Origin of the sequence: Planotetraspora kaengkrachanensis (assembly GCF_016862895.1) — a bacterium.
Taxonomy (GTDB): Bacteria; Actinomycetota; Actinomycetes; order Streptosporangiales; family Streptosporangiaceae; genus Planotetraspora; species Planotetraspora kaengkrachanensis.
The window spans coordinates 56,583-112,815 of record NZ_BONV01000014.1 but is presented as its reverse complement, the minus strand read 5'-3'; the positions used below and the strand labels follow the sequence as shown (position 1 = coordinate 112,815).

Annotated in this window: 53 protein-coding genes (2 of these 53 only partly in view); 25 read left to right on the top strand and 28 right to left on the bottom strand. The window is 70.1% G+C overall.

Features of this window, described 5'->3' with window-relative positions:
- Positions 1 to 1,269, bottom strand: partial view of an LVIVD repeat-containing protein gene (locus tag Pka01_RS17550; protein ID WP_203883961.1) — the 5' portion only. The gene continues 54 nt to the left of window position 1, outside the view; the window shows 1,269 of its 1,323 coding nt (coding positions 1-1,269); it begins with the start codon at positions 1,267 to 1,269; the stop codon falls past the left edge of the window.
- Positions 1,270 to 1,701: 432 nt separating this feature from the next.
- On the opposite strand from Pka01_RS17550, the gene Pka01_RS17545 reads away from it, so the two are divergent.
- The gene (locus Pka01_RS17545; protein WP_239115074.1) at positions 1,702 to 2,169 is read left to right on the top strand and encodes a DUF305 domain-containing protein; all 468 of its coding nucleotides are present in this window, start codon (positions 1,702 to 1,704) and stop codon (positions 2,167 to 2,169) included.
- Between the two features lie 404 nt (positions 2,170 to 2,573).
- Here Pka01_RS17545 and Pka01_RS17540 read toward each other — a convergent pair whose 3' ends face one another.
- The 3 genes from Pka01_RS17540 to Pka01_RS17530 form a co-directional block, all read right to left on the bottom strand.
- A complete protein-coding gene (locus tag Pka01_RS17540; protein ID WP_203883960.1) occupies positions 2,574 to 4,229 on the bottom strand; it encodes a DEAD/DEAH box helicase in 1,656 nt (551 codons plus the stop codon).
- Positions 4,230 to 4,424: 195 nt separating this feature from the next.
- Entirely contained in the window at positions 4,425 to 5,900 is a 1,476-nt protein-coding gene (locus tag Pka01_RS17535) for a class II fumarate hydratase (protein WP_203883850.1), read from the bottom strand.
- A gap of 2 nt (positions 5,901 to 5,902) precedes the next feature.
- Complete coding sequence (locus Pka01_RS17530; RefSeq protein WP_203883849.1) at positions 5,903 to 7,618, bottom strand: NAD-dependent malic enzyme; 1,716 nt, start codon at positions 7,616 to 7,618, stop codon at positions 5,903 to 5,905.
- A gap of 269 nt (positions 7,619 to 7,887) precedes the next feature.
- Between Pka01_RS17530 and Pka01_RS17525 the strand changes: the two genes are divergently transcribed.
- The 5 genes from Pka01_RS17525 to Pka01_RS17505 are packed head-to-tail and all read left to right on the top strand — an operon-like array spanning position 7,888 to position 12,641.
- Positions 7,888 to 9,387: a purine-cytosine permease family protein gene (locus Pka01_RS17525; protein WP_203883848.1), complete on the top strand. Its 1,500-nt coding sequence runs from the start codon at positions 7,888 to 7,890 to the stop codon at positions 9,385 to 9,387.
- Entirely contained in the window at positions 9,384 to 9,947 is a 564-nt protein-coding gene (locus Pka01_RS17520; RefSeq protein WP_203883847.1) for a cysteine hydrolase family protein, read from the top strand. The genes Pka01_RS17525 and Pka01_RS17520 overlap by 4 nt, the downstream gene beginning before the upstream one ends.
- Positions 9,944 to 10,663: a GntR family transcriptional regulator gene (locus Pka01_RS17515; protein WP_203883846.1), complete on the top strand. Its 720-nt coding sequence runs from the start codon at positions 9,944 to 9,946 to the stop codon at positions 10,661 to 10,663. Before Pka01_RS17520 ends, Pka01_RS17515 begins: the two co-directional genes overlap by 4 nt.
- Before the next feature lie 2 nt (positions 10,664 to 10,665).
- Entirely contained in the window at positions 10,666 to 11,691 is a 1,026-nt protein-coding gene (locus tag Pka01_RS17510) for an ADP-ribosylglycohydrolase family protein (protein ID WP_203883845.1), read from the top strand.
- Positions 11,688 to 12,641, top strand: coding sequence for a PfkB family carbohydrate kinase (locus Pka01_RS17505; protein ID WP_203883844.1), 954 nt, complete (start codon positions 11,688 to 11,690; stop codon positions 12,639 to 12,641). Before Pka01_RS17510 ends, Pka01_RS17505 begins: the two co-directional genes overlap by 4 nt.
- Here Pka01_RS17505 and Pka01_RS17500 read toward each other — a convergent pair.
- A complete protein-coding gene (locus Pka01_RS17500) occupies positions 12,605 to 13,540 on the bottom strand; it encodes an NAD-dependent epimerase/dehydratase family protein (protein ID WP_203883843.1) in 936 nt (311 codons plus the stop codon). The genes Pka01_RS17505 and Pka01_RS17500 overlap by 37 nt on opposite strands.
- 98 nt (positions 13,541 to 13,638) lie before the next feature.
- Here Pka01_RS17500 and Pka01_RS17495 point away from each other — a divergent pair, with 98 nt between their 5' ends.
- Both Pka01_RS17495 and Pka01_RS17490 read left to right on the top strand, forming a co-directional pair.
- Positions 13,639 to 14,076, top strand: coding sequence for a MarR family winged helix-turn-helix transcriptional regulator (locus Pka01_RS17495; RefSeq protein WP_203883842.1), 438 nt, complete (start codon positions 13,639 to 13,641; stop codon positions 14,074 to 14,076).
- A 69-nt stretch (positions 14,077 to 14,145) separates the two neighbouring features.
- Positions 14,146 to 14,667 (top strand): hypothetical protein, encoded by a 522-nt coding sequence (locus Pka01_RS17490; protein ID WP_203883841.1) that lies wholly within the window; start codon positions 14,146 to 14,148, stop codon positions 14,665 to 14,667.
- Between the two features lie 28 nt (positions 14,668 to 14,695).
- Here the strand turns inward: Pka01_RS17490 and Pka01_RS17485 are convergent, their stop codons facing one another.
- Together Pka01_RS17485 and Pka01_RS17480 are read right to left on the bottom strand one after the other, a co-directional pair.
- Entirely contained in the window at positions 14,696 to 15,562 is an 867-nt protein-coding gene (locus Pka01_RS17485) for a hypothetical protein (RefSeq protein ID WP_203883840.1), read from the bottom strand.
- A 73-nt stretch (positions 15,563 to 15,635) separates the two neighbouring features.
- Positions 15,636 to 16,283, bottom strand: a complete 648-nt coding sequence (locus tag Pka01_RS17480; RefSeq protein ID WP_203883839.1) for a TetR/AcrR family transcriptional regulator — start codon at positions 16,281 to 16,283, stop codon at positions 15,636 to 15,638.
- Between the two features lie 94 nt (positions 16,284 to 16,377).
- Here Pka01_RS17480 and Pka01_RS17475 point away from each other — a divergent pair, with 94 nt between their 5' ends.
- Positions 16,378 to 17,352, top strand: coding sequence for a quinone oxidoreductase family protein (locus Pka01_RS17475; RefSeq protein WP_203883838.1), 975 nt, complete (start codon positions 16,378 to 16,380; stop codon positions 17,350 to 17,352).
- A 79-nt stretch (positions 17,353 to 17,431) separates the two neighbouring features.
- On the opposite strand, the gene Pka01_RS17470 is transcribed toward Pka01_RS17475, so the two are convergent.
- Positions 17,432 to 20,098: a glycoside hydrolase family 3 protein gene (locus tag Pka01_RS17470; protein ID WP_203883837.1), complete on the bottom strand. Its 2,667-nt coding sequence runs from the start codon at positions 20,096 to 20,098 to the stop codon at positions 17,432 to 17,434.
- A 235-nt stretch (positions 20,099 to 20,333) separates the two neighbouring features.
- On the opposite strand from Pka01_RS17470, the gene Pka01_RS17465 reads away from it, so the two are divergent.
- On the top strand, positions 20,334 to 22,253 hold the full coding sequence (locus Pka01_RS17465; protein ID WP_203883836.1) for a helix-turn-helix transcriptional regulator: 1,920 nt from the start codon (positions 20,334 to 20,336) through the stop codon (positions 22,251 to 22,253).
- Between the two features lie 15 nt (positions 22,254 to 22,268).
- Here Pka01_RS17465 and Pka01_RS17460 read toward each other — a convergent pair whose 3' ends face one another.
- Together Pka01_RS17460 and Pka01_RS17455 are read right to left on the bottom strand one after the other, a co-directional pair.
- Positions 22,269 to 23,321 (bottom strand): CU044_5270 family protein, encoded by a 1,053-nt coding sequence (locus Pka01_RS17460; RefSeq protein ID WP_203883835.1) that lies wholly within the window; start codon positions 23,319 to 23,321, stop codon positions 22,269 to 22,271.
- Positions 23,314 to 23,928, bottom strand: a complete 615-nt coding sequence (locus tag Pka01_RS17455; protein WP_203883834.1) for an RNA polymerase sigma factor — start codon at positions 23,926 to 23,928, stop codon at positions 23,314 to 23,316. The genes Pka01_RS17460 and Pka01_RS17455 overlap by 8 nt, the downstream gene beginning before the upstream one ends.
- Positions 23,929 to 24,188: 260 nt before the next feature.
- Between Pka01_RS17455 and Pka01_RS17450 the strand changes: the two genes are divergently transcribed.
- Both Pka01_RS17450 and Pka01_RS17445 read left to right on the top strand, forming a co-directional pair.
- Positions 24,189 to 24,749 carry an RNA polymerase sigma factor gene (locus Pka01_RS17450; RefSeq protein WP_203883833.1) on the top strand — a complete coding sequence of 187 codons (561 nt, stop codon included), beginning with the start codon at positions 24,189 to 24,191 and terminating at the stop codon, positions 24,747 to 24,749.
- A gap of 28 nt (positions 24,750 to 24,777) precedes the next feature.
- Positions 24,778 to 25,245: a hypothetical protein gene (locus Pka01_RS17445; protein ID WP_203883832.1), complete on the top strand. Its 468-nt coding sequence runs from the start codon at positions 24,778 to 24,780 to the stop codon at positions 25,243 to 25,245.
- Positions 25,246 to 25,258: 13 nt separating this feature from the next.
- On the opposite strand, the gene Pka01_RS17440 is transcribed toward Pka01_RS17445, so the two are convergent.
- The 8 genes from Pka01_RS17440 to Pka01_RS17410 all read right to left on the bottom strand — a co-directional run bounded on the left by Pka01_RS17440 (position 25,259) and on the right by Pka01_RS17410 (position 33,020).
- The gene (locus Pka01_RS17440) at positions 25,259 to 26,029 is read right to left on the bottom strand and encodes a peptidoglycan-binding protein (protein WP_203883831.1); all 771 of its coding nucleotides are present in this window, start codon (positions 26,027 to 26,029) and stop codon (positions 25,259 to 25,261) included.
- The gene (locus tag Pka01_RS41265) at positions 26,013 to 26,144 is read right to left on the bottom strand and encodes a hypothetical protein (RefSeq protein WP_275414472.1); all 132 of its coding nucleotides are present in this window, start codon (positions 26,142 to 26,144) and stop codon (positions 26,013 to 26,015) included. The genes Pka01_RS17440 and Pka01_RS41265 overlap by 17 nt, the downstream gene beginning before the upstream one ends.
- A 178-nt stretch (positions 26,145 to 26,322) precedes the next feature.
- Positions 26,323 to 27,111, bottom strand: a complete 789-nt coding sequence (locus Pka01_RS17435) for a ferredoxin reductase domain-containing protein (RefSeq protein ID WP_203883830.1) — start codon at positions 27,109 to 27,111, stop codon at positions 26,323 to 26,325.
- Between the two features lie 7 nt (positions 27,112 to 27,118).
- On the bottom strand, positions 27,119 to 29,221 hold the full coding sequence (locus Pka01_RS17430; RefSeq protein WP_203883829.1) for a hypothetical protein: 2,103 nt from the start codon (positions 29,219 to 29,221) through the stop codon (positions 27,119 to 27,121).
- Entirely contained in the window at positions 29,218 to 29,574 is a 357-nt protein-coding gene (locus Pka01_RS17425) for a hypothetical protein (RefSeq protein WP_203883828.1), read from the bottom strand. The genes Pka01_RS17430 and Pka01_RS17425 overlap by 4 nt, the downstream gene beginning before the upstream one ends.
- Before the next feature lie 671 nt (positions 29,575 to 30,245).
- Positions 30,246 to 30,812, bottom strand: coding sequence for a Pycsar system effector family protein (locus tag Pka01_RS17420; RefSeq protein WP_203883827.1), 567 nt, complete (start codon positions 30,810 to 30,812; stop codon positions 30,246 to 30,248).
- Positions 30,813 to 30,918: 106 nt separating this feature from the next.
- Entirely contained in the window at positions 30,919 to 31,314 is a 396-nt protein-coding gene (locus tag Pka01_RS17415) for a nuclear transport factor 2 family protein (RefSeq protein ID WP_203883826.1), read from the bottom strand.
- A 29-nt stretch (positions 31,315 to 31,343) separates the two neighbouring features.
- Positions 31,344 to 33,020 (bottom strand): class I adenylate-forming enzyme family protein, encoded by a 1,677-nt coding sequence (locus tag Pka01_RS17410; protein ID WP_239115073.1) that lies wholly within the window; start codon positions 33,018 to 33,020, stop codon positions 31,344 to 31,346.
- A gap of 304 nt (positions 33,021 to 33,324) precedes the next feature.
- On the opposite strand from Pka01_RS17410, the gene Pka01_RS17405 reads away from it, so the two are divergent.
- From Pka01_RS17405 to Pka01_RS17380, 6 genes are all read left to right on the top strand, one after another.
- Entirely contained in the window at positions 33,325 to 33,855 is a 531-nt protein-coding gene (locus Pka01_RS17405) for a nuclear transport factor 2 family protein (protein WP_203883825.1), read from the top strand.
- Complete coding sequence (locus Pka01_RS17400; protein ID WP_203883824.1) at positions 33,855 to 34,595, top strand: SDR family oxidoreductase; 741 nt, start codon at positions 33,855 to 33,857, stop codon at positions 34,593 to 34,595. Before Pka01_RS17405 ends, Pka01_RS17400 begins: the two co-directional genes overlap by 1 nt.
- Positions 34,592 to 35,341 (top strand): VOC family protein, encoded by a 750-nt coding sequence (locus Pka01_RS17395; RefSeq protein WP_203883823.1) that lies wholly within the window; start codon positions 34,592 to 34,594, stop codon positions 35,339 to 35,341. The genes Pka01_RS17400 and Pka01_RS17395 overlap by 4 nt, the downstream gene beginning before the upstream one ends.
- A complete protein-coding gene (locus tag Pka01_RS17390; protein ID WP_203883822.1) occupies positions 35,338 to 36,474 on the top strand; it encodes an NAD(P)H-dependent amine dehydrogenase family protein in 1,137 nt (378 codons plus the stop codon). Before Pka01_RS17395 ends, Pka01_RS17390 begins: the two co-directional genes overlap by 4 nt.
- Entirely contained in the window at positions 36,471 to 38,072 is a 1,602-nt protein-coding gene (locus Pka01_RS17385) for an AMP-binding protein (RefSeq protein ID WP_203883821.1), read from the top strand. Before Pka01_RS17390 ends, Pka01_RS17385 begins: the two co-directional genes overlap by 4 nt.
- Positions 38,073 to 38,261: 189 nt before the next feature.
- Positions 38,262 to 40,193: a Xaa-Pro dipeptidyl-peptidase gene (locus tag Pka01_RS17380; RefSeq protein WP_203883820.1), complete on the top strand. Its 1,932-nt coding sequence runs from the start codon at positions 38,262 to 38,264 to the stop codon at positions 40,191 to 40,193.
- Positions 40,194 to 40,295: 102 nt separating this feature from the next.
- Here Pka01_RS17380 and Pka01_RS17375 read toward each other — a convergent pair whose 3' ends face one another.
- The 3 genes from Pka01_RS17375 to Pka01_RS17365 are packed head-to-tail and all read right to left on the bottom strand — an operon-like array spanning position 40,296 to position 44,086.
- A complete protein-coding gene (locus Pka01_RS17375) occupies positions 40,296 to 41,312 on the bottom strand; it encodes a winged helix-turn-helix transcriptional regulator (protein ID WP_203883819.1) in 1,017 nt (338 codons plus the stop codon).
- A gap of 20 nt (positions 41,313 to 41,332) precedes the next feature.
- Positions 41,333 to 42,847 (bottom strand): carotenoid oxygenase family protein, encoded by a 1,515-nt coding sequence (locus Pka01_RS17370; RefSeq protein ID WP_203883818.1) that lies wholly within the window; start codon positions 42,845 to 42,847, stop codon positions 41,333 to 41,335.
- Between the two features lie 15 nt (positions 42,848 to 42,862).
- Entirely contained in the window at positions 42,863 to 44,086 is a 1,224-nt protein-coding gene (locus tag Pka01_RS17365) for an acetyl-CoA acetyltransferase (protein ID WP_203883817.1), read from the bottom strand.
- Between the two features lie 97 nt (positions 44,087 to 44,183).
- On the opposite strand from Pka01_RS17365, the gene Pka01_RS17360 reads away from it, so the two are divergent.
- Genes Pka01_RS17360 through Pka01_RS17350 form a run of 3 tightly spaced genes read left to right on the top strand, consistent with a single transcriptional unit; the run spans position 44,184 to position 47,115 of the window.
- Positions 44,184 to 45,428, top strand: a complete 1,245-nt coding sequence (locus Pka01_RS17360; protein WP_203883816.1) for an acetyl-CoA C-acyltransferase — start codon at positions 44,184 to 44,186, stop codon at positions 45,426 to 45,428.
- Positions 45,425 to 46,309, top strand: a complete 885-nt coding sequence (locus Pka01_RS17355; protein WP_203883815.1) for an SDR family NAD(P)-dependent oxidoreductase — start codon at positions 45,425 to 45,427, stop codon at positions 46,307 to 46,309. Before Pka01_RS17360 ends, Pka01_RS17355 begins: the two co-directional genes overlap by 4 nt.
- The gene (locus Pka01_RS17350) at positions 46,306 to 47,115 is read left to right on the top strand and encodes a DUF1295 domain-containing protein (RefSeq protein WP_203883814.1); all 810 of its coding nucleotides are present in this window, start codon (positions 46,306 to 46,308) and stop codon (positions 47,113 to 47,115) included. Before Pka01_RS17355 ends, Pka01_RS17350 begins: the two co-directional genes overlap by 4 nt.
- Here Pka01_RS17350 and Pka01_RS17345 read toward each other — a convergent pair.
- Together Pka01_RS17345 and Pka01_RS17340 are read right to left on the bottom strand one after the other, a co-directional pair.
- Complete coding sequence (locus tag Pka01_RS17345; RefSeq protein WP_203883813.1) at positions 47,105 to 47,944, bottom strand: hypothetical protein; 840 nt, start codon at positions 47,942 to 47,944, stop codon at positions 47,105 to 47,107. The genes Pka01_RS17350 and Pka01_RS17345 overlap by 11 nt on opposite strands.
- A 111-nt stretch (positions 47,945 to 48,055) precedes the next feature.
- Positions 48,056 to 48,700 (bottom strand): hypothetical protein, encoded by a 645-nt coding sequence (locus tag Pka01_RS17340; RefSeq protein ID WP_203883812.1) that lies wholly within the window; start codon positions 48,698 to 48,700, stop codon positions 48,056 to 48,058.
- Between the two features lie 167 nt (positions 48,701 to 48,867).
- On the opposite strand from Pka01_RS17340, the gene Pka01_RS17335 reads away from it, so the two are divergent.
- Complete coding sequence (locus Pka01_RS17335; RefSeq protein ID WP_203883958.1) at positions 48,868 to 49,974, top strand: LLM class flavin-dependent oxidoreductase; 1,107 nt, start codon at positions 48,868 to 48,870, stop codon at positions 49,972 to 49,974.
- 18 nt (positions 49,975 to 49,992) lie between these two features.
- Positions 49,993 to 50,622, top strand: a complete 630-nt coding sequence (locus Pka01_RS17330; RefSeq protein WP_203883811.1) for an FMN reductase — start codon at positions 49,993 to 49,995, stop codon at positions 50,620 to 50,622.
- Positions 50,623 to 50,668: 46 nt separating this feature from the next.
- Here Pka01_RS17330 and Pka01_RS17325 read toward each other — a convergent pair whose 3' ends face one another.
- Genes Pka01_RS17325 through Pka01_RS17310 form a run of 4 tightly spaced genes read right to left on the bottom strand, consistent with a single transcriptional unit; the run spans position 50,669 to position 53,573 of the window.
- Positions 50,669 to 51,388 carry a TetR/AcrR family transcriptional regulator gene (locus tag Pka01_RS17325; protein ID WP_203883810.1) on the bottom strand — a complete coding sequence of 240 codons (720 nt, stop codon included), beginning with the start codon at positions 51,386 to 51,388 and terminating at the stop codon, positions 50,669 to 50,671.
- Between the two features lie 15 nt (positions 51,389 to 51,403).
- Positions 51,404 to 52,651, bottom strand: a complete 1,248-nt coding sequence (locus Pka01_RS17320; protein ID WP_203883809.1) for a hypothetical protein — start codon at positions 52,649 to 52,651, stop codon at positions 51,404 to 51,406.
- On the bottom strand, positions 52,642 to 52,839 hold the full coding sequence (locus Pka01_RS17315) for a hypothetical protein (protein ID WP_203883808.1): 198 nt from the start codon (positions 52,837 to 52,839) through the stop codon (positions 52,642 to 52,644). Before Pka01_RS17315 ends, Pka01_RS17320 begins: the two co-directional genes overlap by 10 nt.
- A complete protein-coding gene (locus Pka01_RS17310; protein ID WP_203883807.1) occupies positions 52,836 to 53,573 on the bottom strand; it encodes a DivIVA domain-containing protein in 738 nt (245 codons plus the stop codon). The genes Pka01_RS17315 and Pka01_RS17310 overlap by 4 nt, the downstream gene beginning before the upstream one ends.
- A 465-nt stretch (positions 53,574 to 54,038) precedes the next feature.
- Between Pka01_RS17310 and Pka01_RS17305 the strand changes: the two genes are divergently transcribed.
- Both Pka01_RS17305 and Pka01_RS17300 read left to right on the top strand, forming a co-directional pair.
- The gene (locus tag Pka01_RS17305; protein WP_203883806.1) at positions 54,039 to 55,145 is read left to right on the top strand and encodes a cation diffusion facilitator family transporter; all 1,107 of its coding nucleotides are present in this window, start codon (positions 54,039 to 54,041) and stop codon (positions 55,143 to 55,145) included.
- Positions 55,146 to 55,300: 155 nt separating this feature from the next.
- A complete protein-coding gene (locus Pka01_RS17300) occupies positions 55,301 to 55,720 on the top strand; it encodes a CBS domain-containing protein (RefSeq protein ID WP_203883805.1) in 420 nt (139 codons plus the stop codon).
- 30 nt (positions 55,721 to 55,750) lie between these two features.
- Here the strand turns inward: Pka01_RS17300 and Pka01_RS17295 are convergent, their stop codons facing one another.
- A protein-coding gene (locus tag Pka01_RS17295) for a CHAT domain-containing protein (RefSeq protein WP_203883804.1) crosses the window boundary here: on the bottom strand, positions 55,751 to 56,233 show its 3' end. Its footprint extends 2,130 nt past the window's final position; only the last 483 of its 2,613 coding nucleotides appear in the window; its start codon lies off the right edge, out of view; the stop codon is at positions 55,751 to 55,753.

The following is a 56,233-nucleotide window of genomic DNA, read 5'->3' as shown; positions in this document are numbered from 1 at the left end:
CGTGTTGAGCCGGTCGACGCGAACCTTGCTCGCCGAGTCGGTCCGACGGTCGTTGATCTTGATGACGTCGAAGCCGCGGTTGAAGTCGCTCGCGTACACGTAGCCGTTGTAGTAGTACGCGGACCAGAACCCGCCGGATCCCTCGGCGGCCGGGCCGCGCTCGAAGTAACCGATCTCCTTCGGGTGCGCGGAGTCGGTGAAGTCCCAGAACGACGCGCCGCCCTGGTACCAGGCCTGGACCATGATGTCGCGGCCCTTGACCGGGATGAGCGAGCCGTTGTGGGCGACACAGTTCTCCGTGTCCGCCTGGTAACGGGGGATCTTGAAGTAGCTCTTGAAGACCAGCTTGCCCTTCACGATGTCGTAGATCGCGTCGGCGCCCCGGTTGGGGCCGATGGCCTCGTTGCAGGTCGCCGCGCCGCCGCCGCCGAGCTCGTCGGTGAAGACGACCTTGGTTCCCTCGTTGTTGAACGTCGCCGAGTGCCAGAACGCGAAGTTCGGGTCGGTGGTGCGGGCGGTCACCTTCGGCTTCTCGGGGTTGCGGATGTCGAACAGCACGCCGTCGCCCATGCAGGCGCCGGCCGCGATGCCCTTCTCCTGGTAGACCGTGATGTCGTGGCAGCCGCTCGTGGGGACGAGCAGGCCGGGCTGGGTCTCGTTGCCGCCGTCGGGGAACACGACCGGGGTGGCCACCACCGACGCGGACGTCGGGTTCTTCAGCGGCACCTTCACGATCGAGATCTTGTCGTGCGGGGGCTGGCAGTCGGGGAAGCTCGCCGACGGGCTGTAGGAGGAGATGTACAGGTAGACGTTGTTCCGCTTCTTGTCCGGCACCAGCGTGTGGGTGTGCGAACCGCAACTCGTCTCAACCGACTTGATGTACTTCGGGTTCGTCTTGTCGCTGACGTCGAAGATGCGGATGCCCTCCCACGACTCCTTGACGGACGCCGCCTGCCCGGTGCTGGCGCAGGAGTCGTCGTTACGCGAGGAATCGACCGAGGCGAACAGCAGGTCGCCGTACACCGACAGGTCCATCTGCGAACCGGGGCAGACGACGGAGCTGACCGCTTTCGCCTTCTTCGGGTTCTTGATGTCGTAGATGGAGAATCCGCCATAGTTACCGACATAGGCGTAATTGCCCTGGAATGCGATGTCGGTGTTGATGGTGGCCGCGATGGCGGCCGGCTTGGGTACGTTGGTCACGTGCTCGACGTTCGAGCTCATGACCACCTCATCGGTTCCCGGGATGTCGGCCGCCTGGACGGGCATCGCCGACAGCGCGAGTGCTGCCGCAGCACCTACCAGAACGAGGAACCGGCCGACCGGGCCGCCTCTGCGGAGGTTGGATAACACGCAGGTACCCCTCCTTTGGTCGCACACGTCCGGGCACACGAAATGTCACGCCATCGGCACCCGGACAGGAATTTGTACGCCATACTGCCTGCTTCAGGAAAATAGATCAACATACCGGGTTTACCCGATTTTCCATATTTTGTTACTGTGCGTGGGCACGGCTAGAGATCACAGGGAGGCCGGGTGCGCGCCGCACTCCTCATCGCCATAGTCATCGGAGCTGCCACGCTCACGGGGTGTTCGAGCACGCCGGAAACCGCGGAAGCCAGACCGACAGCCCCAGTCATCGCCCCCGGAAGGCCAGGCGAGGAGGCGAGGACGCTCAGCCCAACGGAGACGGCGCCGGCCGTGCCGTCGCCCTCCGCGAACGCGGCCGACGTCCTCTTCATGCAGGACATGATCGTCCACCACCGGCAGGCGCTCGACATGAGCGACCTCGCCCCGACGCGGGCCGCGTCGGACGGCGTGAAGCGCATGGCGGCCCGGATCAACGACACCCAGGGGCCGGAGATCTCCGCGATGACGCACTGGCTGGAGCAGCAGGGGCAGCGCCTCCCCGAGCACCATCAGCTCGAGGAACATCACGACATGCCCGGCATGGCCACCCCCGAGCAGCTGGACGCTCTACGCAAGGCGACCGGCGCCGACTTCGACCGGCTGTTCGTGCAGTTGATGATCGCTCATCACATGGGCGCGATCACGATGGCCGCCGACGAGATGGAGAAGGGCTCCCACGTGACGGTGCAGGAGCTGGCTCAGGACATATCGGTCACCCAAACCGCCGAAGTCAACCGCCTCCGCCAACTCCAGCCATAACCCCCCTCCCGCAACCCTCCCGCGTGATCATGCACGCTTTCGGTCCCGACCACGCCGACCTGCGACAACCCCGACCGTGATCATGCACACTTTCGGTCGCGGCCGCGCCGACCTGCGACGATCCCAATCGTGATCATGCGCAGGTTCGGCGACGGGCACCATGACCTGCGGTTTCATTCGCCGTGATCATGCATGCGGCGGCGACGTGCATGATCACCAACTACATCCATGCAGGCCGGAGAGGGCGCCACCGAACCTGTGCATGATCACGAACAACGTTTCCGCTGGTCGTACGACATGCACACGAAGGTGTGCATGATCACGCGCAGGGTCGGGGCAGGTGAGGTGCCGTGCGGGCGAACCTGTGCATGATCACGCGCGGGGGGGATTCCCAAGGGGAGGGATCAGGGGGCGTCGCGGTCGCGGCGGATGGTCACCTTGCGGCCCTTGATGGTGGTCCTCCGCAGGGCGTCGATGACCTCCTGGACGGCCGACTCCGGGATCTCGACCAGGGAGAACCGGTCGGCGATCTCGATCGCGCCGATGTCGCGGCCGCTCACCCTCGTCTCGCCCGCGATGGCGCCGACGAGGTCCTGCGGCCGGATCCGCGCGCTGCGCCCGGCGCCGACGAACAGGCGGGCCATGCCGCCCCTCGACGGGCCGCGCCCCCGCTCCCTCGGTCCCGCGTCGCGCCCTGCCCCGTCGCGGCGGCCACGGGTGGGCGACAGGGCGACCTCGGGGATCTCCTCCTCGTCGGCCGCCGCCCCGGTGGACTCGTGGGCGAGCTTCACCGCGGCGAGGGCCACCTCCATCACGTCGAACTCGTCGGCGAGGGTCTCGACCACGACGCGGAACCGGTCCAGGTCGTCGTCCTCGAGGAGGCTCTCCTGCAGCGCGGCCCGGGTCAGTTCGAGTCGCCGCGCCCGCAGGTCGGCGATCGTCGGCACCTTCTCGATCTCGATGCGGCTCCGGGTGACCCGCTCGATGGTCTTGAGCATGCGGTGCTCGCGCGGCTCGGCGAGCGTGATCGCCACGCCTTCCCTGCCGGCCCGGCCGACCCGACCGATCCGGTGGACGTACGACTCGGGCGCCGAGGGGACGTCGTAGTTGATGACATGGGTGAGCTGCTCGATGTCGAGGCCGCGGGCCGCCACGTCGGTCGCCACCAGCAGGTCGGCGGTGCCGGTCCGCAGCCGTCCCATCACGCGGTCGCGCTGCTCCTGGCCCATGCCTCCGTGCAGCGCCTCGGCGCGGTAGCCGCGCCCGTTGAGCGTCTCGGTGAGGGAGTCGACCTCGTCACGCGTGCGGCAGAACACGATCGCGGCCGTCGGCGCCTCGACGTCGAGCACCCGCCCGAGAGCCGCGGGCTTGTGGGACCGGGTCACGATGTAGGCGCTCTGGCGTACCCGAGGGCTCTCACCCGTGGCGGCCCGCTCGTGCTCGATCTTGATCCGCACGGGTTCTGAGAGGTGCCTGCGCGCCATCCCGTCGATGCGGGGCGGCATGGTCGCCGAGAACAGCACCGTCTGCCGGTCTTCCGGGGTGTCCTGGAGGATCGTCTCGATGTCGTCGGCGAAGCCCATGTCGAGCATCTCGTCGGCCTCGTCGAGCACGACCATCCGCAGCCCGCTCAGAGCCAGCGTGCCCCGGCCGATGTGGTCGAGAGCACGCCCGGGGGTCGCGACCACCACGTCGACGCCTCGCTCCAGCGCCCGCAACTGGCGGCCGATGGGCTGCCCGCCGTAGATCGGGAGCACCCGCGCCCCGATGTCCTTGCCGTAGCGGTGCATCGCCTCAGACACCTGTACGGCGAGCTCGCGTGTGGGGACCAGGATCAGCGCGACCGGCCCGGACTCCGGCTCCCCCTCGGCCAGGCGCTGCAGCACGGGCAGGGCGAACGCCGCGGTCTTGCCCGTACCCGTCGCGGCCTGTCCGAGCAGGTCACGGCCTTCGAGGAGGGGCGGAATCGCCTCCCGCTGAATGGGAGTCGGCTCCTCGTAGCCGAGATCGCCGAGAGCCCGCAGGAGCTCGGGGCGCAGTGCCAGATCCGCGAAGCTCATGGCTTCGTCGGTCGCGTTCACGATGTCGGGCTCCTCTGAGGACGGGCGGGTGCGCGGGGAACAAGTACCCTCTATGATCCCCCCAACCTGAGACTCCTTCGTCAGCGGGCGGCCCTCACCGGCGGAAACCCCGGCTGGAGCGGTGCTGAGAGGCCCCTGCACCCGGTTGACCGAGCGGCGAAGAGGGCCCCGCTGTCAGCCGCCGGTACGGCGGCGTGACCGGCCGTCGCCCGCCACCCCCGGGCGGGTGAGGCGTTCCGGGTCGACCACCCTGTCGAAGAGCCGCTCGTCGACGCCCGACCTCATCGCGGCCTCCTTCAGCGTGAGGTCGTCGGCGATCGCGCGGTGCGCGATCCTCGCGGACTCGTCGTAGCCGATGACCGGGCTCAGCGCGGTCACCATCATGACCGAGCGCTCGACGTCGGACTCGAGCTTGGACGTGTTCAGCCGCACGCCCTCGACGAGGTACTCCCGGAAATGATCAATCATGTCCGACAGGATCCGGATCGAGTGGAGGACGTTGTTGATGATGAGCGGCCGGAACGCGTTGAGCTCGAAGTTCCCCTCCGCCCCGGCCATCGAGACGGCCCCGTCGTCGGCGATCACCTGGACGGCGACCATCAGCATCGCCTCTGCCTGAGTCGGGTTGACCTTCCCCGGCATGATCGAGGATCCCGGCTCGTTGGACGGCAGGTCGAGTTCGTGCAGCCCGGTCCGCGGGCCCGACCCCAGCCACCGCATGTCGTTGGCGAACTTGAACAGCGACACGGCCAGGGCGCGCAGCGCCGCAGAGACGCGGACGAGCGGATCGCACGACGCCTGGGCGGCGAACCTGTTGGGCGCCCCGGTGAACGCGTGCCTGGTCAGTCTGGCGATCTCGCGGGCGACCTCGTCTCCGAAGCCGGGCGGGGCGTTCAGGCCGGTGCCGACCGCCGTCCCGCCGATCGCCAGCCGGTCGAGGCCGCGCGCCGTGGTCTTCAGGTGCTCGGTGGCGTCCTCGATCTGGGCGACGTACCCCGACCACTCCTGGCCGACCGTCAACGGTGTCGCGTCCTCCAGGTGGGTGCGGCCGACCTTGACCACGTGCGCCCACTCCCGGCTCTTGCGCCCGGCCGCGTCGGCCAGCCGCGACAACGCGGGCAGCAGCCGTGTCTCGAGAGCCTGGACCACCGCGATGTGCATCGCCGTGACGAACGTGTCGTTGGACGACTGGCCCATGTTCACGTGGTCGTTCGGGTGTACCGGGTCCTTGCTGCCGAGCCGGCCGCCGAGCAGCTGGATCGCCCGGTTCGAGATGACCTCGTTCACGTTCATGTTCGACTGCGTGCCGGAGCCGGTCTGCCAGACGTACAGCGGGAACTCCGGGTCCAGCCGGCCGTCGATCACCTCGTCGGCCACGCGGGCGATGAGGTCGGCCTTCCACCGGGGCAGCCGGCCCGCGCGGCCGTTGACGTGGGCCGCCGCCTTCTTGATGTAGCCGTAGGCGTGGTAGACGGCCTTGGGCATCCGGTCGTCGCCGATGCTGAAGTGGATCAGTGAGCGTTGCGTCTGCGCGCCCCAGTAGTGGTCGGCCGGCACCTCGATCTCCCCGAGCGAGTCGCTCTCGGTGCGGGTGCCCGTCGCGTCGAGCCCGATCGGCACGTCCTGGATCCGGGGGCCGTTGCGCACCATCGTCAGCCTCCTCTGACCCGGCGGTACTCGGGCCGCCACATCGCGTCCTGCACCTGCTGGATCACGTCGTGCAGCTCGACGCGCGCGAGGTTCTCCTTCCCCGCCTCCCCTGCGACCTCGACCGCGACCAGAGCCGAGATCTCCCTGAGGTTGTCGACCTGCGGCAGCAGTGAGGCGCCCGGTGTCGACACGTCGACCAGGCTCGCCACGGCGTCGGCGGCGGCCTGGAACATGCCGTCGCTGACCCGGCGGGCGCGCGAGACGGTGACGCCGAGCCCCAGCCCCGGGTACAGCAGGGCGTTGTTCGCCTGCCCGATGGCGTAGGTGACGCCTTTGTAGGTGACCGGCTGGACCGGGATCCCGGTGGCGACGAGGGCGCGCCCTTCCGTCCAGCGGATCAGGTCGCCCGGCATCGCCTCGATCCGCTCGGTCGGGTTCGACAGGGGGAAGATGATCGGCCGGTCGGTGTGGGCGGCCATCGTCCGGACGATGTCCTCGGTGAAGGCGCCGTGGACGGTGGAGGTTCCGATGAGCATGGTCGGGTGGACGCGGCCGACCACCTCACGGAGCCCGATCCGCCCGTCCTCGCCCTGCCATCCGGCCACCTCCGCGGCGGGCCGTGCGTAGGGGGCCTGGTAGTCCCGCAGGTCGTCCATGTCGTCGGTCAGGAGCCCCTGCTTGTCGACCGTCCAGATCAGGCGGGTCGCGTCCTGCTTCTCGAGGCCGGCGCGCGTCATCGCGTCACGCAGTTGGTCGGCGATGCCGACGCCTGCCGTGCCGGCGCCGAACACGACGATCCGCTGTTCGCGCAGCGGCACGCCCGCGACCCGGGTGGCGCCGAGCGCCGCGGCGAGCACGATCGCGCCCGTGCCCTGCATGTCGTCGTTGAAGGTGCTGATCCGCGGGGTGTACATCTCGAGGATCCGGCGGCCGTTGGACGGCCCGAAGTCCTCCCAGTGCAGCAGGGCCTTGGGGAACATGCGGGTGACGGTGGTGACGTAGGCGTCGATGAAGGCGTCGTAGCGCTCGCCCCGCACCCGTGAATGCCTGTCGCCCACGTAGGAGGGGTCGTTGAGCAGCGCCTCGTTGTTCGTCCCCGCGTCCAGCGCGACGGGGACGACCCGGCTCGGGTGGATCCCGGCGGCGGCCGTGTAGACGGCCAGCTTGCCCACGGCGATGCCGCTGCCCCCGCCGATGCCCCAGTCGCCGATGCCCAGGATCTCCTCGGCGTCGGAGGCGACGACCAGGTCGACGTCGTCGGGGCCGAGCCCGAGGTTGTCGAAGGCCCGCCCGATGCCGTCCACGTCGTCGATCGACAGGTAGACCCCGCGCGGCCTGCGGTACTCGTGGCTGTACGCCTTGATCGCCTGGCCTACGGTGGGGTCGTAGACGACGGGGAGCATCTCCCTCAGGTGGTCGGACAGCAGGCGGTAGAAGAGCACCTCGTTGCGGTCGTGCAGCGACGTCAGATAGATGTTCTTGCGGAGGTCGTCCGGCTGCGCCTCGTACTGCTCGTACGCCCTGCGCGCCTGCTCGTCGAGCGTCTCGACGGCCGGGGGGATCAGGCCCTCGAGCCCGAGTTCCGCCCGTTCCTCCTCCGTGAACGCCGTGCCCTTGTTCAGCAGGGGATCGCGCAGGACCTCCAGCCCACGCGCCGACGTGACGTAGGTCCCGTCGGTCTCCGTGAAGTTGCGTCCCCCGACTCGCTCACTCTTCACCGCGGACACCCGGCCTCCCCATGGCTGGAACCATGCGCTTCCGTAATGACCTGCGCATACAGACCATTTACGGGGGTTCCCGACACGGGGAACGGCAAGCCAAAGCGGCGCCAAAGGTCATCTCAGGCATCCATTGCGCACGACCCCGGGCGCGCCCGCCGTACGGCCCCTGTGCGTACGGCGGGCGCTGGTCCGATATTTACGGGGTCTTGACGCTATATCGCGCGAAGTCCTATGTTTCGCTGAACAAGTTTAGACAGGTAGGACACATGGCCAGTACGCAGGGCGAACATCAGCAATCCACGACCGCCGCGCGAACGCTGACGATCGAGACCCACGGGCTCGACGTGATCGGCGACGACGAACGCAAGGGCCGTCCCCGCCAGCTCTTCTGGCCGTGGTTCGGCGCCAACGTCTCCATCCTCGGGCTGAGCTACGGCTCGTTCGCCCTCGGGTTCGGCATCTCCTTCTGGCAGGCGCTCATCGCGGGTGTGGTGGGCATCGTCTTCTCGTTCCTGCTGTGCGGCTTCGTCGCGGTGGCGGGCAAGCGGGGCTCGGCCCCCACCATGGTCCTCAGCCGCGCCGCGTTCGGCGTCGGGGGCAACCGCCTGCCGTCGGCGATCTCCTGGGTGCTGACGGTGGGCTGGGAGACCGTGCTCACCGCCCTCGCCACCCTCGCGACCGCGACGGTCCTCGGCAGGCTCGGATGGGGAGGCGGCACGTCGACCAAGGTCATCGCCCTCATCGTGGTGACCGTGCTGATCATCGGCGCCGGGGTCATGGGGTTCCACCTGATCATGCGCCTGCAGACGATCATCACGGTGGTCACCGGCGTGCTGACGGTCGTCTACATCGTGCTGGTCTTCGACCACATCCACTGGAGCACGGTCTCCGCCGTCCCCGGCGGCTCCCCGCAGCAGTTCGTCGGCGCCCTGGTGTTCATGGCGACCGGCTTCGGGCTCGGATGGGTCAACGCGGCGGCCGACTACTCGCGCTACCTGCCGCGCGGGGCCTCCGGCCGCGGCGTCGTCGGGTGGACGACGTTCGGCGCGTCCGTCGCGCCGATCATCCTGGTGGTCTTCGGCCTGCTGCTCGCCGGATCCTCCACCGATCTGAACAAGGCGGTCGCCGGGGACCCGATCGGGGCGCTCGCGGCCGTGCTGCCCACCTGGTTCCTCGTCCCGTTCGTGGTCGTGGCCGTGCTCGGCCTCGTCGGCGGCGCCGTGCTGGACATCTACTCCTCGGGCCTCGCCCTCCTCGCCGCCGGGCTGCGGGTGCCGCGCTACGTCGCCGCCCTCGTCGACGGCGTCATCATGATCGTCGGCACGGTGTACATCGTCTTCATCGCCGACGACTTCCTCGGGCCGTTCCAGGGCTTCCTGATCACCCTGGGCGTCCCGATCGCCGCCTGGTGCGGGATCATGCTCGCCGACGTCCTGATGCGCCGCCGCGACTATGACGAGGCCGATCTGTTCCGGCCTTCCGGCCGGTACGGCAACGTCCCGCCCGCGCCTCTCGCGATCATCGCCGTGAGCACCGCCCTCGGCTGGGGCCTGGTCGTCAACACCTCCGCCGGCTGGCTCAAGTGGCAGGGCTACCTGCTCGGCCCGCTCGGCCTCGGCGGCAAGGACGGCGCCTGGGCGTACGCCAACCTGGGCGTCTTCGCGGCGCTCGTCGTCGCCTTCGCGGCCACCTTGCTGGTGAGCCGGGCACGCGTGCGCGCCCAGGAGAACCTGTCCTCCGCGTCCGCCGAAGAGGTGGCCCCGTGAGCCTGCTGGCCGTCATCGACATGCAGCGGGTGTTCGCCGAGCCGTCCAGCGCATGGTTCACACCGCGGTTCGCCGAGACGGTCGGCCCGATCAAGGAGCTGACCCGCGCGTTCGGGTCCCGGGTCCTGTTCACCCGGTTCATCGCGCCGGACAGCCCCGAGGGGGCCTGGCGCGAGTACTACCGCCGCTGGCCCTTCGCCCTGCAGCCGCCGGATGCCCGGATCTACGAGCTGGTCGACGACTTCGGGGACGGCGCGGGCCCGACGCTGGACGCCACCACCTTCGGTAAGTGGACGCCGGAGCTGGCCGAGGCGGTCGGTCCCGAAGGACGGCTCGTCGTGGCCGGCGTCTCCACCGACTGCTGCGTGTTGTCGACCGTCGTCGCGGCGGCCGACGCGGGCGTGGAGGTCCAGGTCGTCTCCGACGCCTGCGCGGGCATGACCGACGAGAGCCACCGGCAGGCGCTGGAGATCATGGCGCTGTACGGCCCTCTGGTGCGGGTGGTGACCTCGGCCGAGGTCCTGCACGACATGGAGGACGCCGGGGGAAGGGCTTCGTGACCGGACCCGTCAGGTTGAAGCATCAGCGGATCACCGTCGCGCTGGAGAAGGAGATCCGTTCCGGCCGGGTCCCGCGTGGGGCCCGGCTGCCGGGCGAGCTCGCGCTCGCCCGGCGCTTCGGCGTGAGCCGCAACACCGTACGCACGGCTCTCGCGGAACTCTGCGAGGCCGGGCTGATCGCCACGCGGACGGGCAAGGGGTCCTTCGTGCTGTTCGACGGGCGCCCGCTCGACGACCGGCTCGGCTGGGCGCACGCGCTGGCGTCCCACGGCGTGGAGACGCGGGTCCGCGTCCTCGGCATCACCGCGACGCGCGACGAGGAGCTGGCCGGGCTGCCGGGGGTGGACCGCCCCGACGTCATCGTCATCGAGCGCGTCCGGGAGATCGAGGCCGCGACCGTCGTCTCCTACGAGCGCAGTTGCGTCCCCGCGATCGGCGAGCTGCGTGAACTGCCCGCGCGCGGGCTGGGCGGCGACTCGCTCACCGAGGTGCTCACCCGTGCGGGTCTGCACGCTGACCACGGCGAGCAGCACCTGCGCGGGCGCAGGATCGACGCCCACGAGGCGGGGCTGCTCCGCCGCGAACCCGGCGCGTGGTTCCTCAACACCCGGCGGACGAGCTGGGCGGCCGACGGCGCGTTCGTCGAACGCGTGGACAGCCTGCTCGATCCCGAACACTTCCAGCTGCGCCTGGACTTCCGCGAAAGCGCTCCCTGACCATGACACGGACCACGACACGATCGAGAGCCGCCGGCGCCCTCTACGGGCTCGCCATCGGCGACGCACTCGGCATGCCCACGCAGATGCTCTCCCGGCCGCGGATCACGGCCCGGTACGGACCCGTCGTCGGCGGCTTCCTCGACGCGCCGCCCGACCATCCGCTCGCGGCGGGCATGCCCGCGGGGTCGGTCACCGACGACACCGAACAGGCCATGGTGCTGGCCGGGCTGCTGCTCGACGGCGGCGGCAGGGCCGATCCCGCCGAGCTGGCCCGCCGCCTGGTCGCCTGGGAGGAGTCCATGCGGGCGCGCGGCTCGCTCGACCTGCTCGGCCCGTCGACCAAACGCGCCGTCTCCGAGGTGATCGCCGGGGCGGACGTGGCGGAGACCGGCCGGTTCGGCACCACCAACGGGGCGGCCATGCGCGTCGCCCCGGTGGGGGTCGCGACCGCCCCGGACGACCTGGACGCCCTCGTGGACAAGGTCGTCGAGACGAGCATGGTCACTCACAACACGGGGGTCGCGCTCGCGGGCGCGGCCGCCGTCGCGGCGGCCGTCTCCGCCGGAGTCGCGGGCGCCACCGTCCGCGAGGCCGTCGACTTCGCCGTGGCCGCGGCGCGGCTCGCGGCGGCGCGCGGGCACTGGGTCGCCGCCGCCGACGTCGCGGAGCGCATCGCCTGGGCGACCGGGCTCGTCGACGGGCTGTCGGACGAGGAGGTGTGCGAGCGCGTCTACCTGCTGGTCGGCACGAGCCTCGCCACTCAGGAGTCCGTCCCCGCGGCGTTCGCCGTCCTGTGGGCGTGCAGGGACGACCCGTGGCGTGCCTGCCTGCTGTCCGCCTCGGTCGGCGGCGACTGCGACACCATCGCCGCGATGGCCGGAGCCGTCGCCGGCGCCTGCCACGGGGTTGACGCCTTCCCCGCCGGCGCCCGCAGGACCGTCGCCCGCGTCAACGGCCTGCGCCTCGACGAGACCGCCGACGGCCTGCTGGCGCTGCGGTCCCCCGCAGGGCACGGACGCCGATGACGCCCGGCCGGCTGCTCCACGTGGGCAACGTCGTCGTCGACCTGGTGCTCGACGTCGCGACCCTGCCGGAACGCGGTGGCGACGTGCTGGCGACCCGGTCCGCGCGCGCCCCCGGCGGCGGCTTCAACGTGATGACGGCCGCGGCCAGGCAGGGCCTGCACGTGGCCTACGCGGGCGCCCACGGCACCGGCCCCTTCGGCGACCTGGCCCGATCGGGCATGCGCGAGGCCGGGATCCAGGTCCTCCATCCGGCACGCACCGCCCTCGACACCGGCTTCGTGGTCGCCGTGGTCGACGGCGGAGGCGAGCGCACGTTTCTGACCAGCCCGGGAGCGGAGGCGACGCTGACCGGGCGGGATCTCGACACGGTCAGCACGGGCGCGGGCGACGTCGTCTGCGCCTCCGGGTACGGCATGCTCCACGCGGCCAACCGGGTCGCGCTGGCCGGCTGGCTGCCGCGCGTCCCCGGCGACGTCCCGCTGGTCTTCGACCCGGGACCGCTGGTCGGGCAGATCCCGCCCGACGTCATGCGGGCCGTCCTCCCCCGGATCGACTGGTGGACGTGCAACGCCCGCGAGGCGGCCGCCGTCACCGGCCACGCGGACCCGGTGAGGGCGGCGGCGGCCCTCCGGGACCTCACCGGCAGGCGCGGCGTCCTGGTGCGGACGGGCCCTGACGGGTGCGTCGTCGCCGAGCGCGGCGCGCCGCCAGTGGCGGTGCCGGGGTTCCCCGTGGACGCGGTGGACATGAACGGCGCGGGCGACGCCCACACCGGCGTGTTCGTCGCCGCGCTCGCCGCCGGGTCCCCCGCGACGGACGCGGCCCGTACCGCCAACGCCGCCGCCGCGCTGGCCGTCACCGTGCGGGGTCCCGCGACGGCTCCGTCCGCCGAGGAGCTGTCGGCGTTCCTGCGTCAGCGGGGGTTGCCCGCCCGGAGCCACCGGACGTAGTCGCCGGCCGCGCGGTCGAGGTCGTATCCGGGCTCGAACCCGGTGTCGTCTCGCAGCCGGCCGACGTCGAGGTGCGCGGCGGGAGCGGTGCCCGGCCGTCGTCCATCCGCGAGGGCGGGCGCCTTCCCCGGAACGGCCCGGCCGACGGCCTCGGCGACCTCGCGGTTGGTCGTGGTGCGCCCGCCGCCGACGTTGTAGGTGCGGTGGCTCAGCGCCGCCGCCGTCTGCAGCAGCGCGATCGCCCGGCCGCAGTCGCGGGCGTAGCACATGTCGATCGCGTCCTCGGCGTACAGCGGCGCGGGGAGGTCATGGCCGCCGGCCGCCGCGTGGACGAGCTGGGGGGCGCCGAAGAACGGCGAGGCCGGCCGGCCGAGCGGGCCCCAGATCGCCCCGATCCTGACGCTGACGACGTCGAGGCCCGTGCTCGCGGAGACGGCGTCCGCCAGGATCTCCGCGCTCTTCTTGTGCGCGGGGATCAGGTGCGCGCTGCCGATCGGCAACGGGACGTCCTCGCGGTACGCGCCGGACGCCGCCGCCCCGCCGTACACGCCGATGCTGCTGGCCAGCACGACCCGCGCGACGTTCCATTCCTGAGCGGCGCGGAGCACGTTGAACAATGCCCGCGTGTTCGCCCACAGCTCGTCCAGCGGCGCGTCCGCGCCGAGGCCGGCGGCGGCCAGGTGGACGATGCCGGTGATGTCGTGCCGCCTGCCGACCTCGAGGAGTCCGTCGAGGTCCGTGCAGTCCATCCGCTCGACCACGGCCTGATCACCGGCCTCGAAGAGGTCCGGGGACCGTCCCGGCGTCCGGCCGCCGATCAGGCAGCGCTCCCCCATGTCCAGCAGCGCCCGGCTCGTGTGCGAGCCGATGAACCCGAGTCCACCCGTGACGAGAATCACGTCAGTCGTCCTTCTTCGATCCAGACAGGTCATTAGCGCGCTAACGACACCGTAGCCCACAGAGTCATTAGCATGCAAACGATTCGTACAATGAGCCGGTGACCGAACTGATCAGGCTGCTCACGCGGGCGCAGAAGCTGCTGCGGACCGCCTCCGACGACGCGATGAGCCGCCACGGCGTGCGCGTGGGCCAGAACCTCGTGCTGGAGGTGCTGTGGGAGACGGACGGCCTGACACCCGGCGAACTGGCCTCCCGCCTGCACGTCACCACGCCGACGGTGGTCAACACGGCGACCAGGATGGAGAGCGCCGGACTGCTCGTCCGGCGCCGGGACCCCGCCGACGGCCGCCTGGTCCGCCTGTACCTCACGCCGAAGGCCCAGGCCGCGCGACAGCCGATCGAGGAGGCCAGGCGACGGCTCGCCGAGCACGCCACGGCCACCCTCACCGACGACGAGCGCCGTCACATGCGCAGCGCCCTCGAAAAGATCATCAAGCGGATGACCGAATCTCCGCCCGACCTCGGCGACGCTTGAATAACGCTTCGCGAAACCCGCATACGCGCGCATTTGCGCCATTCAGGGAATCGGGCATGATCTGGCGCCATGGGTTTCTGGGGATCGATCGTGGTGGCACGGCTGGACGTGCCGCTGACCGGGCTGCGCGCGTTGAAGGGCTATGACGGACACGCCAAGGAACTGGAGCGTTCGGCGGACGGGTGGCGGATCTGGGAACTGAGCGTCGACGATTCCCTGCCGGATCCGGAGGACCTCGTCGTGGGTGTGTCCGAGGAGACCGGGGCACCGGCTCTCGTCGGATTCGTCATGGACAGCGACTGTGTCGCGGTGGCGGCTTTCAGCAGGTCGGCCCGGTCGTGGTCGGCCTGCCTCGCCCCGAACAGCATGGCGGCGTATCTCCGGCCGGACGACTTGAAGCTGAGCGACCTCTTCCTGCCTCCCGAGGAGGCGGCCGTGCTGGCCGTGAGATGGGCGGCCGACGCGGGATATCGGGTCTCGCCGGTACCGATCGTCGAATTGCTGAATCGTGAGGGCGCCCCCTACGCGGAGCACCTCTTCGCCGAATTCATCGAACGAGTCGGCATCGCACTGAGCCCCGGGGCCGGCTGATCCTCCCGCCGGGGCCCGCGATCGCGCGTCAAGGAAGCGCGGGCGTGAAGACCGGGGTCAGCGCTCCCCCTGCGTCGGGGTCCGTGCTCACGTCCCGCGGCCAGACCATCGACGCCGCGTGCCGCGTCCCGTCCAGCTCCAACTCGACCTCGATCGTGTACGGCTCTCGCCCCACGGCGCGTGACACGCTCTCGTTGGGCACCTCGGCGTGGAACCGGACCTGGCCCTTCGGCCGGCACTCGTCCTCGACCCTGGCGAGCTCGTAACTCGCCCGGCCGCCCTGCCCGGTGATCGTCAGCTTGACGGCGGCCTTCCGCGGCGTCCTGCTCAGATAATCGATCCCGAACTCGAACGTGCCGTAGTTGTCCGGCCGGCCGTCGTGGTCGTAGAAGGCGCCCAGACCCGCCCGCGGAGCCGGCGTCGAACCCGCGCGGGTCGTGGTGACCGCGAACGCGGCGGCGAGGTCGCCCCCTGAGGTCCTGCCGAACAGGTCGACGCGGTACCTCCCGGGAGGTCCTGCGGGCTCCAGCCGCCAGGTGCCGGTTCCCGTGGAGACGAGCCGTGCGGGGATCTGCAGGTCGCAGGGCTGAGGGAAGGCGACCGCGGGCTGCAGCTGCGTCGCCTGGAAGGTCCAGTCCTCCAGGGGGAAGGAGACGACGATGTCGCCGGTCACCGTTCCCAGGTCCGGCAGGTCCTCCGGCCTGCCGTCTGCGCACGTGTTGCGGTAGCAGTACGTGAACGCGTCGAGGGACACCTGCCGTCCCCCGCCGTGCACGACCACCTGAGGCGGCTGGGCGGTCCCCATCGCCCCGATCAGGCCCGCCTCCGGCCCGCAGGCCGTCGCCGCAGCCGCAGCCGCCAGGCACACGAGCCCGGCCGCCCGTCTCCAGCGCACATCGGCCTCCCGGCTCCGCACCGCCATGCCCTTATGACGGATCGCGGGCCGCAGCGGTTCGCCTCCCGGCCCCCTATGCCGACGTACCGGGCGGGTCTCCCGATGCGGGGGCCGCGAGCACGCCGGCGGCCACGGCGCGCAGCGACGCCGCCAGCCGCGACGTCTCGCCGCGCTCCAGCAGCCGCAACACCGGTTCGCTCTGAATGCTGCCCAGCAGGATGTGCGCCAGGAGTTCCCCGTCCAGGTCGGGCCGCCGCGCGGTGATCAGTGCGCTGATGTGACCGTGCCAGAACCGGTGCAGGGGATGCTCGCCGCCGGCTTCGTCCCTGTGCTCTCCCTGCTCCCTCGCCGGCCTGGGTGCCGCCGTGGCGGCGTGGCCGAGTGCCGCGAGAAGCCCCTTGTTCCTTCCGACGACGTCGACGATGGCGTCCAGGAAGGCCATGAGCCGCTCCTCGGGCGGGGCTCCGGGCCCCAGCGGGGGCGGCCCCGTCGTGACGGCACCCTCCAGGGCGTAGGCCCGCTCCCGCATCAGCTCGACCATCAGCCCCATCCGGCTCCCGAAACGGTGGAAGACCGTCCCCTTGCCGACCCCGGCCGCCGCGGCGATCTGTTCCATGGAGATCTGATCGGGCCGGTGCCGCGCGAGCAACTCCTCGGTGGCCCGCAGGATGGCGCGACGGTTGCGCGCCGCGTCAGCGCGTTCGGGACGTGCCTCAGCCATCGTCTCCTCTTCACATGGACAACTGGACCGCCGGTCAAGTAATCTCCGTCCAACTTGACCTACGGTCCACTTTATCCTTGCGAAGGAGGACGGCATGCGCCGAATCCGCTATTACGCCTACGGCGGTCCCGAGGTGCTCACCATGGAGGAGACCGAGATCCCGGCACCGGGCCCCGGCCAGGTCCGCATCCGCGCCGAGGTGATCGCCGCCAACTTCGTCGACGTGAAGTTCCGCCAGGGCTCCGACACCGGCGGGATCTACCGCCGCGACCTGCCCGCCGTCCTCACAGGCGACGTCGTCGGCACGGTCGGCGCGGTGGGACGCGGGGTCGACCCCGGTCTCGTCGGCCGTCGGGTCGCCGCACTGGCGGAGGACGCCTTCGCCGACCACGTGCTCGCCGAGGCCGAATGGCTCGCACCGGTGCCGGAGGGCGTCGACGACGCCACCGCGAGCATGCTGCCCATGGGCGGCCCCGTCGCGCTCGGCGCGTTGCGCGCCGCCCGGATGTCCCCCGGCGAGACGGTGCTCGTCCACGCCGCCGCGGGGGGCATCGGCCACCTGGCGGTGCAACTCGCCAGGCTCCGCGGGGCCGGCACCGTGATCGCCACGGCCGGTTCCGCCGGCAAACTCGACTTCACCCGCGCGCTCGGCGCCGACGCGGCCGTCGACTATTCGGCCGAGGACTGGCCCGAGCAAGTGCGCGAGCTCGCGCCGCGAGGAATCGACGTCGTCCTGGACTCCGTCGGCGGCCGCGTCCTGCTGCGCAGCCTCGACCTGCTCGCGCCGTTCGGGCGAGCCGTCGTGTACGGAGCGGCCGGCGGTGAGCTCACCGGCGTTCCGCTGACCGGCCTCTTCGCGATGAGATCGGTGGCGGGATTCTCGCTGCTCGCGTGGCGGGCCGCCGCGCCGAGGCAGGCGCGCGACGACATGGAAGAGGTGGCGACGCACGCGGCCGAAGGCCGGATGCGTGCGATGTCGCACGCCAGGCTGCCGCTCCACGAGGCGGCCGAGGCACATCGCATCATGGAGAGCCGCTCCCAGCTCGGACGCGTCCTCCTCGTGCCCTGACCTGAGCGTCCGTGACAACGTGACGCCCGGGTGGTGGGAGGCGTCCACTCCCACCACCCGGAGGCCCGTCCGGGCCGGGCTAGGTCGCCCCGGCGCAGGTCTCGGCGTCGGCGTCCTTCGCGGCGCCGGGCACCCAGCGGACGTTCGCGAAGGAAGCCGAGAACGCGCCGTCCGTGTACACGAGGAACGGCGTGTTGACGACGGAGAGGTCGAGGCCACCCGTGGCGAAGCACGAGATCGGGACCTTGACGGTGGCCTTGGCGCCGACCTGCAGCCGCTGGAACAACGGCGTCGCGTCGATCTCGGCGAAGCACGGGTAGACGCAGTGCGCGCTGATCACCGTGCGGTTCGCCGGCGGCTGGTGCACGACGGTGTCGAACACCAGGGCGGCGTCGGCGTTGAGGTAGCCGCGCAGGTCGCTGCCGCCCGCCGGGTCCTGCATGTAGATCTGCGCGGGACCGCTGCCGTTCCAGGTCGCCTTCAGGCCGTCGCCCTGCACGTTGACGTCGGAGGGCACGACGCCGATCTCGGCGTGCGCGGCCTCGCCGTCCACGCCGATCTCGGTGCCGCCCCAGTTCTCCGCCGAGCCGATGAAGCTCTTGTACGGTGCGACGTCGGTCCGGTTGAAGATCTCCAGATCCTCCGTGGCCGTTCCGCCTCCGCCCGTCTGGCCGCAGGCGAACTCGGGTGAGGTCTCGTCCAGCGTCCCGACCGTGCCCGACTGCCCGTAGCGCAGGCCGTACCCCGTCGGGAAGAGCGGGTCGTAGTCCGCGTCGCCGGTGTTGAGCGGCGTCTGGCAGGCCGACCCCGGCCACGAGTACGACAACGTGCCGGTGTAGCCCCGGCCGCTGTGCCTGCCCCGGACGAGCAGGTCGGCGACCCCCGCGCCCTCGGTGCCCGGCAGCCAGGCGGCCACGAACGCGTCGGAGCGGTTGAGCTCCTTGTTGACGTAGAGCGGACGGCCGGAGAGGTAGACCGTCACGACGGGGGCGCCCTTGCCGCTGACCTTGTCGAGCACGGCGAGGTCGCCCGGATAGAGCTTGGCCGCCTCGAGGGTGCGCCGCGACAGGTCGCCGACCCCCTCCGCGTACGGAGTCTCACCGATGACCGCGATGACGGCGTCGTACGCCGAGGGGTCGACGCCGTCGCCGGTCTCGCTGAAGGTGACGTCGTCGGCGCCCAGCGCGGCCTTCAGGCCGGCGAGGATCGTCGTGCCGTTCGGGAAGTCGGCGTTGGTGTTGCCGGTGCCCTGCCAGGTGAGCGACCAGCCGCCGGTCTGGTTCTGCAGGTTGTCGGCGCTCTTGCCGACGACGAGCACCTTCGACGAGGGTGACAGCGGCAGCACCTTGTGGTCGTTCTTCAGCAGCACCTGCGACTCGCGCACGGCCTCGCGGGCGAGGTCCTTCGCCTGGAGCGCGTCGGCGGATCCCGCCGCGTAACGTGCCGACGGCCTGGGCTCGTCGAACACGCCGGCGCGCAGCTTCACCCGCAGGATGCGGGTGACGGCGTCGTCGATCCGCGCCATCGGGATCTCGCCGCTCTCGACCTGGGCGATCGTGTTGGCGATGAACGCCTTCCAGTCGTTCGGCACCATGACGACGTCGATGCCGGCGTTGATCGCCCGTGCACAGCTGGAGTTGGTGCATCCGGCGACCTGGCCGATGCCGTTCCAGTCGGAGACCACGACGCCGTCGAAACCCATCTTCTGCTTGAGGATGTCGGTGAGGGCCCGCTTGCTGCCGTGCAGCTTGCCCTCCTCGATCCCGAGGTCGGCGTTCGTCCAGCTGTTGAACGACGCCATCACGGTCTGAGCGCCCGCGGCCAGCGCGCCGTAGTAGCCCTGACCGTGGATGTTGATCATCTGCGCCTCGGACGAGGAGTTGACGCCCTGGTCGACGCCCTTGTCCGTCCCGCCGTCGCCGATGTAGTGCTTGGCGGTCGCGATGACGCCCTTCCTGCTGATTCCGTGCGAGTCGCCGCCCTGCAGGCCGCGGACGGCCTCGTAGCCGTAGGCGCGGGTGATCCTGGGGTCCTCGGAGAAGCCTTCGTAGGTGCGGCCCCACCGGTCGTCGCGGACCACGGCGAGCGTGGGCGCGAACGCCCAGTCCTGCCCGGTCGCCCGCATCTGCCTGGCCGTCGCCTCTCCGATGTCGCGGACGAGGCAGGGGTCGTGCGCGGCGCCGAGGCCGATGTTGTGCGGGAAGAGGGTCGCCCCGTAGACGTTGCTGTTGCCGTGGACCGCGTCGATGCCCCAGATGACGGGGATCTTGGTCCGCGTCGCCGTGGAGGCGGCCCAGTAGGCGTCCGCGAGATCCAGCCAGGCCTGCGGGGACGCGTGCTTGTCACGGCCGGGCCACGAGCCCCCGCCGTTGAGCACCGAGCCGATGCCGTACTGCCCGACCTCCTCGGGCGTGATGGCGGTGATCTCCGGTTGCGTCATCTGGCCGACCTTCTCCGCGAGGGTCATGCCGCCGAGGATCTTCTTGATGCGCTTCTCGTCGGAGAGGTCGCGCTCGATCCGGCTGTCGACCTTGGGCCAGTCGGCGAGCGCGGGCAACCGGTTCTCGATGCGGGCGCATCCCCGCGCGTCCAGGGCGGGCTTGCCGACGACCGGCTGCCTGCCGCCCTTCGCGGCGTCGGCTCCGGCGCTCGGCACCCCTGCGGCCCCGCCGCCCAGCAGGACGACTGCCGCAAGCGTCGCGAGCGTGCTCCGGCTCGCGCGTAATCGGGCCAGGGATCTGATCATGAGCAGTCCTTCTCACGGCGCGGATTCGGTAAGAGTGCGCCTCCGGGCGGCGTTCGCCCGATCTTGGCCCGAGAGCGCTCTCCGGTCAAGGGTCCGCGTATCCGGAGTCAGGATTCCCTGCAAGATCCCTCACGTCCGCGGACACGACGGCGTGAACCCACGCGCACCCGGCGTGGACCGTTCCCACGGCCGAACCGTTATGTATCAGGACGGCTCCGGCCTGCTCTTCATTCACATGGAGGATCCTCGGGACAAGTGGCCGTTCGGCGGGCGCGCGGCCGAGCTCGACCTGATACGCGAAGCCCTTCGCGGCGACCGCCGCGGCATCGTCGTCAGCGGCCCGGCCGGCGCCGGAAGGAGCCGGCTCGCGGCCGAATCCGTCGCCGGTCTCCCCCACGCCTGGGTCACCGGGACGCGCGGCACCGCGCCGCTCCGCTTCGCGGCGTTCGCCCACCTGTTGCCCGGCGCGGCGGCGGACTCGCTCAGCCGGGCCGTGGCCGCGTTGAGCCCGGTGCGCGTGCTCGTCGTGGACGACGCCCATCTCCTCGACGACGCGTCGGCCGCCCTCGTCCACCATCTGGTGGCGTACCGGCGGGCCCGCGTCCTGCTCACGACGACGGACGGCGTGCCCGCCCCCGACGCCGTCCTCGCGCTCCGGCGGCAGCACATGCTCTCCCATCTCACCGCCGGTCCGCTGCCCGCGGCGGAGATGGGCCAGATCCTCGCCGGGGTGCTCGGCGACCACGTCGAGTCGCTGACCGCGCGCCGGCTGCGCCGGGTGACAGAAGGGAACCTGTGGCTCCTGCGCGAACTGGTCGCCGCGACGCTCGAGACGGGCGGGCTGCGCCGTGTGAACGGCGTGTGGCGGTGGCGCGGGCCGGTTCCCATGACGGGCCGTCTCAGGGACCTGGTCGGGGCCGCCATGGGCGAGGTCGACGACTCCGAGCGGGAGGCGCTCGAGCTCGTCGCGTTCTGTGAGCCGGTGGACGCCACCGCCCCCGGTGCACCTGTCGCCCCGCTGGAGCGCCTCGAGGCGAAGGGGCTCGTCGTGACGGACGGCGACCTGCTCGTACGGCTGGCCCACCCGCTCTTGGGTCCCGCCGTCCGCGCCGGCGTCGGACGTCTGCGCGCGCTCCGGTTGAGCCGTACGGCACCGCCGCACGCCGACCTGTCGGCGGAGCTGGCGGCCCAGTGCGCGGAGCTGACCGCGCTCGGCCACTCCGGCGACGTGACGCGGGTCGTCTCCGGCGTGGGCGAACGGCTCACGGAGGAGGACGAGGGCTGGGACGAACCCGGCATGGCCGACTTCTGCGCACGCCGGGCGTGGATGGCACGCCTCCGCGGCGAGCTCAGGGAAGCGGTGGCCTGGAGCAGCGAGGGGCTGCGGCGCTTCCACCTGCACGGGCCGTGCCTGGCGGAGTTGGCCTGCGCCGCCGCCCAGTCCGGCGACCTGCTGACGGCCGAGGACGCGCTGAACCTGTGGCCGCAGGACTCGCCCGGCGTCCTCACCCCGCCCGCCTCGTTCCTCACCGCCCGCGCGTGGCTCCTCGCCGCGCGAGGCGAGCAGGACGCCGCGGTGGCGTCCGCCCTGGCGGCCGCCCGATCGAGCAGATCGGGCGGCCGCCTGCCGGACGAGTTGTCCGCCCTGCACGACGTCGTGCGGATCGGCGCGCCCGGTCTCGTCGCCGACCGCCTCAGGCGGCTCGCCCGCACCCTGCCGGGACACCTCGCCCCCCTGCTCGCCGACCACGCGGCCGCTCTGGCGGCGGCGGACGGCCCAGCCCTCGACCGGGTGGCCGGACGGCTGGCCGAACTCGGCCTGCTGCTGCACGCCGCCGAGGCGGCGAGCCACGCCGCGAAGGCCCACCACGACGCGCGGCCGGCCGACGCCTCGATCGCCTACGCCGCCACGCTGGCCCAGGCCTGCCAGGGCGCCCGGACGCCCGCCCTGCTGGGCCTCGCGACCCCTCGCCTCACCCCTCGGCAGCGGCAGATCGCGGGCCTCGCCGCGGCGGGGCTCACCAACCGTGAGATCGCCCAGCGGCTGGGGCTGTCCATCCGGACGGTCGCCAACCAGCTGTGCCGGGCGTACGAGAATCTCGGCAGCAGCGACAGGACAGCGTTGGGGCAGCTGATCAGCCTGGCGTCCGGCTGACCTGCCGCGTGTCCGTCACTTCGGACGACGGCCCGGTGCGGCGACCGGGACGACCTCGCTGCGGGTGAAGGAGGAGATGACGGTGCCGGCGGGCAGCGGGGGCGAGTTCCGGGGGTCCTTGGCGGGATTGGCCGCCGGCGGCTTCGCCGTCCCGGGCTTGGACTTGTGGCCGGGCGGAACCTTTCCGTCGCTCACGTCGACCCACCCGATCATGCGATATGTCACCGGGTCGAGCAGCAGTGCGTGAGTCGGGCTCGGGAAGACGCCGATGGCGGTACGCCCGGGGGCGTACTCCACCGCCGGCCTGACCTCGACGCCGGGCAGTCGCCCGAGCGCCCGGTAGAGCGCGGCCTGGACTCGCGGCGGAGCACCCGCCAGTGAGTTCCACACGAACTGCTCGATGCTTCTGAAGGCGAACTCGTCACGGCTGAGTCCGCCGTCCTCCGGTGGCGATCCGGCCAACTCGTAGAGTGCGTCGATCATCGCGTCCGGATCCGTCGGCAGCGACGCGAGCAGCCGGTAGGCGCCGAGCGGTGTGCCGTCCTGCGGGCCCGTTCTCGAATGGGTCCAGACGACGAGCTTGCCGGTCAGGACGTCGGCGTCCTTCATGCCGTCGAACGTCTCCCACGTCTCACTGGTCGTGAGGGCGGTTCCGTGCCGGTAATCGAACGCCTTGTAGTACAGCCATTGCTTGGGCCCGAACGCGCGCTGCGGCCGGCCCTCGACGGCCGTCGCCGCCTTGTTCAGCATCACGGTGGCCGCGCTCAACTGGTAGGCGGGGGGCCGGGGTGCGGCGCCGCCGCCGGCGTCCGGCAACCCGACCACCACGCCGGCGGCGGCGACCGCCGCGACGAGGGTCAGTCCGCCCGCCACGAGCGCGGGCCGTCGCGCCGGGAACGCACGCGACCCCGCCCGGGAGGCCGGCCGGGACACGGGCGACGAAACGGGCGACGCAACGGGCGACGAGGCGATCGCGGCGCACAGCCGTTCCCTGCCGGCTGCCAGCCGGTCGGGTGAGCTCTCCGGGGCGTCGGCTCGCATCGCCCGGACGGCCTGCAGATCATTCATTGCCGATCTCCTCACTGATGGAAGCGGGGTTCTGCCCGCCGAGAGCCTCCGACGCCTTCTTCCGCGCGCGGTGCAACCGCGAGCGCACGGTGCCGACCGCGATGCCCAGGGCCTCCGCGGTCTCCTCGTGGGAGAGCCCGGCCCATGCGACGAGCAGCAGGACCTCCCGGTACTTCGCCGGGAGCCCGGCGATCGCCTCGGCGAGCCTGCGCTGCGCCGCAGCGGCCGAGACCTGCTCGTCGACTCGATCGGAGTAGGTCTGGGCCACGGGATCGACTCCCGTGCGGGCGAACGCGTGGAACATCCGCGTCTCCGCGCGGCGGTGCTTGCCGACGAGGTTGGCTGCGATCCCGTACAGCCACGGCCGGGCGTCGGCCCGGTCGGACCGGTAGCGGCCCCGCTGGCGGAACGCGTCGAGGAAGGTGTCGGCGACCACGTCGTCGGCGACGTCCGCACCGAGCCTGCGGGTCACATACCGGTGGATGTGCGCGGCATGACGGTCGTAGAGGACGGCGAACATCTCGGGCTCGCGCCCGGACCGTTCGATCACCTCGGCGTCGGTCGGGGTCTGCCGCGCCGTGGGGGGCGGGTACGGCTCAGTTATCATCCGGTCTCCGATTTCTCGTGCGAGGCACGCACCAGGTTCACCGGCTATCACCCGGACGGCCCGGGTCCGTTCCCGACCGGATCCGCACCCGCTGCCGTGGCGTGGCGGAACGGCGGGGCGACCGCGCCCGGCACCCGGATGGGAGCTGTCCGGGTCCATCGTGCCGCGACCGATCTCGAAGAGGTATCGCCCCTCACGCGGCAGGTCCCCCGCGTCGTACGATGACGCTCCCGGATGCACCCGACGTAAGGGCGTGCCGCGTGGACATCGACTCGACCGGCGCTCTCTTCCAGGCCGCGGCCAAGGGAGACGCCTCGGCGTGGGAGGCGCTCGTCGGCCGTCTCAGCCCGCTCGTCTGGTCCGTGGTCCGCGCACACCGGCTGATCGACGCCGACGCCCACGAGGTCTTCCAGACCACGTGGTTCCGGCTCGCCGACAACCTCACCCGGATCAAGGAGCCGGACAAGATCGGCGCGTGGCTGGCGAGCACCGCCAGGCACGAGTGCCTGAAGGTCATCCGCGGCTCCCGCAGGGTCGTACCGACCAGCGACATCGACGTCCTGTCGCCCGAGGCCGACGACCGCTCCCCCGAGCAGGCCGTCCTCGACGCCGAGGAGAGCGCGGGACGGGAGGCCACGCTGCGCAAGGTCTGGCAGGCGTACGAACAGCTCTCGGAGAACTGCCGGCGGCTGCTCCGGGTTCTGATGGCGTCGCCCCCGCCGAGCTATGCCGAGGTCGCCGCCGGGCTCGGCATGGCGATCGGGAGCATCGGCCCGACCCGGGGGCGGTGCCTCGGGCAGCTGCGAAGGCTGCTCGCGTGACGGCGCGGCGGGCCGGAGGACCGGCGGCGTGAGCGGCGACGTGGAGCCGGGGGGCCCGGAGCGCGAGGACACGGACCTGGAGGAGTCGCTGCGGCGGGCCGCGCAGCTCTTCGACCCGGTGCCGGTCTCCCTCATGGAGGTCGCGGTCGAGGCGTTCCGGTTCAGGACGGTCGACGCCGAGCTCGCCGAGCTGACGTTCGACTCCCTCGCCGGTGCGGCGGCCGTCCGCGGCCCCGCGCAGGCGCGTGTGCTCGGCTTCGGCGGGCCGGGGGCCGGCCTCGATCTTGAGATCACCGCGGCCGGGGCGTCCCTCCGTGTCGTCGGCCAGGTGACGCCGCCGGCTCATGTGGTGGTGGAGGTGCGGGGCGACGCCCCGGTGTCCGTCGGCACGGACGCGTTCGGCCGCTTCACCGTCGACCGGGTTCCGCCCGGTCCGCTGAGTTTCCGCTGCCGCGTCGGCGACGCCGTCTTCACGACGGAGTGGGTGACAGTCTGACCTTTCCGCGCGGTCAGGGCGTGAGCCTGGCCTCCCACAGGGCCACCCACGTCCGCTTGTCCACGGCCCCCGTCGGGTCGAGGCTCTGGCCGGTCTGGAAGCTCCTGACGGCCGCCTTGGTGTCCGGGCCGAAGTCGGCGTCCACCCCGGCCGGCCCGAGCGGGAACCGCCGGCGGCGGAGCTTCTCCTGGACGCGCCGCACGTTGGCGCCCCTCTGCCCCTGCTTGACGGTGCCGGGGAATCCGGGTGCGTCTCCCAGTTCGGCCAGGACGGCGGTGAGCGAGAGATTCGGGACGGACGGCTTCCCGTCGTACGCCGGGCGGCCGTAGCCCACCACGAAGGCGTCCGTGCGCCGGTTGCGCACGCAGGCGTCGCCGATGTTGCCGTCGATCGTCTGGATGTCGCGTGCCGAGCGGACCTTCTCGACGGTGGCGACGTGGTCGATGGCGTCGATCCCGCCGCCGCCCGACCAGTCGAAGAAGACGATGTCGCCGGGGCGGATCCCGGCAGTCCCCTTGTGCCACCGGTCGTCGTCCTTGAACCACTGGGCGTGGGCCACGGTCCAGGCGAAGTCGCCGACCGCGGCGAGCATGTCCTTGCCGCCCGCGGCCAACGCGCACTGGGCGATGAACATGTCGCACCACGCGCCCTTGTCCCAGGGGTCCGCCGGCCGCAGGTCCTTGCGTTCGCGGTAGGAGGCTCCGAAGACGGTCCTCATGTTCGCGGGCTCCCGGTACCCGAGGTACCGGGTCATCTCCTTCAGCAGTTCACTGGGTCGCGGCATCGTGCGCCACCTCGCGATCCATCTCGTCGTAGTCGGGTTCCGCGAAGTCCTGGGGCGGATCGTCGGGTGACGGGTCCGGCGCAGGTCGCGGCTCGACGGGCAGGTGTTCATCCATGTCCTCATATGACCGGCAGGTGGGCGTGCCGGTCATGAGTACCCCCCTACTCCATCGGGTCCACCGCCGTCCCTCCCGAAGAGCCTGCCCCGGAGAACTGCGAAGCAGGGAAGCTGACTCTGTGGGGGGGTCAACCCTGTATAAGACCGTTGCGCCCACAGCACTGTCCGGTCAAATCCTAATTAGTGTCCGCGGAATTACCATTCAGACTGCTCAAGCTATTGGCAAGATCCTCGCGCTCATAGCCGTTGAAAAAGTGCCCCAGCTGGCTGAGTAAAATCTCCCTATGTTGAGCGCTTAAGGGCCCAAGGAAGTCCTTTATTAGCTCAGCGATACGCTCGATCATCAGGGCTTCCCCTGGAGCAGGGATCGATCCCATACCATCATGAATCAATCCAACAACTTGCTCAAAATTACTACCCATCTTGAGCAGTTCTGGCAGTTTATCGGCTCTTCCGTCCAACCACCATAGTCGAGCGATTTGAGCGTCAGAGAGAAGATGATCGCGTACGTAGCGCGCTTGACGCGCCTTCATCTCAAAAACCGCTTCAGTTAATGCATTATCGCGCAACACCTTCTCGAATTCTTCGGCGTAGGTTTTCGTCTTCTCGTCTACCCAAAGCTTAACCTGCACAGACGCCAAACGATGATCAATGCCGGGCGAATTTCTATAAACGGCCATCTCAACCTCGCCCTGCACTTCCTCTACCGAATGGACTGAGAATCCGCTGGTCACGCGCTCCAGAATATCGCGAATGCGACGGTTTACCTTGTATGTCTCCTCTATACTTGGAGGCTGGCTGTCAGCCGCTATCGTCCATGTAAGATCAAATGAAGCCTCAAAATAGGCTTTCGGCAAAGAACTTGGGAGGGAGCGTACAGTGAAGCTGGTCTGATGACGATAGTGCAGGGAAGTTCTCTCGTATGTCGGAATCAGCAGCCTTTTGATCCACGCCAACAGGCCCATAGCCCTCCTACATTTCCCGATATACATCGCGCGACAGCCGGCTCCATAGGCCAGGTCGCAGCTCGCCTAATTTGACAAGCAGCGCATCGTAAATTAGCTCGCGAGGAAGCTCCGACGGTTGGTTAAACTCGAGCGCCCACCGCCGGACGAGAGGAACAATAATCCCGACATCATAACTGCTCTTGCATGCCATCGCGAAGATTTCAACGATAACGCTATTTGACGCTTGAGCTTGGGCTGCGGACTCTATCCATGCAGTTGCGATATCGGAAGCGCCAGCCACAGTGTCCGAGTTCCGAAGCGTGGCTCGCCACCCCTGAGCGAGTAGATCGATGAAATCCTCGTTTGTAGATGAGTCGGGAATAAGTACAAATCCGTCATCTGTGCGAATACTAGCCAGAGTAGCGAAGGCAAGAGCTCCCGTTGTTTGACGGTCAAGCGCACTTCTGGTCCAATCCACAACCTCCCAAAGGACAGGCTCACGTAGATCGTCATGTCTTCCTAGTTCGGCGAGGGCTGCGCACACAGTTCCTCTGACTTTGAGAGAGTCACGACCTGCTAGGTGCCGTAACCGCGTCAATGCTATACCTGGGAAAAATATCCCCAGTCGCCCGCCGCAGACCTCTGCAACTGCAACCTGGACTTCCTCGGGTGTTGACGGTGCGATTGACCACACATATAAAGAATGTCGAATGCTCCGCCCCACCTCAGTACTCAACGCCGCATTATCTAGGAGCTGTACGGCTCGTACTCGACTCGACCGCTTGCCCGCCCAATTCGTTACAGCATTTACTATCAAATCTGGGGAGCCATGAGACTCTGCCAGGTTCAGTAGCACGGTTCCTATCTGGTCATTATCGATATCGGCACCCAAGGCGACGAGCCATGAGTACAGATGCTTGCGCAAATAGACGTGGTCTTTCCAAATGTAGTCGAGAACAGGCATGGCGTAATCGGATCTACGAAAACGAATTGTGTCGTCGATTAGCTCTGCATCGATTGAGGCAAGTAACTCAGATACGCCTGAGCCAAACTGACCACGACCAGGATAGATTTCAATTTCTAGCAGCTCGACTAGCCGTTCCGTAGCGGAGAACACGGCATCTACCCGCGCTCCTTCTAAGGCTGCCACAGCAAGCAGCAGCGCCCGATCATAATCGGATTTTCTAGCATTAGAATCATTGAACGCGTTTCTCAGATCAGCGCTTGCCCGGTCAGAAAATTCAGCAAGGACCTCTTCGATCACTTCTAGAGGTATACGATCGGTCCTTATTGCCTTTTTCTTGGCCAGAATGGCGAGACGTACGGCCTCTCGTGTGGTGACTCCCTGAAGGGCCTCCTTCACTTTTGGGTGGTCGGAAAATTGATCTGCATACCACCTTGAGACGGCGCATGTAAGGTGGGATCGCAATACCGACTGTGCGCTTGGCCCGATCATTGGCACCACCGCATCATCATCGGGATCGAGAAGACGACATTCCCGAGGCGTCGCAATAACGACAAGGCAGGATGAAGCGGCCCTTATGCGTGCTACGTAGTCTCGGAGCACTTTAGAAAGCTTCGAAACAGCTCCATCCTCAATCTCACCAAGATCTATTAGATGGCCTTGTCCATTCTTGGCGATTAAAGATCGATCGAGAGCGTCTTGATCGAGAATGATTTGTACGGGATGTAGATGCGTGGCTTGTATTGCGTTAACTGCAGTTATGAGTCGACCAGTCCCTGCATCTCCAGAAAGGACGACAAATCTATTTCTGCGGAGGAGATTCTCTACCTCACTTGCCTTGTCCGAACCGTTCCGGTCTATGCGAACGTAAGTATCACTCATTTCCTGCAGAACATCGGCATGTAGCACTCGAGTCGCGACGTTCTTTCGCGCCTCGCCCAGGTTTACATTGTCGATGCGAGAGCCGACAAAAGCGGCTCCTATAGCTTCCCGAAAGATTGCCTTCGAGAGCAAGGGTTCTTCCGGCGCTAAGTCAGACTCATGACGCTCATCATCAGGGGTGTCTCCGTCCTTTCTTCTCTCAGTTTCGGCTACTTCGGGATCCGATACTGTCTCAGGCTCGCGTGCGTCCTCCGATGCGGAAGGTGCGTCAGCATCTATCACGACTCCTGCTCCTTCGATCGACGAGAGTCAAAGAACCATTCTGGGAGATCGAGATGGACTCCGTCGCTAATCTGATTAGCAGTGATATTCTGCCCCACGTTGCCATGAAAAACAGCTGACGTGGCGGCCGGTGTCGGCTCAGATGACTTTTGTGCCGTGGTTCGCCGGACTGGTTCTGAGTCTGTGGCGTGATGAGAGCGGCGCGGTACGTATAACCACGCCGATTGAGCGAAGCCTTTATCGTGGACTTCTGCGGTGACAGGTTCGAATTCCGTTTCGTGCAGTTGGGTGTATCCACCCTGCACGACATCCTCGTAGACGCGCTGAGAGATAATCGCACCGACCAGAGTCACGTCGGGCTGGCTCCGCCTTAACGCCTCCCTAAGTGGTGCGGAATCCAGCAATCTGCATACATATATAGTCGGCTCACTGATTCGGTCCCGTAGTGCATCACCTTCATCATGTACGGGACCGATATGAATGCTGACCCGTAGTCGCAGATCAAGGTTACGTTCCCTGGCGCGCAGGTTCGGGGCTAGCTCATGGAGCACGTCCTGTAGACGCGGTACTAATTGATCAACCAAGTCTGGAACGTATTTCGTTTTGGTCCCGAAGATATATCCATCCCCTGTGGTCTGGGGGAATTTTCGTTGCTCCCAGACCTGGGGCAGTCCGCACCGGGTTAGCGCAATTTGCAGTATTTCGGGTATGGCGGCGCTTAGATCGGGCAGGTGGACGCTACGATTCTTACTGAATTTGACACAGTCCACGGCGACTAATCCACGATATGGCGGAAGTCGTCGTCTGGAGACGTCTACTGGTATCTGATTCACGCGCTGCCCCTCGCCGTAGCCGTAGAACGCTGGTGTCGACCCCGTCGAGAGTCGAAGCGTAAAGAGTCGGTCGTGGACGCCTGCTCATAGGCTTATCCATACGTTGATTGCCACGCTTTGACAACTCACAGAGAGGATAATTGAGCGTTTGTCCCCTTTGCCCGAACCTCGATCCGTTGTCGAACGCCAGGTCAGCGGATCAGGTTGTTGATCGATACAGCCATGAGCGTCGCCACCAGTGCGAGCAATAGCAGCCAGAAGCCCCACCGGACGAGGCGGTACTTGCGCCGGACGATACCCGACACCAGACGGAGTTGATCAGACACCCTCGCGAGGTCCCGCGTACGTGATCTCCGGAGTGCTTCGGCGATTTCCTCGGTCGTGTCATGTAGTGAGATGTCCGCCCAGTAGGTCACGGTTCCATGGTTCACGGCGCCCCATCTCCTCGTGCGCGGATAGACGGCGCCCGCTAGGCACAGAAGCGCCAAGAGCGCTGCACCAGAGCCGATCCACCACAGCCACTCGACTTCGTTCGAGAGTGAGAAGGGCGACCAACTGCCGGCGAACAGTCCACCTGCGGTGGCGCCAAGTCCGAGGCCGACGATTCCTAGTAGCACTTGGGCCTTGGCGTCCGCTCTGTTCAGTTCCTCTCGCGCTTCACTGAGGAGTTGTGCTCCGTAAGCGCAGGCATCTTCCTCTGCCGAAAGGTGCGGGTTCGAATGTGGCTGTGCCAGGGCAGTGAGGATTCGGCGAAACATGGCTTGACCTTCCCATGAACAAGGCCAAGTAGCGGAGCTGGAGCAATCGAGAATTACGGGCGGCCTGCCGTGCGAAGCAACGGGGCAGAGGTGTGTCGAGCAGCCATCAGTGCGCGAAGTCGGCGGTCAGCCCCATGCCGCGCAGCAGCGTGGGCCGGTCGTAGTACTCCAGCCACTCGGTCACGTGTCCGTCCTCAACGGACAGCACGCCGACGGCGGGCACCTCGCCGTGATGGCCCTTCAGGTCGAACACGTCCCGCCGTTCGATGAAGACGCGGCCGTCGACGACGCCCATCGCCTTGATCTCCAGCGTGATCCGCTCGAGCCCGTCCGTGAGCGCGGCCAGTCGCGCACGGATCGCGTCATGGCCGACGATGGGGTCCTGCATCACGCTGTGGAGCACGCCGTCCGGGGCGAAGAGCTCCACGACCCGCTCCCAGTCCATGGTGTTCCACGCCTCGACCATGTCGCGGGCCACCTGCAGGCGCGCGGCGTCGTCCATCTCGTCTCCTCCGCTGTGTGTGGGGGGTGTCAGGCGATCTCACGGCGGAGTTCGCGCTTGAGGACCTTCCCGACCGGGTTGCGCGGCAGCACGGCCCGCACCTCCAGCCGTTCGGGCAGCTTGTAGGAGGCGATCCTGGCCGCGCGCAGGTGCCCGAGCAGGTCGTCGAGGGTGACCTCGGCGCCTTCCTTCGGCACGACGACCGCGCAGACCCGCTCCCCGAGCACCTCGTCCGGATACCCGACGACCGCGACGTCCGCGACCCCTGGATGGCCCGAGAGCAGTCCCTCGATCTCCGCGGGGGCGATGTTCATGCCGCCGCGGATGATGAGGTCCTTGGCCCTGTCGACGTACCGGAGGAACTCCCCGCGCTCTCCGTCGATGACGAAGACGTCACCGGTCCTCAGGTAGCCCTGCTCGTCGAACGGGTCGGGCAGGCGCTCGCCCTTCAGGTAGCCGGCGAAGACCGTCGGGCCCTTGAGCCGCAGCTCCCCGGGGCGGCCCGGCTCGGTGACCTCCTCGCCGGTGTCCGGGTCGACGAGCCTGACCGACACCTGGCGGGCGATCCGCGAACTCCACGTCACGCCCGGCGCGCCGTACCGGGGGAAGTAGCGGGCGCGCTGCTCGGGGTCGGGCACGTCGTGGGGGTCGGTCAGCAGCGCGATCCCCTCGTTCGAGCCGAAGAAGTTCACGATGCCGATCCCGTGGACGTCCTGCCAGCCCTTCACCATCGAGGGCGGCAGCGGCGCGGAGCCGGACCCGATCAGGCGGAGCGAGGAGACGTCGGCCCGGGCCAGCAGGTCCGTGCGCGCCAGCAGCAGCGACAGCAGGGCCGGCGGCGCCACGGTGTACGTCGCGCGTTCCTCGGCGATCTGCGCCAGGAAGGTGGGCAGGTCGAACGGATGATGCTGGACCAGCACGCCGCCCACCCGCAGCCACGGCAGGAACATCCCGTTGATCCCCGCCATGTTCACCATGGGGAACGGATTGAGCAGCACGTCGTCGCCGGTGAGCCGGGGTGCGTCCACTGTGGCCCAGCTCATCGCCAGCCAGTCGTAGTGGGTGCGCGGCACGCCCTTTGGCGTGCTCTCCGTCCCCGACGTCCAGCAGATGGTGACGCAGTCGTTCGGGTCCGCCGGATGCGCGGCCGCGTGGTCCTCGACGAGCCGGCGCGCCTCGCCGGGGTCCGTCCCGGCCAGCTCGGCGTCCAGCGCCTCGCCGTACGCGAGGACGGTGTCCAGGCCGGGCAGAGCGGCGCGGACCTCGTCGGCCGGGCGGCGCTCGCCGAACGCCGCGACGGTGACGAACGCCGCGAACCCGGCGAGGGCTCCCAGCTCGGTGACCTCGTGCTCGCGGTACTGCACCGGCAGCGGCGAGACCACCATCCCGAGACGCCAGCACGCCAGGTAGACGGTGACCAGTTCGACGGTGTTGGGGAGTTGCACGCCGATGACGTCGCCCGCGCCGAGCCCGTGTCGCAGGAGGACGGCGGCGAGGCGGTTCACCTCGGATTCGAGCTCCCGCCAGGTGAGCCGCCGCGGCGGGAGACCGAGCAGGTCGTCCTTGTTGCGCGGGTCGACGAGGGCGAGCCGGTCGGGCTCCGCGCCGACCCGGACGCGGAACAGGCCGTCCATCGTCTCGTCGCTCCACCAGCCCAGGCGGGTGTACTCCTCGACCCGCTCCGGCGTGTGCAGTCCCCGGGTCACCGGTGGCCCCCTCTGACGCCGGCGCTCGCCGTCGCGGCAGTGCCTCTGCGCGTTCTGTGCATCCCGACGTCGCTCCCCTGTGAGTTCCGTACGGCTGCCGGCACTGTGTTGCCGGTCACAGCGTTACTACAGCAGACAGAGTGAATGCGTCAACGGGTCGTTGCCCGCCCGAAACTCGTCCGCGATCGGCCCTGGCCCGTGTAACTCTCTTAGTTGTAGCGTGATGCCGGGCCCGTCCCGTCGGCCGCTCCCCCGGACGAAGAGACGGCCACATCGTGAGGCGGAGACGGTGAGGAGGCCGGGCATGCCGGACCGGTTGCGGGAGCTGCTCGACAAACAGGACATCTACGAGGTGCTGGCGCGCTATCTGCGCGCGGTCGACCGGGGTGACATCGAGGGCGTCGCCGCCTGTTACCTCCCCGGGGCGACCGAGGACCACGGCGGCGTTTTCAGCGGAAGCGCCGCCGACTACGTCGCGAGCGTCGCCCCGGTGGTGACCCACCCGCGGGGCCGGACCATGCACTGCATGACCAACGTGCTGATCGACCTGGGCGACGACCCGGACATCGCCCAGGCCGAGTCGTACGTGACGACGTTCACGCGGGTGCGCACTCCGGACGGCCCCGGCCACTCGTTCGTCGGCGCCCGCATCATCGACAGGTTCGAACGGCGCGAGGACCGGTGGGGCATCGCCCACCGCACGCTCGTGTGGGAGTGGAACCACGACGCACCCGCCAGCGAGACGTGGATCTTCGGCATGCTCGCCCCCGACCCGGCCGTGCTCGTACGCGGCGGCAAGCATCCGGACGACCCCGTGTACGGAGGGGTGGCCTGATGATCGAGCTGGCGGGACGGGCCGCACTGGTCACCGGCGGGAACAGGGGCATCGGCAGGGCGTTCGTCGAGGAGTTGCTGGCTCGGGGGGCGGCCAGGGTCTACGCGGGCGCCCGCGACCCCGGCGACGTCGCCGCCGGAGCCGTGCCGGTCCGGCTCGACGTCACCGACCTCGGCCAGGTCGCCGCCGCGGCCGGCGTCTGCTCCGACGTGTCCGTGCTGATCAACAACGCGGGGCACTTCGCCAATCGGCGCCTGGTGCTGACCGACGACCCGGACGCCGCCAGGACCGAGATGGAGGTCAACTTCTTCGGCACGCTCAACATGATCCGCGCGTTCGCGCCGGTGCTCGCGGCCAACGGCGGCGGCGCCATCGCCAACGTGCTGTCCGTGGCGGGCATGGTGCCGACGCCGTTCATGGGCGGGTACTCGACGTCGAAGGCCGCCGCGCTGTGGCTCGGCACCATCGCCAGGGCCGAGCTGGAACCGCAGGGCACGCAGGTCACCTCGCTGATCGTCGGCTCGGTCGACACCCGGATGGCCGCGCACGTCGACGGACGCAAGGAGGACCCGCGCGACGTCGCGCGGGCCGGCCTGCGCGCGGTGGAACGCGGCGAGAGCGTCGCCGACACCGACTGGATGGCCGTCGACGCCCGGGCGCGGATGGCCCGCGACCCCGGCCGCTACGAACGGCAGCTGGCGAAGCTGCTGCACGCGCCCACCTTGAGAACCGGACGATGAGCGCGCCCGAACTCGTCCAGGCCACCGTCGCGGTCCACGACCTCGAAGACGCCGGGATCCGGGAACGGCTGGGGCTCGTCCCGGGGTTCTCCGACCCCGAGCTCGCCGCGTGGGCGATCACGAACGAGGTGTTCACGCTCGGCGACACCTATCTCGAAGTGGTCGCCCCTTCCGGCCCCGGGTCCCGCCTGCACCGCTTCCTCGAGGACGGAGCAGGCGGCTACCTGGTCGCGTTGCGTGTCCCTGACTCTGCGGCGCTCGCCGGACGGTGCGCCGCGATGGGCGTGCGCATCGTGCACCGGCAGGACCTCGCCGGAGCGGCGATCCTCCAGCTCCACCCCGGCGACCTCGGCGTCCTCGTCGAGGCGGACGAGATGCCGCCCGGACGTGCCTGGCACTACGACACGTGGGACACGCCGGGCCGCTCACCGGGCGCGCGGGCGGGCGATCTGGTCGCCGTCGACGTGGCCGTCGCCGATCCCGCCGGCACGGCGGCGACGTGGTCCCGCCTGTTCGGCCTCCCCGTCGAGGAGTCCGCGGTGGACGGCGACCCCGAAGGCGGCGCGGCCCGGGGCCGAGCCGTGCGGGCCGGCCGCGGGCTGATCAGGTTCGTCCCCGCCTCGACCACCGGGGGCGGACGCGGCCTGGTCGCGCTCGACCTGCGAGCGCCCGAGGCCGGCGTGATCGAGACCGCCGGGCTGACCATCCGGCTCTTCCCTCATGAGGTCATCGGAGGAACAGCATGACCATCCGCGTCGTCCAGTGGGCCACCGGCGCGATCGGCAAGACGTGCCTGCGGGCCGTGCTCGACTCGCCCGAGCTCGAGCTCGCCGGGCTCTTCGTCTACGGCGACCACAAGGCGGGGCGCGACGCGGGCGACATCGCCCGCCGACCTGAGACCGGGATCATCGCCACCCGCGACAGGGACGAGATCCTGGCCGTCCCCGCCGACGTGGTCGTGCACACGCCGCGGCTGCAGGTGCCGTACGAGACGCACGACGCCGACATCCTCGCACTGCTGCGTTCCGGCAAGAACGTCATCACCACGGCGGGCAACCACTTCCCACGCGCGCACGGCCGAGAACGCGAGCGCATGTTCCTCGCCGCCTGCGCCGAGGGCGGCACCACACTGTACGGCGTGGGCATCAGCCCCGGCGTCATCGGCGAACGGCTGGCCCTCGCCCTGTCCGGCGTCTGCCTGGACCTGGACCGGATCGTCATCGACGAGGTGCTCGACGCTCGCAGGATGCCCGATCCGAACTTCGTGTTCGACGTGATGGGCATGGGCTCCGACCCCGCCGCGATCGACCTCGGCGATGGCGAGCTACCCCGGCTGTACGGCCGGCTCTACACCGAGACGCTGGCGTTCATGGCCGAGCGCCTGGGCCTCACCGTCGACGCCTACGAGCCCGACCACCACGTCGAGCCGGCCGTCCGCGACCTGGAGGTGGCGGCGGGGACCATCAGGAAGGGCACGGTCGCGGCCACCGAGTGGCGCTGGCACGCGCTGTCCGCGGGCCGGCGCGTGCTCACCCTGTCCATCGTCTGGACCATGGATCCGGCCATGCCGCGCTACGCCGGGCGTGACCACTGGACGGTGACCGTGACCGGCAGGCCGGGACTCACCATGACGCTGAACCTGGTCGAGCCCGACGACCCGGTCAGCCGGACCACCGCCGCGCAGTTCGTCACCGCGGGGCCGGTCATCCGAGCGATCCGTGACGTCGTGGCGGCCCCGCCGGGCATCTTCGAGCCGCCCGTCTTCGCGCCGTACACCTTCACCTCCGACGGCGCCTCCGACGGCGGCGCCATCAGCACCGCGGAGACCCTGAACACCACTCCGAACACCACCCAGTACGCCGCCGAAGGGGCATCGTGAACAGCGCACTCAGGACCGGCCCGGACGCCGCCTACGCCCTGCACGCCGACGGCACGCGCGTCGACCGGCTGGCCGACATCGTGCGCCGCCGCGCGGCGGCCACGCCGGATCTGCCCGCCGTCATCGAGCCGGGCAGGACCACCACCCACGCCGAACTCGACGCGCGCTCCAGCCGGGTGGCCCAGGCCCTGCTGGCCGACGGCGTGCGTGCGGGCGACCGGATCGCCTACATCGGCGTCAACGCCGCCTCGTTCCTCGAGGTCCTGTACGGCGCGGCCAAGATCGGCGCGATCGCCACCGCGGTGAACAACCGGCTCGCACCTCAGGAGGTGGCGCGGATCCTCGCCGACGCCGAGCCCGCCGTGCTCGTGCTGGGCGCGGGCGACGGACGTCTCACGTCCGCCACGGCGCCGTCCGTCGTCAGGGTCGTGACCGCCGAGCCCGTCGCCGGCGCGACGCCGTACGAGTCGTGGATCGCCGGTCATCCGGCGACCGACCCGGGGTTCCGGCCCGATCCGGACGCGCCCGCGGTGATCTTCTACACCTCGGGGACCACCGGACTGCCCAAGGGCATCATGCTGACCGGCGGCAACCTCGGCCGGGCGCTGGCCACCATGCACTACGAGATCGACTTCGACGAAACGTCGGTGGCGATGGCGCCGATCCCCTACTTCCACATCTCAGGCTTCGGCCTGGCCCTGATCGCCGCCGTGAACGGGGCGGCCATCCTCCTGGAGCACGCGACCGCGCCCGAGGACCTGCGCGACCTCCTGATCACCCGCCGGGTGTCCCACGCGGTCCTCGTGCCCACGCTCATCCAGCGCCTGGTCTCGCTCGACGGCATCACCGACGAAGACTGGTCCGCGCTCAGATACGTCGTCTACGGCGCCTCGCCGATCCCCCTGCCGGTCATCGTCCGGGCGACCGAGACGATCGGCTGCCGGTTCCTGCAGAGTTACGGCCTGACCGAGTCGACGGGCGGCGTGACCGTGCTCAGCGCGGACGACCACCTGCCCGGCCCGGGGCAGGAACGCCGGCTGCTGTCCGCCGGCAGGCCGATGCACGGCGCGCCGGTCCGGGTCGTCGACCCCGCGGCCCTTCCGGGCGAGATGCGCGACCTGCCGCCCGGCGAACGCGGCGAGGTGCTCATCGGAGGCGGTCAGGTGATGGCGGGCTACTGGCGCAACCCGGCCGCGACCGAGGCGGCCGTGCTCCCCGGCGGCTGGCTGCGCACCGGCGACGGCGGCTCGTTCGACGAGGACGGTTACCTCTACCTGCACGACCGGCTCAAGGACATGATCGTCAGCGGTGGGGAGAACGTGTATCCGGCCGAGGTGGAGAGCGTGCTCACCGCGCATCCGTCCGTGGCCGAGGTCGCCGTGATCGGGGTGCCCTCGCAGGAGTGGGGCGAGGTGCCCCATGCCGTGGTCGTGCTCCGGGCGGGCGGCGAGCAGGTGACCGCCGAGGACCTCGTGGCCTTCGCGCGCGAGCGCCTGGCCCACTTCAAGTGCCCGCGAGGCGTGACGTTCGCCGGGGAACTGCCCCGCAACGCCAGCGGCAAGCTGCTGAAGAACCGCCTCCGCGAGGCCCAGTCCTGACCCGGAAACGCGGTCTCCCCGATCACCGGATGTGATCTTCCCCCATACACAGGGTGCACCTTCTGCCCCAAATGTCACACGCTGATCGCAAGGAGGTGTACAAGCCGTAAAGGGATCTTGTCAGGCATTCCATGCAGGGTGAGAGTTGCGCGCGATCGTCCCTTTTTCCGGTAATCCGGGAGGATTTGCGTGCTTGTTTCACGTCGGCGAGGCGTCTCAGCCGCTCTCGCCCTCTCAGCCGCGCTGGCCGTGGTCGCGGGGACCACACCGGCCCACGCGTCGGCACAGCCCAGAATCAAGGTCGAGCGAGGAGTCACCCAGCCGGTCTTCTCCTACGCCGACGCGATCCGCGAGTACGTCTACGTCGAGTCGAGTGTCGACAGCGACGGCGACGGCGCGAAGGACCGCGTCCGCGTCGACATCATCCGGCCCAAGGAGTCCGACAAGGGCCTCAAGGTTCCCGCGATCATCGACGAGAGCCCTTACTACGACAACTCGGGCCGGGGCAACGAGGCGGAGCGCAAGACCTACGACGCCGACGGAAACCCGCTCAAGTTCCCCCTGTTCTACGACAACTACTTCGTGCCGCGCGGCTACGCCGTGCTCAACGTGGACATGATCGGCACGACCAGGTCCGACGGATGCCCGGACATGGGCGGCAAGGCGGACGTCCTCGGCGGCAAGGCGGTCATCGACTGGCTGAACGGCCGCGCCAATGCCTACGACGCCGACGGTGACCGCGTCAAGGCCACCTGGAGCACCGGCAAGGCCGGCATGATCGGCAAGTCGTACGACGGCACGCTCGCCAACGCCGTGGCCGGCACGGGGGTCGAGGGGCTGACCACCATCGTGCCGATCAACGCCATCAGCTCGTGGTACCGGTACCAGCGGATGAACGGCGTCGTCTACAACTTCAACTACCCGTCCTATCTCTCCAACGCCGTCGACACCGATCCCGACGCCAAGTGCGCGGCCGTGCGCACGGCCCTGGACGCGGCGGCCGGGGACGACACCGGCAACTACAACGCGTTCTGGAAGGAGCGCGACTACCTCCACGGGACGATCTCCGACGTACGGAAGGTCCGCGCCAGCGTCTTCGCGGTGCACACGCTCAACGACCTCAACGTCAAGACCGACAACCTCTCCACGTGGTGGGACGCTCTGGGCGACAGGAACGTGCCCCGCAAGATCTGGCTCGGGCAGTACGAGCACGTGGACCCGTTCGACTACCGCAGGGACGTCTGGGTCGACACACTGCACCGCTGGTTCGACTACTGGCTGCAGGGCGTGCAGAACGGCATCATGCGCGAGCCGCGGGCCGACATCCAGGCGGGCCCCGACACCTGGATCACGCAGAAGGACTGGCCGGCCCCGCACACGGACGAGGTCGCGCTGCGCCCGGCCGCCGACGGCACCCTCGGCCTCGCCAAGGCCGACAAGGGCACGACGGCGACGTTCACCGACCTCAGGCAGTCGGAGAACGCCATGACCGCGGACGTGGGCACCCCGGCGGCGGGACGCGCCGCGTTCACGACCGGCGAGCTCCCCGGCGACCTGCGGATGTCCGGCACCCCCGAGGTGTCGCTGAAGGTCTCGCTGGACAAGCCGACCTCCAACCTCACCGCGCTGCTCGTCGACTTCGGCGAGGAGGCCCGGGTGGACTGGCGGACCGGCGGCGGCATCACGACCAACACCGACGAGACCTGTTACGGCGAGAGCACGGAAGCCGACGACGCCTGCTACCGGACGACCACCACCAACGTGGCGACCCGGCCGCTGGAGATCGTGGCCCGCGGCTGGATCGACGTGCAGAACCGCGACTCGCTGACGACGTCGTCCCCCCTGCCCGCCGGGGAGTCCGCCACGGTCACGTGGAACACCCTGCCGCAGGACTACACCTTCAAGAAGGGCCACCGGCTGGGCGTGATCCTCGCGGGCACCGACTCCAGCTACTCGCGTGACACGGCCACCGGGACCAACGTCACGGTCGACCTGGCCAGGAGCAGGATTTCCCTGCCGTTGGTGAGCGACAAGCCAGGCGGCCACGGCTTCGGCGGCAAGCACGGCTGGCACGGCCCCGCCAGGGTGGACCTGCCGACCCCGCAGGCACGCCTGTTCTGATCCCCTGACCCGTCCCGACGCGGCGGAGCCCGGCCCCCGGGCTCCGCCGTACGGGCCGAGGTCTCGGGCTCCGCCGTACGGGCCGGGATCCTCGCCGGCCGGTCAGGCCGGGCGTTCCACCACGACGTCTGTTCCGCGCAACGGCGTCGCGCAGGCGTCGCAGGTCAGCTGGGCACGGAAGGCGCGGCCGCAGCCCCGGTGGGTGTAGACGAGCGCGGGCCCCTCCTCCGCCTGGAACCATCGCTGGCCCCAGTCGATCGTGGTGATGACCACGGGGAAGAAGGCCCGCCCCTTCTCCGTCAGGTGGTAGCTGAGCCAGTCGGCCCGCTCCTCGCTCGGCGCCTGCTCGAACACGCCGAGGTCGCAGAAGGAGCGCAACCGCTCGGCGACGATCGTCGGCGGGGCGCCCAGCCGCTGCTCGAAGTCGCGGAACCGGTGCAGACCCTGGAACGCCGCCCCCAGGATGGCCGCCGACCAGCGGTTGCCGATCAGAGCCATGGTCTGGGGGAACATCCCCGCGCCGCCCTCCGACGTGGAACCGGACCGCCGGCGGGTCGTCGCGGCGGGGACCGACCGCTCCCAGGTCCCGCTCGGGCCGAAGCCGCCGATGACGTCGCGCGGGCGCACCGCCTCCCCGCAGGCGGCGCACGCCAGGATCGGCAGGAACTCCTTGCCGCACGTGCGGTGGACCATGCGCGGCAGCGACTCGACGTGTTCGGGCACCCACGCCGACTCCCACGCCCAGATGGTCAGCAGCACGGGCCACAGGTCGCGCCCGCGCTTGGTCAGCCGGTACTCGAACCGCCTGCCCTGGGCCTCGTCCCCCGTCTTCTCCAGGATCGCCATGCCCGTGAGCGAGGCGAGCCTGCGGGTCAGCACGGCGTGCGAGATGGGCATCGCCTTTCGCCACTCGCCGTACCTGCGCACCCCCATCAGCGCGTACCGGAGGATGAGCAGGTTCCACTCGTCGCCGACGAGCCCCAGGGTCAGGCCGACGGCGTTGGCGTGGCCCGCGGGCAGCCGGGTCGGCCGATCCGGTGGATGGACGAGCACGTGCGTCTCCGTCTTCGTGCGGTCCGGGCCGCCGTCGACGCGCCGCCCGGCCCACCGGGCCGTCATCGGAATCCCCCGCGCCCGCATCAGAGCCGCAGGGCCCGGACCGGTGAGTCGGCCTCCCGCCAGCCGGGGATGGAGTCCCCCGACGCCCAGGTGGCGTGCGTTCCGCTGGAGACGCGCTCCGGCAGCCGGATCCTCGCCACCGGACCGTCGGCCACCCGCGCCGCGTCGAAGATCAGACACTCGGATCGATCTTCGTTCATGTCGGTCGTCAGCGTAACAAGATAGCCGTCGTCCTCGGCGGAGGCGCCCGTCCGCGGCGCCATCGCGGGCTCGCTGCCGTACACGCCTTCCGGCAGGCGGAAACGCTCCTCGCCTCCGGTCACGAGGTCGTGCCTGACCAGGCCGTCGAACAGGAACCAGCCCTCGGCCCCCGTGGCCGCGTAGGCGTACCGGTAGTTCAGGCCGCCGTAGGCGTTGTTGACCACGCCGAACTCGGTGATCGAGTCGGACAGCCGCTCCTCGCGGCACCGCCCGGTCACCAGGTTCAGCCGCCAGCGGTGGAGCGTCGTGCGCATCCGGTCCAGCGCGAGGAAGCGGAACATGCGCTGGTAGTGGCCGCCCTCGCCGGTGTCCTTCGGCTCGGGGTCGCCCTGGAAGAAGCCGTCGAGGACGATCTCGTCGCCCTCCTCGTACGCGTTGACCCAGTGCAGCACGTACGTCGGGTCCGCCTCGAACCACCGCACCTGCGAGGAGTCGCCCCTGCGCGGGATGACGCCGAGGCGCGTCGGCAACTCCGGGTGGAACCTGGCCGCGTACAGACCCCGCGCCATCAGCTCCGGCTCCCAGAACAGCGGGCAGTCGTTGAGGATCGCGTAGTTCTCGGTGAAGGCCATGTCGTGCGGCAGGCGCGGCCCGGGCAACGGGATGTCCACGTAGTGGCTGAGCCGGTCGTCCGCGCCGACGACCCCGTAGTGCATGTACGGCTCGGCCGTGCCGTAGTTGAAGAACAGCAGCTCACCGGTGCGCGGGTCGACCTTGGTGTGCGCGGAGACGCCGCAGTCGTAGGGGAAGCCGCCGCCCCAGTCGGCCTTGCCGAGCGTCTCCAGCGTGAGCGGGTCGAGCCGGTAGAGGTCGCCGCACTGGTAGAAGCTGGTCAGGGCGACTCCCGCGTGCACGACGACGTCGGTGCTCGAGGCGTCCTTCATCCGGCCGCGCGCGCCCCAGCCGTCCTCGCGGGGGGACCTCGCGGGCCGCTCGGCGATGCCCGCCCAGAGCGGTCCGCCCGCCTCGGCCTCGGCGAGGAGGCCGTCGGTGCGCACGAACCTGTTGCGGTAGAACGCCCTGCCGTCCCGGAAGCCCACGACGTGGACCATGCCGTCGCCGTCGAACGGGTGGTAGCGCTCAAGGGCGGGGTGCACGGGGTTCTCGGTGTTGCGCAGGTAGACGCCGTCGAGGTCGGCGGGGATCTCGCCGACCACCTCCAGGTCGTCGGCGCGCCATTCCGTGGTCTGCGGCCGCCACGGCCCGGTGCGGTACGGATGATCGTCATCCTCCGGCAGGGTCGACAGGACCCTTCCGACGACGTCGACGTCCACGGGTCTCTCCCTCGCTCAGTCGGCGCCGACGACGAAGCTGACCGTCGTCGTCGTGCTGCCGCCGATGTTGAGCGTGCCGAACCGGCGCGCCCCCTCCACCTGGTAGTCGCCCGCCCGGCCGGTCACCTGACGGGCGGCGTCGAGCACCATCCGCACGCCGGTGGCGCCGACGGGGTGGCCGCCGCCGATGAGCCCGCCGCTCGGGTTCACGGGGATGCGCCCGCCGATCTCCAGATCGCCGCCCTCGATCGCCTTCCAGCTCTCGCCCGGGCCCGTGATGCCGAAATGGTCGATGGCCGCGTACTCCGACATGGTGAAACAGTCATGGGTCTCGATGCCGTCGAGTGCGTCGACGTCCGCGATCCCGGCCCGGGCGAACGCGTCGAGCACCGCACGCCGCACATGCGGCAGCACGTACGGGTCGCCCGCGCTGCGGGCCAGCTTCTGTGCCAGGGGCAGGCCGACCGTGCGGTGACCCCATCCGAGGACGCGGGCGAGCGGCCCGCGTGCGAGATCGGGCCTGCGGGCCAGGAACCGCTCGCCGACGAGCACCACGCCGGCGCCGCCGTCGGTGATCTGGCTGCAGTCGGTACGGCGGAGCCGTCCTTCGACGACCGGGTTGGCCGTGTCGTCGGCCTGGAAGCTCGCCTCGGTGAAGGTCCAGCCCCGCGTCTGCGCGTTGGGGTTGGCCCGGGCGTTGCGGAAGTTCAGCTCGGCCACCGCGCGCAGGTGGGAGTCGTCGAGGCCGTACCTGCGGTCGTACTCGTCGGCGAGGGCGCTGAACATGTACGGCCACATGAACCGGACGTCCTCGCCCTCGTGCCCGACCCAGGCGGCGGCGCCGAGGTGACCGGCGGCGTCGTCACCGGAGACGGTGCGCTCCAGTTCGAGACCGAGCACGAGGGCGCAGTCGTAACGACCGGCCTCGATGTCCGCCATCGCGGCGAGGACGGCGACGCCTCCCGACGCGCAGGCGGCCTCGTGCCGCGCCGCGGGGATCTCCCAGAGCTCGGGGACGACCGTCGCCGGCATGCCGCCGAGTTGCCCCTGACCGGTGAACAGCTGCCCGAAGGCGTTGCCCACGTGGATCACGTCGACGTCGTCGGGTGAGAGCCGGGCGTCCTCGAGCGTGCCGCGCACCACCTGCCCGGCGAGATGGTCGAACCCCTCACCGGCTCGGGACCAGTTGCGCGCGTAATCGGTCTGGAATCCGCCGAGGATCCACACGGCTTCCGGCATGGCCGCACCTCCCTGCCCTCTCCCGTTCTTACTACAACAATGAGAGTATCCCGTCAACGAGACGACCTTGCCGGGCCAGGGCACCGACACTACATTTATGAGAGTCAGCTTCGGGCGGCAGAGAGGCGCGACCGTGTCCGACGTCTACGTGCTGGAGTATGTGCGGACCCCTCGCGGCAAGGGCTCCCCCCGTGGGTCCCTCCACCACCGCAGCCCCGTCGACCTCGTCGCCACGCTGCAGCAGGCGATCGTCGGGCGCACCGGGCTCGACCCCGCGGCCGTGGAGGACGTGGTGGTGGGATCGGCCTCCCAGGTCGACGAGCAGGGCGCCAACCTCGCCCGCACCGCGACCCTCCTCGCCGGGTGGGGCGACGGCGTCCCCGGCGGCACGGTCAACCGCTTCTGCGCCTCCGGCATCGACGCCGTCGCCCAGACCGCCGCGCGGATCCGCGCGGGCGACCTCGGCCTCGCCGTCGCGGGGGGAGTCGAGAGCGTCTCCCGCGTCCCGATGTTCAGCGACCGCGGCCCGCTGTGGTCGGACCCGGAGACCGTCAAGCGGGTCGGCTCGATCCACATGGGCGTCGCCGCCGACCTGAACGCCACCATCGACGGCTGGCGGCGTGACGAGCTCGACGCCTACGCGGTGGAGACCCACACGAAGGCCGCCGCCGCGTGGGACCGCGGCGACTACGCCCGCTCCGTCGTGCCGGTGCCGCGCGCCGACGGCACGGTCTTCGACCGCGACGAGCTGATCAGGCCGGGCACCACCGCGGAGACCCTGGCGGCGCTGCCGCCCGCGTTCGCGGAGCTGGGCGCCTCCGGCCAGGACGGCCTCGCGGTCGCCGCCCACCCCGAGGTGGGCCCGATCAGCCATCTGCACACGGTCGGCACCTCCCCCGCCCTCGCCGACGGCGCGGCGCTCGTCGTCCTGGGCACCGAGGAGCAGGCCCGCCGCCACGGCCTGCGGCCGCGCGCCCGCGTGATCGCGTCCGCGACGGCCGCCGTCGACCCCGTCATCATGCTGACGGCGGGGCAGACCGCGGTGGAGAAGGTCATCGCCAAGGCGGAGCTGGAGCCGTCCGACATCGACGTGTTCGAGTTCGCCGAGGCGTTCTCAGCGCTGTGCCTGCGGCTGCGCCGCGACCTCGGGCCCGGCCCCGACCGGCTCAACCCGGCCGGAGGGACGATCGCCATGGGTCACGCCTTCGGCGCCACGGGAACCATCATGGTCGGCGGCTGCGCCGACGCGCTCGACAGACTGGGCGGCAGGTACGGCGTCGCCGCCGTCAGCGGGGCGGCAGGCCTCGGCGTCGCCGTGCTGATCGAGCGGATCCCCGAGTGAGCCCGCTCGGCGGGCGCGTCGTCGTCGTCACCGGTGGCGGCCGCGGGCTGGGACGGGCGTTCGCCCTGCACCTGGCGGGCCTGGGGGCGCGGCTGGTCGTCAACAACCGCAACCGGGTGGTCGACGAGAACGGGCTCGGCCCGGCCGACCACGTGGTCGAGGAGATCCGGTCCGCGGGCGGCGAGGCGGTCGCCGAGCACGGCGACGTGGCCGACCCCGCGACCGCGCGGCGGCTGGTCGAACTGGCCACCGGCACCTGGGGACGGATCGACGCCTGCGTGACCAGCGCGGCCGTCAGCGGGCCCGCGATGTTCCACAAGTCCGCGCCGGACGCGTTCGAGGCCGTCATACGGACGAACGTCCTCGGCACCGCCCAGGTCGCCGCGGCGTGCTCGGCCGTCATGCGCGAGCAACAGCACGGCCGCATCGTCATGGTGGCCTCCACCGCCGGGCTGCACGGCGAGCCCGCGGTGTCCGCGTACGCCGCGAGCAAGGGAGCGGTGATCGCCCTCGGCCGCACCGTCGCCGCGGAGGGCGCGCCGCGCGGCGTGCACACCAACGTGCTCCTCCCCTACGCCCTGACGCAGATGACCGACAACGGCATGGCGGGCGAGCATCGTCATCTCATGGACCCCGCGGCGGTCGCCCCCATGGTGGCGGCGCTGTGCGACCCGTCCTGCGAGCTCAACGGCGAGGTGATCGTCGCCGCCGGGAACGGGCTGCGCGCCACCGACGCGGTCGAGTGGGGCACGGTGCCCGCCACCTTCTCCGGTCCCGAGGAGCTGGCCGGCCTGCTCGGCCTCAGCCGCGAGGGCCCGGTTCACCGCTACCCCAACGCCCGGGACGGGTTCCTGGACTTCGCCGCGGAGATGACCCGATGACCGGACTGCTGATCAACCTGCTCGTGACGGCTCTCGCCGTCGTGGTCACCATGCTGGCCACCATGGCGTACGCGCTGCGTACCGGCACCCAGAGCGTCGTCGACACGGTCTGGGGCCTCGGCTTCGTGGTGGTCGCGGCGGTGAGCTTCGTGACGTCACAGGTGCTCGGGGACGGGCTCGACGCGCGCCGGGTGCTCGTGCTCGCCCTGACCGCCCTCTGGGGGGCGCGGCTCGGGGCGTACATCCACACGCGGAACCGGGGCAGGGGCGAGGACCCTCGTTACGCCGCGCTGATGCGCAGGAACACCGGGCCCGTCGTCCCCTACGTGATCCGGACGATCTACTGGCCGCAGGGCTCCATCATGTGGGTCGTGTCGCTGCCGGTCCAGGTCGCGATGTACGAGACGGCGCCGCTCGGGGTGGTCACCTGGATCGGCGTCGCCGTCTGGGTCGTCGGCCTGCTCTTCGAGAGCATCGGCGACCTGCAGCTCTCCCGGTTCAGGGCCGACCCCGCCAACCGGGGGAAGGTCATGGACCGCGGCCTGTGGGCATGGACTCGCCACCCCAACTACTTCGGCGACGCGACCGTGTGGTGGGGCCTGTTCCTCGTCGCCTGCGCGCACTGGGCCGCACTACTTACGGTCGTCTCGCCGCTTCTCATGACCCACATGCTGGTCAACCGCAGCGGCAAGGCCCTCCTGGAGCGCCGGATGGCTTGTTCACGCGGCCCCGAGTACGCCGACTACCTGGCCAGGACGAGCGGGTTCCTGCCCCGCCCGCCCCGCAGGAGCGGCGCTACGCCGTGACGGCGGGCAGCCGGCGAGCACGGACCGTCTTGTTGTGGCCCCAGACGCGCGGGTTGACGTCATCGGCCGAGGCGCCCGCCGGGACTCCGGCGAGCACCTCCCGCCGGGAGACGCGGGCGACCGACACCCTCTGGTGGTAGTCGCCGAAGACCTGCACCTCGCCGTCGCTCCGGCACCCGATCGCGTCTCCGCTCCCGAGGTAGGTGTAGTCCACGCCCCGGTGCGGGTGGTCGCCGACCCTGGCCACGTCGACGGCCCACTCGCGCAGCACGGCGGGCGACCCGCGGAGGGTCAGCAGGCCGCCGATGCGGTCGATCGCGACGCCGTACGGATCGGCCGGCGGCCGCCAGGCGGGCCAGGCTGCTCCGGGGCGCCACGCGCGCAACTCGGCGACGGCGGGATCGAGGCTCCAGGTATGCCAGCGGACCGTGCCGTCCGGCGTGGCCGGCGCGGCGAGCAGGCGGCGAAGCGACCTGCTCGCCCTGGCCGTCAGCGTCGTCAGGTGGGAGGGGACCAGCGCGATCGGGTCGGCGGGTTCCGCGTCGAACGGGTTGGGATCGAGATGCTGCGGGCCGATGACGACCACGGTGCCGGGGACCCGCTGGTAGGAGAGCCCCCACAGCAGCCTGCCCAGCAACCGGGCTCCGTGGACGTCGGACAGGATGTGCCAGGTCTCGTGGTACCGGTTCGTGGAGTAGCGGGCTCCGGCGCCGGGCCGCAGCGTGATGACGTTGTAGTCGCGCCCGTCGGCGCGCAGCACCCTGCGATGAAGCTTCAGCCGGTCCGCGCCGTCCCGGGCGGACGACGGTCTCGGACTACGCCCCGGCACTGTTCACCTTCACGCTCCCCTGTCTGGCGCGCTCGGATCGATCATGGTGTCCATGGAAGCGCCACACGCGTTCCCCGCACAATCGAATTTCCTCGGCGGGGCCGCCGCGGCTCAGGCGGGCGAGCCGCCGTCCCCGTCGCCGCAGCAGGCGACCGCGGGGTCGCCGAGCGTGGGGTCGATCGACGGCGAGGGCGACAGCACAGAGCCGGGTAAGAGCGGAATGGTCCTGATCAGCAGAGCGCCGAAGCCGAACTGGAACGTGGCCTCGCCCTGGAGGAGGAAGCCGTCGTCCTGCAGCACGTAGATGGCGGCGATGACTCCGCCCACGAGCTGGACCAGCAGGAACGCGCCTCCGAACGCGTCGGCGTGCGCCCACGCGAGGAGGCGGACGGCGAGCGTCAGTTGCAGGGCGAACAGCAACGCCCCCAGTAGCCGGTGCGTCCAGTCGACCGCTCCGCTGACCGTGTAGGGGGTGAGGATGATTCCCGCGAGCAGCACCGCGAACGCGTCGGCGGCGTGCCTCACCTTTCCTGGCGCCGGCGAGGCGGCCGCCGCGTCGTGTAAGGCCCGTCGTGTGAACAACGCCGCACTGAGAAGCCCGGCCGCGTACGGCAGGAACGTCTCCCAGTGAACGCCGTAGAAGCTCATTCCGTTGTTCGCCCCGAGGCCCTCGGGCATCAGCGCGACGCAGAGCAACAACCCAACCAGCAGGCAGACCTGGCCCTTGACCAGGTCACCCATGACTCTGTCCCGCATCGGGCGGTGCGCCTCCCCTCTCCGCCGGCTGCTACATCATCGATGAGGATCAGCGAGGTCGTCGAGGCCTCCGGTCACGCTTCAAGCGTTCTCGGATCGGGAATAAGATCCGGTCGTCTGCGTTTAGGTGGTTGAAATTTCAACGACAAAGGAGACTGGTGAGCACGATGCAGTTCGGAATCTTCTCCGTCGGCGACGTCACCACTGACCCGACCACGGGCAGGACGCCGAGCGAGCACGAGCGAATCAAGGCGATGGTGGCCATCGCCCTCAAGGCGGAAGAGGTGGGGCTGGACGTCTTCGCGACCGGCGAGCATCACAACCCGCCCTTCGTCCCGTCCTCACCGACCACCATGCTGGGATACGTCGCGGCGCGCACCGAGCGTCTGATCCTCTCGACGGCGACCACCCTGATCACGACGAGCGACCCGGTGAAGATCGCCGAGGACTTCGCCATGTTGCAGCACCTGGCCGACGGCCGCGTCGACCTGATGATGGGCCGCGGCAACACCGGCCCGGTCTATCCCTGGTTCGGGCAGGACATCCGCCAGGGCATCCCGCTGGCGATCGAGAACTACGCCCTGCTCCACCAGTTGTGGCGCAAGGACGTGGTCGACTGGGAGGGACGGTTCCGCACTCCGCTGCAGGGCTTCACCTCGACGCCCCGGCCGCTCGACGGCGTGCCGCCGTTCGTCTGGCACGGCTCGATCCGCAGCCCGGAGATCGCGGAGCAGGCCGCCTACTACGGCGACGGCTTCTTCCACAACAACATCTTCTGGCCGAAGGAGCACACCCAGCAGATGATCCGCCTCTACCGGGAGCGCTACGCCCACTACGGGCACGGCACCCCCGAGCAGGCCATCGTCGGCCTCGGCGGGCAGGTGTTCATGCGCAAGAACTCGCAGGACGCCGTGCGCGAGTTCCGCCCCTACTTCGACAACGCCCCCGTCTACGGCCACGGGCCCTCGCTGGAGGACTTCACCGAGCAGACCCCCCTCACGGTGGGCAGCCCGCAGGAGGTCATCGACAGGACCCTCAACTTCCGGGAGTATTTCGGCGACTACCAGCGCCAGCTCTTCCTGATGGACCACGCGGGCCTGCCCCTCAAGACCGTGCTGGAGCAGCTCGACATCCTCGGCGAGGAGGTCGTGCCCGTCCTCCGCAAGGAGTTCGCCGCGGGCCGGCCGAGTGACGTGCCGGACGCCCCCAACCACGCGTCCCTCGTCGCACGGCGCGACGCCGAGGAAGCCGTCCCCGCAGGCTCCGGATCCTGACCCCCTGAAGGAACGAACATGGAGAAGAACGACAAGCCTCTGAAGATAGTGGCCGTCTCCGCCGGCATCAGCCAGCCGTCGTCGACACGTCTGCTCGCCGACCGGCTGGCCGAGGCGACCCGGCGGCGCCTGGCCGAGGAGCGGGCGGTCGAGGTCCGCGTGGTGGAACTGCGCGACGTGGCCACCGACATCGCCAAGAACATCGTGACCGGGTTCCCCGGACCCGCGCTGCGCGAAGTGATCGAGGCCGTGACGGAGGCGGACGGCCTGATCGCGGCGACCCCCATCTTCACCGCCTCCTACAGCGGGCTCTTCAAGTCGTTCTTCGACGTGATCGAGAACGACGCGCTCGCGGGCAAGCCCGTCCTCATCGGGGCCACCGGCGGTACGGCCAGACATTCACTCGCGCTCGAGCACGCCCTGCGGCCGATGTTCGTCTACCTGCGGGCGATCGTCATGCCGACGGCCGTGTACGCCGCGTCGGAGGACTGGGGAGGCGGCGGGGACGCCCACACGGACCTCCTCGCCGTCCGGATCGACCGCGCGGCCGGGGAACTGGCCGACCTGCTGCTGCACCGGGCCCCGGCGGCCAGACCGGTGGAAACGGTGGTCCCGTTCGAGGAGCAGCTGGCGGCGCTGCGACCCTGACCGGACGGACCGGGCGGTCTTCGGCCGCCCGGTCCCGCCTGCGCCCTCACGCCTCGGACTGCGCGCCGAGCACGGCCAGCCACTGCTGGAGCAGCGCGGTCTCCGCGGAGGTGAGGTCGGCCGGGGATGAGTCGCGCAACTGTGCGCTGAGGGTGGTCGCGGTCACCGGCACGCTGGGCGCTCCGGATGCCGAGCCCGGCGCCCCGGCGCCGGTCCCCGGGGTCCCGTCGACCGTGATGAACGCGATGACGGCGTCGCGCACCAGCCGGGAGAACTCCGGGTCGGTGTAGATGGCGGGGCGGGAGACCAGGGACAGCGCCACTCCCGCGTTGGCGGACATCACCATCTGGGCCGCCACCTCCGGCGAGATCCGGAGCCTGCCGGCCGCCGCGCAGCGCTCGAGCACCGCCACCAGCAGCGCGTGCGCCTCGGCCGCCGCGCCCGGTGGGGCCGACAGGCCCGGCGAGTACATCAGCCGGTAGTAGTTCGGATTGTCGACCGCGAACGCCACATGGTTGTCCCACCCGTCGCGGAGGTCCTGGACGGGGTCGGCCGACGGCCGGGCCGCCCGCTTGCTCGCCAGGTACTGCTCGAAGCCGTAGTCGACGACCGCGGTCAGCAGGCCCTCCTTGTCGCCGAACTGCCGGTAGAGCGCCGGCGCTCCGACCCCTGCGGCCTCGCAGACCGCCCGGGTCGAGATGTCCGCCTCCGGCGACTCGGTGAGCAGAGTCGCGGCGGCCTGGAGTATCCGCGTTTTCACATCCATGATAACGATGTTAGCTCATCCGGAGTGGCCGTCGAAGACCGCCAGCAATTTGCTGCGCTCGTCTTGGGACAGGTCGGCGATGCGCCGTTTCTCGTCGACGCCGCTCGACGCGATGAGGGAGTCGATCCTTTCCGGCAGATACCCCGGCAGCAGGCGGACGATTCGGCCGACGGCCACATGCCCCGTGGTCTGGTCGTGCCGTTCGAGCACGTCGCCCAGGCTCAGCTTCCCCGACGTCACGGCCTCACGCAGCTCCGTGCGACTGAGTGGACGGGCGTCGGTCTGCGCCGTCGTGCCGGGGACGCGGTCGAGCAGCCCGGTCCGCGCCGTGCCAGGTCCACCCGTCAGGGCGGGCGGCGCCGCGTGGGCGTGCGCCACGGCCGCGTCGGGGAACCCGGCCAGGGAGTGCCGGAAGAGCGGGGCCGCCTGCTCGGGCTCCTGCTCGCCGTGGAGGCTGTGCGCCGTGACGATGACGACGCCCACGGTAGTGGCCGCCATGGCGGCGATCGTGAGCTGACGCCGGGACAGCCGCCCGTCCTGCTGGTTTCTCGCGGCGAGCTTCATGCCCACCACCGCGGTGCGGAGGAGCACGCCCATGACCATGCTCAGCAGGATCGGCACGAGCCACCCGGGCATCGGGGCGACGGTGGCCATCAGCACTCCGACCGCGGGGCTCACGCAGGCGACGACCAGCCAGGGCGCCACACGCTGTCTGGCCAGATCCAGGAGGGCGGCCAGCGCCAGTCCCTCGCTGGCGGAGTGGATCGTCAGCGCCACGACCACGACGGCCGACGCGGCGAGCCCGAGGGTCGCCCCCTCGATCGCACGGTGGAGCGTGAGCGCGGCCGCGGTTCCCATGCCGCCGTACAGCGCCGCGTCGACCGCCCGCTTCACCCGGCGATGGCGTCCCGGCGCGTGCAGCGCGCCCGGAGCCGCCTCGGACGGGCAGGCGCACCCCCGTCGGGTGAAGTACGTGATGACGAGAAAGCCGAACGACCCGGAGAGCACGAGCGTCCAGAGGGGGACTCCGGCCTCCACGGCTTCCGACCACGCGTCGGGCAGCAGGTCGACCAGTGCCGTGACCAGCATCATCGCCGAGGCGACCGCCAGCCACATACTCAACCGCCGGGTGTTGCGCCGCGCCAGCCACGCGCCGGCCAGTGTCGCGGCGCAGACCAGGGCCACCGCTGCCCAGGAATCCCGCCTGCCCGCAATCGCCTCGAGCACCGGCGCGGCGGTGCCCACCCAATCCGTTAGCGGCATCGCTTGGATCTCCTGTCGATCTGCTCGTCCTGCTCGGTCTCACTGTCCCGCTCGTCCTGCCCGACCGGCCCGGCCCGGCCGGCCTGATCGGCCTGATCGGCCCGCCCGGTGTGCTCGGCCCGACGGCCGTGCCGGTCGCCGTCCCGCTCGCCGTGTCGCGGAACGTCACGCTCGGTCGTGGATGTCATCCCAGGGCGCGCCCGTTGGTGCCCGGATGGGACTGCTCGCCCCCGGCGAGCCCGCTCATCAGGGGCGCGGTGTCGCCGTCACGATCGCCGTCCGCGTCCGCGGCGGCGTGCTGCGCGAGGATCGGCGGGGCACCGCAGGGGTCGGGAAGTTCGTCGAGCAGCCCGTGCAGCCGGCCGATCTCGGTGTCCACGATCTCCCGCAGTCGCGCGCCGAGGTCGGCCACGAAGGCGTGCAGTCCCTCGACCCGGCGCTCGAGCACGTCCCGGTGTGACTCCCTGGCCTCCCGCTGCAGCAGCGCCGCCCGGCCGAGCGCGTCGCTCTCGACCGCCTCGGCCTGCTCCTGCGCCCTGGCCAGGATCGCGTGCGCCTCCTCCTGGGCCATGGCCATGGTCCGGTCGGCCGCCTCCTGGGCGATCTCGACGATGCGGACCGCGCTGTCGCCGGGTGACATCACGGCCCGCTGGATGTTCTGCTCCGCCTGGTCCTGCCGCGCCCTGAGCTCCTCGTTGTCCCGCAGGACGCGACTCAGGGTGGTCTCGACCTGCCCGAGGAACCGGTCCACCTCGGCGAGGTCGTATCCCTCACGCAGGCGGACGACCGTGAAGACCTGGTTGCGTACGGCGGCCGGGCTCAGCAGGCCCGTCGCCCCGTGCGGGTCGGCGCCCGCCCGCACGGCGCCGCCGTGCTCGGCCACATCCACCCCGGAATGGCCGTGTCCGTGTCCTTCGCCCATGACCTACCTCACCGAGCCTTTCGACACGTCTCTGCGCGCACCGCGGGCGGCCGCGGCATGGAGGAACCGCACAGAGGCGATCCGCTTGGCGATTGCCACGATGTCTCCCTTCGACCACATCGCCTCCCCCAGCGGGAGCCCGGCGAGTCGGCTCGGTGCTGCGGAGCCGGCCTGCGATGCTTACTGAAAGTAGTTCTCCAGTTACTTATCGTTTACACATCGGAGCAATCAATCAATCGTTCTTGGTCCTCCTGAAGGACCACCGGGGTGACACACGGAACGCGACCGGCCCGCTACCGATCTCCTTGACAGTGGCCGCGACCGGCCTAAACTCGCACGTGTGAATAGCCGTTCATACGTGCTGCGGACGACCCGCCGCTCCTGCCCGGCGCCCGCCGCCGCGCGAGCGGGCCTCGGCCACGAACGGAGGACCGCTATTCACACGTCGGCCACGAGGGAGGCCGGATGAGCGACCATGACACCCTGCACGACCACCACCACGACAACGGGCGCGGACACGGGCACGGGCACACGGTGGCCGCCGACGCCGACAGGCGTCTGCTGGGCGCCGCGCTCGCAGTGATCCTCACGTTCATGGCCGCCGAGGTGGTCGTCGGCTTCGTCGCCCGGTCCCTCGCGCTGATCTCGGACGCGGGCCACATGCTGACCGACGCCATAGCGATCGTCTTCGCCCTGATCGCGATGCGCGTCGCCGCCCGGCCGCCACAGGGCGGCTTCACGTACGGCCTCAAGCGTGCCGAGATCGTCTCAGCCCAGATCAACGGCATCACGCTGCTCCTGCTCGGGGCGTACTTCGTGGTCGAGGGTGTCCGGCGGCTGATCACGCCCGCCGAGGTCGCGGGCGCCTATGTGGTGGCCACGGGCATCGCCGGGATCGCCGTCAACCTCGCCGCCACGTGGCTGCTCAACCGGGCCGACCGGAGCAGCCTCAACGTCGAGGGCGCCTTCCAGCACATCCTGAACGACCTGTACGCCTTCATCGCCACCACGGCCGCGGGCGCGATCGTCTGGCTCACCGGGTGGGGAGGGGCCGACGCCATCGCCGCCCTCGTCGTCGCCGCACTGATGCTGAAGGCGGGCTGGGGCCTGGTCCGCGCGTCGGGGCGGATCTTCATGGAGGCGGCCCCCGCGGGACTGAACCCAACCGAGATCGGCCGCAGGACCGCCGCGCTCGAGCACGTCGCGGAGGTCCACGATCTGCACATATGGGAGGTCACCTCGGGCTATCCCGCGATGTCGGCGCACATCCTGGTCGCCCCCGGAGCGGACTGCCACAGTGTCCGGCAGGCCGCCGAGCGGCTGGTCCGGGACGAATGGGGAATCGCGCACACCACCCTCCAGGTCGACCACGCCGCTCCGGACGTGCTGGCCCTGGGCCGTGCGAAGCCCGGCCACTGCGCCGTTCCCCGGCAAAGCGGCGCCGCGATCACCACACCCGCTCCTTCCGTGTCCGCTCCTACCGTGCCCGCTCCTTCCGTGCCCGCCGGGTCGGTCACCGTGGCAGGGTCCGCGACAGAGACGGGGGCCGGGCACGACGCGGACGGCTGCTGAATCCCGGCTCAGCCCGCCGGCAGTGACCCCATCAGTACAAGGCCAGGCAATAAAACCTCTCACTCCTCCGGATCGGGACTTTCGCCACTTTCTCGGGTTATGCGCCTCTCGCAAGATGGACGCTGAGGGCAAGTAGACCGAAGGAGGAGATCCCGGTGATCACAGCGCGAGAGATCATGCACCCTGGGGTCGAATGCGTCGGTGAGCACCAGACGCTCCGGGCCGCCGCCCTGCTCATGCGCGACCTGAACGTGGGCGCCCTGCCGATCTGTGGTGACGACGACCGGCTGCACGGCATCCTCACCGATCGGGACATCGTGACCAAGTGCGTCGCGGTCGGCGGCGACCCGGCGACGACGACCGCCGGCCAGCTCGCACAGGGCAAGCCGGTCACGATCCCGGCGGACGCGGATGTCAGCCAGGTGCTCCAGACGATGGAGGCCAGCCGGATCCGCCGGCTACCGGTCATCGACGACCACCGGCTCGTCGGCCTGATCACTGAGGCCGATCTGGCCCGCCACCTGCCCGAGGAAGAGGTCGGGCACTTCGTGGAGTCCGTCTGCGCGACCCAGTGAGCCGCGGCCGCCGGGCGGGTCGCCTCCCGCTCAGGCGGCGCCGATGGCGGAGAAGGACCACCCGGTGGCCTGGTGGAGCGCGGACGAAGGCAGCGCCGCCCGTGCGTCACGAAGGGCCTCGGCGAGCCCGTGCCCGCTCTTCAGCGCCTGGTGCAGGGCCACCATGAGCGGGACGACGGCCTCGTCGTGCACGGGTACGGAGCTGGCCACGATTCCCGCGGTGCCGAGCGGAAGCAGCGCCGCCGCGAGGCCGAGCAGCTCGTCCGCCCCCACCGGTTCGAGCGTGCCCGAGTCGCAACTCGACAGGATGATCCGGTAGGGAGCGCTCCTGAGCCGTTCGAGATCGTGCACGATCAGCGGGCCGTCGTCCATCTGCAACGAGGAGAACATCGGGCTGTCGGCGCGGAAGGTCCCGTGTGCCGCGATGTGGGCGAGGTGACAGCCGTCGATCTCCTTCAGCACGGCGGCGCCGCCGGCCCCTCCGTTCTCCAGCACGGTCACTTCGCCGTACAG

What these genes read in the sequence shown, in the direction of transcription:
- Pka01_RS17540 (WP_203883960.1), bottom strand. Translation starts at nt 4,229, where the DNA reads ATGAGCTTCGCGGATCTGGCACTGCGCCCCGAGCTCCTGCGGGCTCTC.
- Pka01_RS17535 (WP_203883850.1), bottom strand. Translation starts at nt 5,900, where the DNA reads ATGGTGCGCAACGGCCCCCGGATCCAGGACGTGCCGATCGGGCTCGAC.
- Pka01_RS17525 (WP_203883848.1), top strand. Translation starts at nt 7,888, where the DNA reads ATGGCCAGTACGCAGGGCGAACATCAGCAATCCACGACCGCCGCGCGA.
- Pka01_RS17510 (WP_203883845.1), top strand. Translation starts at nt 10,666, where the DNA reads ATGACACGGACCACGACACGATCGAGAGCCGCCGGCGCCCTCTACGGG.
- Pka01_RS17505 (WP_203883844.1), top strand. Translation starts at nt 11,688, where the DNA reads ATGACGCCCGGCCGGCTGCTCCACGTGGGCAACGTCGTCGTCGACCTG.
- Pka01_RS17490 (WP_203883841.1), top strand. Translation starts at nt 14,146, where the DNA reads ATGGGTTTCTGGGGATCGATCGTGGTGGCACGGCTGGACGTGCCGCTG.
- Pka01_RS17480 (WP_203883839.1), bottom strand. Translation starts at nt 16,283, where the DNA reads ATGGCTGAGGCACGTCCCGAACGCGCTGACGCGGCGCGCAACCGTCGC.
- Pka01_RS17475 (WP_203883838.1), top strand. Translation starts at nt 16,378, where the DNA reads ATGCGCCGAATCCGCTATTACGCCTACGGCGGTCCCGAGGTGCTCACC.
- Pka01_RS17470 (WP_203883837.1), bottom strand. Translation starts at nt 20,098, where the DNA reads ATGATCAGATCCCTGGCCCGATTACGCGCGAGCCGGAGCACGCTCGCG.
- Pka01_RS17465 (WP_203883836.1), top strand. Translation starts at nt 20,334, where the DNA reads ATGGAGGATCCTCGGGACAAGTGGCCGTTCGGCGGGCGCGCGGCCGAG.
- Pka01_RS17460 (WP_203883835.1), bottom strand. Translation starts at nt 23,321, where the DNA reads ATGAATGATCTGCAGGCCGTCCGGGCGATGCGAGCCGACGCCCCGGAG.
- Pka01_RS17455 (WP_203883834.1), bottom strand. Translation starts at nt 23,928, where the DNA reads ATGATAACTGAGCCGTACCCGCCCCCCACGGCGCGGCAGACCCCGACC.
- Pka01_RS17440 (WP_203883831.1), bottom strand. Translation starts at nt 26,029, where the DNA reads ATGCCGCGACCCAGTGAACTGCTGAAGGAGATGACCCGGTACCTCGGG.
- Pka01_RS41265 (WP_275414472.1), bottom strand. Translation starts at nt 26,144, where the DNA reads ATGGATGAACACCTGCCCGTCGAGCCGCGACCTGCGCCGGACCCGTCA.
- Pka01_RS17435 (WP_203883830.1), bottom strand. Translation starts at nt 27,111, where the DNA reads ATGGGCCTGTTGGCGTGGATCAAAAGGCTGCTGATTCCGACATACGAG.
- Pka01_RS17420 (WP_203883827.1), bottom strand. Translation starts at nt 30,812, where the DNA reads ATGTTTCGCCGAATCCTCACTGCCCTGGCACAGCCACATTCGAACCCG.
- Pka01_RS17415 (WP_203883826.1), bottom strand. Translation starts at nt 31,314, where the DNA reads ATGGACGACGCCGCGCGCCTGCAGGTGGCCCGCGACATGGTCGAGGCG.
- Pka01_RS17405 (WP_203883825.1), top strand. Translation starts at nt 33,325, where the DNA reads ATGCCGGACCGGTTGCGGGAGCTGCTCGACAAACAGGACATCTACGAG.
- Pka01_RS17400 (WP_203883824.1), top strand. Translation starts at nt 33,855, where the DNA reads ATGATCGAGCTGGCGGGACGGGCCGCACTGGTCACCGGCGGGAACAGG.
- Pka01_RS17395 (WP_203883823.1), top strand. Translation starts at nt 34,592, where the DNA reads ATGAGCGCGCCCGAACTCGTCCAGGCCACCGTCGCGGTCCACGACCTC.
- Pka01_RS17390 (WP_203883822.1), top strand. Translation starts at nt 35,338, where the DNA reads ATGACCATCCGCGTCGTCCAGTGGGCCACCGGCGCGATCGGCAAGACG.
- Pka01_RS17375 (WP_203883819.1), bottom strand. Translation starts at nt 41,312, where the DNA reads ATGACGGCCCGGTGGGCCGGGCGGCGCGTCGACGGCGGCCCGGACCGC.
- Pka01_RS17365 (WP_203883817.1), bottom strand. Translation starts at nt 44,086, where the DNA reads ATGCCGGAAGCCGTGTGGATCCTCGGCGGATTCCAGACCGATTACGCG.
- Pka01_RS17360 (WP_203883816.1), top strand. Translation starts at nt 44,184, where the DNA reads ATGAGAGTCAGCTTCGGGCGGCAGAGAGGCGCGACCGTGTCCGACGTC.
- Pka01_RS17350 (WP_203883814.1), top strand. Translation starts at nt 46,306, where the DNA reads ATGACCGGACTGCTGATCAACCTGCTCGTGACGGCTCTCGCCGTCGTG.
- Pka01_RS17340 (WP_203883812.1), bottom strand. Translation starts at nt 48,700, where the DNA reads ATGCGGGACAGAGTCATGGGTGACCTGGTCAAGGGCCAGGTCTGCCTG.
- Pka01_RS17335 (WP_203883958.1), top strand. Translation starts at nt 48,868, where the DNA reads ATGCAGTTCGGAATCTTCTCCGTCGGCGACGTCACCACTGACCCGACC.
- Pka01_RS17330 (WP_203883811.1), top strand. Translation starts at nt 49,993, where the DNA reads ATGGAGAAGAACGACAAGCCTCTGAAGATAGTGGCCGTCTCCGCCGGC.
- Pka01_RS17325 (WP_203883810.1), bottom strand. Translation starts at nt 51,388, where the DNA reads ATGGATGTGAAAACGCGGATACTCCAGGCCGCCGCGACTCTGCTCACC.
- Pka01_RS17320 (WP_203883809.1), bottom strand. Translation starts at nt 52,651, where the DNA reads ATGCCGCTAACGGATTGGGTGGGCACCGCCGCGCCGGTGCTCGAGGCG.
- Pka01_RS17315 (WP_203883808.1), bottom strand. Translation starts at nt 52,839, where the DNA reads ATGACATCCACGACCGAGCGTGACGTTCCGCGACACGGCGAGCGGGAC.
- Pka01_RS17310 (WP_203883807.1), bottom strand. Translation starts at nt 53,573, where the DNA reads ATGGGCGAAGGACACGGACACGGCCATTCCGGGGTGGATGTGGCCGAG.
- Pka01_RS17305 (WP_203883806.1), top strand. Translation starts at nt 54,039, where the DNA reads ATGAGCGACCATGACACCCTGCACGACCACCACCACGACAACGGGCGC.